Source organism: Rhodococcus sp. no. 34, from assembly GCF_054589475.1.
Genome location: NZ_BAAILK010000047.1, coordinates 86,692 through 129,139, shown reverse-complemented (window position 1 = coordinate 129,139; position 42,448 = coordinate 86,692). Strand labels below are relative to the sequence as shown.

The window sequence follows — 42,448 nt, the reverse complement described above, 5'->3', positions numbered from 1 at the left end:
CCCCCGCCATGATCTCGACCTGGGTGATGGCGGGTTACCGACGTTATCGGCAGGTCCAGCAACTTCGTGCCGACGGAGTCTCCGAGGACTTCGCCTATTCACGACTGCTGGCGCTGTTGGACGAGGCCGGATACACCTCCGTTGTCGCGACCAACGTCGAGCAGGAGTATTTCGCGGAGCTGAGCCCCGGTGACCACGTCACCGCGCATTTCACCATCGAAGCGATCTCGCCGTTCAAACAGACGGCTCTCGGTCACGGGTGCTTCATCACTCTGTTCAAGAAGTACGTCGACCAGGGCGGAAAGACACTGGTCGAAGAGCGTTTTCGATTGCTCAGGTTCAAACCAGATGCCCAGACAGGTACCCAACTCGAAGTCCAGGAGGTAATCGCATGAGCGAGACTGGCTCCCGCAACACCGCTGTTCCGAGACTCACCGTCACCGACGACAACGATTTCTTCTTCTCCGCGGCCAAAGAGGGCCGCCTCGAGATCCAACGGTGTGCGGATTGCAAGACGCTGCGCCATCCACCCGCACCCGCGTGCCCGGAATGCCGCTCGTTCAGTTGGGACACAGTCGAATCCACGCGGCGATGCACGTTGCACAGCTTCACGGTCATCCATCACCCGAAGGATCCTGCTTTCGAGTACCCACTCGCCGTCGGACTCGTCGATCTCGAAGAAGGCACGCGTCTGGTTGCCGACATCGCGGGGATCGATCACGAGGAACTCGACTTCGGCATGGAACTCGAAGTGACCTTCTCCGAGCACGCTCACGGTGAGATGCTGCCGCAACTGAGGCGACGGGGTGCGGTGCAATGACGAAACTGATTGACTGCGAAGTGGGTTCGGTCCTCCCCAGCCTCGAATTGCCGTTGGATCGAACGCTGATCGTCGCCACCGCGATCTCTTCTCAGGATTTCGAGGACGTGCATCACGATCCGGGCAAGGCACAGGAGCGCGGAACTCCCGACATCTTCATGAGCATCAACACCACCAACGGGCTCATCGACCGCTACATCACCGATTGGTCAGGCCCGGGATCGCGAATCGTCAAAACATCACTACGGCTTGGTGTTCCGAACTTTCCCGGAGACACCATGACGTTCACCGGCAAAGTGATCGACACCGACGGCCGGACGCTCGCCGTGACGGTTCTCGGCAAGAACGCTCGCGGAACGCACGTGACAGCCGACGTGACCCTCGAACCGGCGGAAAGGGTAATCGCATGACACGAGGATTTTCGAGGCAAGCCGCCATCGCCGGGATCGGCGCCACCGAGTTCTCCAAGAACTCCGGCCGCAGTGAATGGCAGTTGGCGTGCGAATCCGTGATCGCCGCGCTCGACGACGCTCACATCGAGGCAGAAGAGGTGAACGGATTTGCGCTGTTCACCATGGAGAACAATCCCGAGATTGCGGTCGCACGCGCTCTCGGGATCCCGGAACTGACGTTTTTCAGTCGTATTCCACACGGCGGCGGCGGTGCCTGTGCACCGGTTCAACAAGCAGCGCTTGCCGTCTCCAGCGGAGTTGCAGACGTTGTGGTCGTCTACCGCGCCTTCAACGAAAGATCCGGCCACCGATTCGGCGCCGGGCCACCACCTTTTGCGTACAACGCGTCGACGGACCAGGAGTATCGGAACTGGATCAACCCGTACGGGCTTCTGACCCCGGCGCAGCAGGAAGCCTTCCTCGCCAAGCTGTACATGCACAAGTACGGGGCAACAAGCGCCGACTTCGGCCAGATCTCGGTCCTCTCACGCAAGCATGCGGCGAACAACCCCAAGGCCTGGTTCTACGAACGCCCGATCACTATCGAGGACCATCAGAACTCGCGCATGATCGCTGACCCCATCCGTCTGCTCGACTGCTGCCAGGAAAGTGACGGCGGACAGGCGCTGGTGATCGTCAGTGCGGAGCGCGCCCGCGACCTGCCGCACAAACCTGCGGTCATCAGTGGCGCTGCGCAAGGTGTAGGTCCGCAACAGATTTCGATGAGCAGCTACTACCGAGACGACATCGACAGCATGCCGGAAGTCGAACTCGTGGCGCGCCAACTGTGGGACCAGGCCGGTATCGGGCCGGACGACATCGATGCCGCAATTCTCTACGACGCTTTCACCCCGATGGTTCTGCTTCAACTCGAGGAGTACGGATTCTGCGGTCGGGGCGAGGCAAAAGACTTCATCTCCGACGGCAATCTCGAGCTGGACGGTCGCCTGCCGATCAACACCCACGGCGGTCAACTCGGTGAGGGATACATCCACGGCGTCAACGGTATTGCCGAAGGTGTTCGCCTGATCCGCGGCACCTCCACCAATCAACCGACCAAAACTCTGGACAACGTGCTCGTGACCGGCGGCTCTCCCGTCCCGCACAGTGCGCTCGTCCTCTCGGCAGATCGCTGAATCTGCCGCCTATTCGAGAAAGCAGGAACAAGATGAGCGAGCGGATCACCTACGCCAGGGCCACCCACGGCGAGGAAGAAATACAGGCTGTTGTCGACGTCTTGCGCAGCGGGCATCAAGGATTGCGCATCGGCAAGAACGTCTTCGAGATGGAAGAACGTATCGCGGCCTTGGCCGGCAAGAAGTTCGGCGTCATGTGCAACTCGGGATCCTCGGGTTTGTACTTGGCAGTCGAGCTGCTCGGACTGCCTGCGGGAAGCGAGATCATCACGTCGCCGTTGACGTTCTCCACCGATATCGCACCGATCGTGCGTGCCGGTCTGGTGCCGGTGTTCGTGGACGTGGAACCCAACACGTTCAACGTCGACGTCACCAAGATCGAGGCAATGGTCACCGAAAAGACCGGAGCCATCCTGATGCCGAACCTCGCCGGCAACTGCCCGGACTGGGACGTCATTCGTGATATCGCTGATCGCCATGGACTCAAGGTGATCGAGGATTCGTGTGACGCGATCGGGGCCACGCTCCGCGGTACTCCCACCGGGTCTCGGGCGGACATCGTCGTCACCAGTTTCTCGATGGCACACATCATCACGTGCGCGGGAACCGGTGGAATGGTGTGCGTCGACGACGAAGCCAGCCGTGACAAGGCTTTGCTGCTTCGCCGCTGGGGCCGTCGCAGCGAGCCGAATCTGTTCGGTAGTACCAAGTCCGGCCGAGTCTTCCGTGAAGAACTCGACGGCGTCGACTACGACAACGACTTCATCTTCGAGCTCATGTCATGGAACTTCGAGCCCTCCGAACTCGGCGCAGCCTACGGAGTCGTGCAGCTCGACAAGCTGGAAGAGAACTACAAGACGCGTAAGGCCACGTTTGCGGCCTTCACGGCGGCATACGGCGCCCACCCCGAATTCTTCACGACGCCGGTAGAACTCGACGGTCTCGACACGGCGTGGCTGTGTTACCCGGTGATGATCAACGAGAACGCCCCCTTCACGCGCAGCGACCTGCAGGAAGCCATCGAGGCCGACGGTATCGACACACGAACTGTGTGGAGCGGCAACGTCACTCGTCACCCGATGATGAACAACATCGAGTTCCGTCAGCCGGCCGAAGGATTGCCGGAAGCCGACGCGGTTTTCGCCCGAGGAATGACACTCGGCATGAGTCACGGCCTGCGTGACGACGAAGTTGCACGGATTGCGGAGAGCATCAATCGCTTCGCCTCGAAGTTCAAATAGCATGACGAGGCGCTTTGACGGCCGCCGAGCGCTTGTCACCGGTTCCAGTCGCGGAATCGGTGCGGGCGTCGCGGAGCGACTGGCAGCCGAGGGTGCCGACGTCGCCCTCGTGGCTCGGACGCTCGGCACGCATGCAACCCTGCCCGGCAGTCTCGAAGAGACTGCGGCTCGAATTGCCAAGTACGGAACCAAAGTCGAGATAGTTGTCGCAGATCTGACGGACGAGCAGCAGCGCGACACCGTTGTGCCGCTGGCGATCGAGAAGCTTGGCGGGACTATAGACATCCTGGTGAACAACGCGGCAGCGGCGATCTATCAGCCGCTCTCGGATTACCCACTGCGGCGGCGACGGTTGATGTTCGAGGCAAATGTCCATGCACCGCTCGATCTGATGCAAGCCGTGGTGCCGGGGATGGTGGCAAACGGATACGGCTGGATCGTGAACGTTTCCAGTGGCACCGTCAAACCGTGGCATGGCCCGCCGTTCACGTGGGTCGAACCGGGAACTGCCATGACCGTGTACGGCGCGTCCAAAGCAGCGCTCAACAGGATGAGCAACGGCATGGGCGTGGAGCTTTACGGCCAGGGGGTTCGCGTCAACACGGTTCAACCGCGGGCAGCGGTGCTCAGTGAGGGCGCCAGGGTCCTGGTCGGTGAGACTATCCGGCCGGATCAGGTCGAATCTATGGAAGAAATGGTGGAAGCGGTCACAGCGCTGTGTGATTGCGACACCGAGTTCACCGCGCGCTCGTGCGTCAGCTTGGACCTGATCGACGAGTGGTCCCTTACCGTGCGTGGTCTGGACGGAACGGCATTACCGGAGAACCCGGCATTACGAACCGAGGAGTTGGCATGAAGCCCGTCATCGTGGACGCAGCACGAACGCCGTTCGGCAAGCGTGAGGGTTGGCTGTCCGGAGTCCACGCGGCGGAACTGTTGGGTTATGCGCAGAGGGGCGTGCTGGATCGGGTGGGCGTGGATCCTGACGCGGTCGACCAGGTCATCGGCGGCTGTGTGACGCCTCTCGGTGAGCAGTTCGGAAACATCGTGCGTACGTCCTGGATGCATGCGGGCCTTCCGTTGAAAGCGGGCTGCACCACGATCGACGCGCAGTGCGGAACCGCGCAGCAATCGGTGCAGTTGATTGCCGGGCAGATTGCCATCGGTGCAGTCGACGTGGGTGTGGCGTGCGGTGTGGAACTGATGTCGCGGGCACCACTCACCTACAAGGTGGGTACCGGCCTCGGAACACCACGTCCGGAGTCGTGGTCACTCGATACCGTCGACCAGTACACCGCAGCCGATCGGATTGCTGTCAAGCGCGGGTTCAGCCGCGAGGATCTCGACTCCTTCGGGCTGCGCTCGCAGCAGCGAGCCGCAGCAGCATGGGAGGCAGGACGCTTCGACTCGCACATCATCGATGTGGTCGCTCCGGGCTCTGACGCTCCGGTTCATCGGGATCAGGGTCTGCGCGAATCGAGTCTCGAAGGACTCGCGAAACTGCGGACCGTTCAAGAGGGCGGATTGCACACCGCTGGAACGTCTTCGCAGGTCTCGGACGGTGCGAGTGCCGCTCTGCTGATGTCCGAGGATCGAGCCAGGATGCTCGGGGTGCGGCCGCGGGCAAAGATATTGGCGCAGTGCGTCATCGGCGGAGACATCGAGTTCATGCTCGACGGTCCCGTGGACGCGGCAAACATCGTGCTCGGCCGCACCGGTCTGACGATCGACGACATCGATCTGTTCGAGGTCAACGAGGCATTTGCTTCGGTACCGATGTCGTTCGCGCAGGTTCACGGCGTCGATCCCGAATTGCTGAACGTCAACGGTGGTGCAATCGCGTTGGGCCACCCGGCCGGTGCAACCGGAATCAGACTGTTGGCCAATGCCATCGACGAACTGGAGCGCCGGGACAAGTCCATCGCGCTGATCGCGATCTGCGCGTCCGCCGCAACCACCTGCCTGATTCTCGAACGCATCTGACAAGAACCGAAGATTGAGGAACCTGCCATGGCACTGCCCCTGCTCGAAGATCACCGTGACCTGGCGGAAGCGGTAGCCGCATTCGCGAACCGCTTCGGTGGAATCGCCGATACGCGGAGCAACGTCAAGCGGTACGCCGCCGGTGATCGGCCGGACTCGTGGGATGGATTGGTCCGTCAGGGACTGCACGCAGTGCACCTGCCGGAGCAATACGGCGGTGACGGGGCAGGTCTTGCCGAACTGGCGGTGGTAGTCGAGCAATTGGGTGATGCGCTTTACCCGGGACCGTACGTTCCGACGGTCATCGCCAGTGGGATCCTCGCAAAAGCTGCCGGCCCGGCTGCGGAATCAATGCTGACCGAATTGGCTGCCGGTGCAACCGGAGCAGTCTGCACCGGCGTGGGATTGCGCGCGGCTCGCAGCGATGCAGGGTGGACCGTGAGCGGTTCTGCCGACCCGGCTCTAGGTCTGCCCGGAGCCGATGTCGTTCTCGTGCAAGCGAACAGCGACGACGGCGAGTTGTGGTTCCGGCTCGAGCAGTCGTCTTCCGCTGCGGTGGAGGTCGAAGACGGAGTGGATCTGACACGCTCGATCGGGACACTGACGTTGACCGATCACAAGGTCGACGCTGGGCTGATCGTCGAGGGTCTCCAGGCGCACCGAGTCGAACTGATCGTCAACACGGTGTTGGCTGCGGAGGCGAGCGGTATCGCCGGGTGGGCGCTACGCACCGCGGTCGGCTACGTGAAGTCCCGGCAGCAGTTCGGCCGTCCGGTCGGAAGCTTCCAGGCAGTTCAGCACAAGGCGGCCATGATGCTGGTCCGCTCCGAGATTGCCTGTGCCGCAGCGTGGGACGCCGCTCGGTCCGAAGAGCACGACGAGGATCAACAGAGACTTGTCTCGGCTCAAGCTGCGTTGGCCGCTTTGCCCGTCGGCATCGAGAACGCCCTCGAATGTGTCACGTTGCTCGGCGGAATCGGATTCACCTGGGAGCATGACGCGCATCTGTACTGGCGCCGGGCAATCAGTATCGCTGCGGTGGCGGGTTCCGAGGTGAAGTGGGCACACACGTTGGGAGACCGGTCTGCCGATTCGGAACGGGATTTCTCCTTTGTCGACCCGGACATGCTGCCTGAACTACGAGAGCAGGTTCGCAGGGTTCTGGACGAGGTTGCGCTGCTGCCCGACGACGGAACCACCAGCGCCAGTTGGGCGCCGGCCAAGGGGAGCGCTCGACGCGCCCGATTTGCCGACGCCAAACTGGTAGCCCCGCACTATCGGGCGCCGTACGGGCTGGGAGCAGGACCGAGAGAACAGGCCGTCATCGCACACGAATTCGCGATGCGAGGTTGGGCTCAACCGTCCACGGTGATCGGGGAATGGGTGCTGCCCACGATTCTCGAACACGGCAACGCCGAGCAGCAGGACAGGTTCGTCGAGCCTTCGCTGCGTGCCGACATCATCTGGTGCCAGCTGTTCAGTGAGCCTGGCGCGGGATCAGACCTGGCCGGCCTGAGCACGAAAGCGCGCAAGGTCGACGGTGGCTGGGTCCTGTCGGGTCAGAAAGTGTGGAACTCGGGCGCGCACGAGGCCGATTGGGGAGTATGCCTGGCGCGTTCCGACGCCGACGCTCCGAAACATCGTGGGCTGTCGTACTTCCTGGTCGACATGACCTCGAAAGGTATCGACGTACGTCCGCTGAAACAAGCCACCGGTAAGTCGGAGTTCAACGAGGTATTCCTCGACGACGTCTTCGTCCCGGACGACTGCCTGGTGGCGGAGCCGGGGCAAGGGTGGAAGCTTGCTGCGACAACGCTGTCCAACGAACGCCTGAGTATGGGCAGCACGCTGCACCACGGTTCGAGTCGGCTGTTCCGTCAGGTTATCGCCGACGCGAGCCACGACTGCTCTCGCGAAGACGCAGTGGAGGGCCTCGGCCGCAGTATCTCTCGTGAGTTGGCACTGTCCGCGATGAATCTACGCGGGGTGTCGGCGCGACTGGCGGGTCAGGAACCGGGCGCCGAGATCAGCGTGTCGAAGGTGTACAACGCCCTGGCGCAGCGTGAGGGCTCGCGGGATCTGTTGCGACTGCTCGGACCTCGTGCCGCCGTTGTCGACCCGTCGGCGAATTACGCGATAGACCACATCGGACTTCCCTCGATTCTGTTCGGCGGCGGAACCGTCGAAATTCAACTCAACGTCATCGCGCAGCGCGTACTCGGCCTGCCGCGTTCGTAGATCTTAGGAGTTTCACCATGTACTTGGATTTGTCGGAGGAGTCGAAGACTCTGCGCAAGGAATTGCGGGCGTACTTCGCGGAGATCATCAACGACGAAGACCGCCGTGCTCTCGTGGATCAGACCGAAGGCGGCCCCGTCTTCGATCGCATCCTGCGCCGGATGGGTAAAGACGGTTGGCTGGGCTTGGGGTGGCCGGAGGAATTCGGCGGTCGGGGCGAGAACCCCGAAGCTCTGTACGTGTTCTACGACGAGGTGATTCGCGCCAATGCGCCGCTGTCGCTGGTCACGCTGAACACCGTCGGACCCGCTCTGATCAAGCACGGGACGCAAGCTCAGAAGGACTTCTTCCTGCGTCCGATCCTGGCGGGCGAGTTGATCTTTGCCATCGGCTACACCGAACCCAATGCGGGCACCGACCTCGCGGCACTCGAAACACGCGCCCGCATCGAGGGTGACGAGCTTGTCATCAACGGCAACAAGATCTTCACCAGTGCCGGTGTGTTTGCCGACTGGGTCTGGCTTGCCGTTCGCACCGATCCCGACGCGCCTACGCATCAGGGCATTTCCGTGGTCCTGGTGCCGACCAATTCGCCGGGGTTCTCGGTCACCGAAATTCACACCGTGGGCGGAATCAGCACTTCGGCCACCTATTACGAAGATGTTCGGGTGCCGATCACCAATGTCGTCGGTGAGCTCAATCGAGGGTGGAAGCTCATCACCAACCAGCTCAACCACGAACGTGTTGCCCTGGCGGCACGCGGTGGTATAGCCAACGAGCTCTTTGCCGAGGTGGTCGAATGGGCAAAGACCGAACCCGCCGGTGACGGCCACGTCTACGACATCGGCTGGGTACGTGAGAAATTGGCGGAAGTCTACGCGCTGCTCAGTACTGCCGACCTGATGAACCTGCGACTGGTGGCGGACGTCGCCGCCAACACCTTGGGCGGCGGGGATTCGGCCGCGGCCAAGATCTTCGGTACCGAAGCCGTCGTCAGTGCGTACGGCATGCTGCAGGAAGTGCTGGGCGCCAAGGGCTTACTGCGCCCCGGCACACCCGGAGCGGTATTGGAAGGGCGGGTCGAGAACCTGGGTCGACGCGCCCAGAACAACACCTTCGGCGGTGGTACCAACGAAGTGATGCGTGAAATCGTCGCCGCAAAATGTCTGGGCATGGCGCTTGCTGCGCGTCGCCGGCCCGCTGCACAGAACGAAAAGAGCTGACATGGAATTCGAATTCGACGACAACTTGTCCGCCGTGCGGGATCTGAGTGAATCGATCTTCTCGGCGAAGTCCGGAGTGGACCGCCTGCGGGAAGTGGAGGGCGCCGGCGGTTTCGACGCCGAACTGTGGAAGATCCTCGCCGACTCCGACGTTCTGGGAATTCCTCTGCCAGAGGAAGTCGGGGGAGCGGGACTCGGAATGCTAGGCCTGGCAGCGGTGCTCGAACAACAAGGCCGCCGGGTCGCCCAGGTGCCGCTCTGGTCGGTGATTTCGACGGCAGCGCTGCCGATTGCCGAGTTCGGCAGTACGGAGCAGAAAGCGTCGTGGCTTCCGGGACTGCTCGACGGCTCGGTGATCGTCACCGGCGCCTTCGACACCGGCTACAACGCCGAGACGGCAGTTCGCGCCGAGCCGGCTCCTGACGGCTGGGTTCTGTCGGGCCACGTCGACTCCGTACCGGCCGCCGAGTTCGCTGCCGCACTGGTGGTTCCGGTGACGATGCCGGACGGCAGTGTCACCGTGATGATCGTGCCGACGGACCGGGACGCGCTGGTGCGTACACCGCTTGCGGTGACGAACCGCGAGAGCAACAGCGCTGTGCAGTTCGACGGGGTTGCGGTTACTGCAGCTGACGCACTTCCCGCGGACGGCGCGGTGGTTCGAGACTGGACGTTACGACGTGCGCGGGTCGCTCTGGCGGCCCTGGCTACCGGCGTCTGCGAGGAAGCGCTGGCGATGACGGCGAAATACACCTCCGAGCGAGTGCAATTCGGACGTCCACTCTCGACCAACCAGGCAGTTGCCGTCCGGGCCGCCGACGCGTACCTCGACACCGAGAGCACAAGATTGACCACCCACCGCGCTGCCTGGCTGATGGACAGCGGAGTCGAGAGTGAAGCGGAAGCGGCTGCGCTGGTCGCCAAATGGTGGGCGTCGCGCGGCGGTTTGCGCGTGGTGCACGCGACCCAGCACATGCACGGCGGAATCGGCGCGGATGTCGACTATCCGATTCACCGCTATTTCCTGTGGGGACGGCAGATCGCCTTCACTTTGGGGAGCGCGGGGGCGATAGGCGCCGAACTCGCCGATCAGTTGGAGATCCGAGCCCAGATCGGGGCGTCGGCGTGAATATCTGAGTCCGCAGGTTCCAGTCACGGGCAGCGCGTCGGCAATCATCGCGCTACTCTGCCCTTCGTGAATCGCACCAGTTCGTTCATCAGGCCGTTGGTTCCGCGGGACCCGCACGAGCCGCACCGGGTGGCGACGCCGCTCGAACTGCTCACCGACCTCTGCTTCGTCGTGGCGGTCGCTCAAGCGGCCACCGGTCTGCACCACGCGATCAGCGAAGGGCACGCGGCTTCGGGCGTCGGGCACTTCGCGATGGCGTTTTTCGCGATCTGGTGGACGTGGCTGAATTTCACGTGGTTCACCTCGGCGTACGACAACGACGACGGAATCGCCCGGCTGCTGACCATATTCCAGATCCTCGGATCGCTGGTCCTTGCAGCCGGCATCGTCCGCTTCTTCAACGACGACGCCCTGCTGATCATCGTCGGCTACGTCATCATGCGAATAGCCCTGGTCATCCAATGGCTCAGGGTCTCGCGGAACGACCCCGAACATGCGCTCACGGCGCGTCGATACGCTCTCGGAATCGTGTTGGTCCAGATCGGTTGGATCGGTTTCTACTTCGTGCCGTCCGCCGTTTACGTCCCGACGTTCCTGGTGTTGGTTCTGTGCGAATTCGCGGTACCGATCTGGTCGGAGAAGCCGGGCATGACGCCGTGGCACCCGCATCACATCGCGGAGCGGTACTCGTTGTTCTTCATCATCGTCCTGGGCGAGACGATCCTCTCGACTACCCTCGCGATTCAGGACGCGGTCGACGGTGAGCATCCCGCAGCGCAGGTCACCTACGTCGTGATCGGCGGGATCCTGATCGTCTTCAGCTTGTGGTGGCTGTACTTCCAACGCAATGCCGGCGACGTGATCGGCGGTGACAACGTCTCACCCTTCGTCTGGGGGTTCGGTCACTACTTCATCTTCGCGACCGCTGCCGCCATCGGTGCCGGGTTGGCCTCGCGCGTCGACTTCTGGACTCATCACGGTGACGGCAGCGCGTTGGTGACGGGTGCTGCCGTCACCGTGCCGGTCGCGGTCATCCTCGCAGCCTTGTGGTTCATTCACATTCGACTGCACGACTCGTCGGTACGCACCCTCGTTCCGTTCTCGGTCGCGATAGTCGTCGTGCTCGGTGGTACCTACACCGCGGTGCCCGAACTGGTCGCGGGACTGGCCTGCGCCGCGCTGTTGGCCGTGGAACTCATTCTGACCGAGGGCAAATCCGAAACCGTCTGAGCGCTCATTCGGCGGCAAGGAATATCGCCTTGGTGACGGCGACGGTTTCCAGTGGTCCCTTCGACGGTCCGACCAGCACGGTCCACCGATCTTCGGAACGATCGATCGGATAGGTGTTTTCGGCCCACACGATGGGGGTATCCGCCCCTTGCCCTCGGCAGGAGTAGGCGCCCGCCAGACGGGGGTCGGATTCGGTAGATGGCCACGAACCGCCGTGTCGGACGCGGCAGAGAAGACCGTTCTCGAGTTCGAGCCCGAAGGGAGTCGGGTCGGCGGGCGGCGGATAGGCCTCGACGCCGTCGACTCCCCGAGCGGTGATCAGTTCTGTTCCCCAGGGAAATTGCAGGCAGAGAATCGAATCGGGCTCCGGACCGGGCCAACACGCGTCCGCCCCGTCTGCGGTGCTTCCGCAGGTGATGACTCCCGGCGTGACAGCCGACTGTGATGCTGCGTAGCACTCGCTGATCTTCATGGCCGGCGTTTGGACGCTCCAACCGGATTTGGGTTTGCCGGAACCGTCGACGGCAACAAGATTCACGATCTCGGTCGGGGTACCGCCTGCCGATGATCCCGCAGTCGCAGGCAAGCATCGGCAGAGGACTATGCGGGTGATCGTTCCCTCATCCGCCTTCTTGCCTTCGGGTGTGAAGGTGATGCGATAGCCGGTTCCCGCTTCGGTGTCGGCCGGAAAGACTGCGACCGATTCCCCGTCGGAATTGGTTGTGGCAGTGAAGGGACCGTAAAGTTCGGCGGCACGCTGCATCTTCTGGCCGACGGTCAGTCCGTCCAGTGTGGCAGCGCCGGTCCGGGGCGCGATTTCGACGAGAACGCCGTCGGTGAAGGTCAATTCGCAGTCCTGCCACTGGACGACTACTGTTCCGGTCTTCGATACCGGCGCAAGGTCGCCGGCGGCTTTCCGCGTTTCCTCCTCCGTCATGCCGATCCGAAGGTTGCGGAAGCCGCTGGTGGAGAGTCGCTCCCGTGCGGATTCGGGATCCGAGGCAACCGCCAGTCGTGCGGTGAGTTGCGCCGCGTTGGCAGCGTCGATCGCCATGCCCCCGGTTGCGTCGGCGATGCACTTCAGCTGGGCGGACGCAGCGGCGTCGAGCTTGAATCCGATGGTGTGGATGGTCAGGTCAGGATCGTGGGGCATCGCTTGGGTGGACTCACACGGAGGTTCGGTCGAGCAGGTGTCCTCCCCGTCGGAGACGAGGATGATCGTGTGCTCACCATCGGCGGGGAGTGCGGCGGCGGCTTGTTGAAGCGCAGCCATGATCGGCGTGTATCCCGACGCGGACAGCCCGTCGATTCCCGCTGCGAATGCATTTCGATCGAGTGGTCCGAGTGGCACGACGGTCTTGATGTCGCGGCAACCCGCGACCTTCTCGGCGTCGCTGCTACCCGTGGCGGTGCCGTACGCGATCAGACCGAGCGCAGCATCGTCTGGGAGGCCACTGACGAGAGTGTGAATCGCGTTCTTGGCGGCATCGATTCGAGGACCGGGAGCGTCGTCCTGCTTCATCGACCCCGAGGCGTCCAGCACGATGACGGTAGGCGCCGTTGCGCTCGCTTCTGAAGCCGGATCAGCAGTGACACTTACCTGCTGGGTCCCGCCTGCTTCCTGGGTCCCACCTGCTTCTTTGGGCCCGCCACTGCCCTGCGTCGAACACCCGACGGCAATGATCGCAGTCGCCGCAATACAGATCGCCACACGAAGACGCATGGAACGAGGCTACGAGCTGACGTGGCCGGCCAACAGTCGTCCGAACGGACGACACTGGCTCAGCGAATCGCGAGTCGCTCCTTGCGGAGCTTGTCGACCTCGGGCAGATGCAGGGGTTCAAGCTCGTTCACACCCAAGGCGCGCATGAGCAGGAGGTCCGCGAGTTCGGGGTTGCGAGCCAAAGCGGGTCCGTGCATGTACGTCCCGATCACCGAACCCTGCACGACGCCTTCGAATCCGTCGCCGACGCCGTTTCCGACACCATGGGTGACCCGCGCAAATCCGGAAGCCGAGCTACCCAGAGTTGTTCCGCCGCGATGGTTCTCGAACCCCGAGAGAGGCGCGGTGAGTCCGTCGATCAACGGCTTCGTGATGACTTCGCCGATGGAACGCTTCTCCTGCGGTGAGGTCGTCACGTCGAGCATCGAGACACCTTCGACGCGTTCGCCGCTGGAGGTTTCGTACCAGTTGCCGAGCACCTGAATGGCAGCGCAGATCGCCAGAACCGGTGCGCCACGCTCGGCGGCGCGTTGCAGGCCAGGGTATTTCGCGAGGTGGCGCGTTGCGAGTCGCTGGGCGGAATCCTCGGCGCCACCCAATGTGTACACGTCGAGCGAATCGGGGACCGGATCGCTGAGGGTGATGTCCACGATTTCGGCGTCGTAGCCGCGCATCCGCAGACGCTGACGCAGGATCAGGGCATTGCCGCCGTCGCCGTAGGTGCCCATGACGTCGGGGAGTACCAGACCGATGCGAACTGTCGAGTCAGACATTGCGAGACTCCTTCGCGATGGCGGTGTTGAGGTCACGGAAGGCCGTGTAGTTCGCCAGTACCTCCACACGTCCGGGAGGGCAGGAAGCGATGGCGCGCAAGGGGTCCGGGTCGAGAGTGTGCTCGACGCCCGCGTACGTGAGGCGAACTGCCAGATCTGTTCCGCGTTCACCGGCGGCCACTACCTTGACACCTTCGAAGTGCTCGAACTTCACGTCCCACAGCCAGGAGAGGTCCTCGCCGTCCGGCACCTGACCGTTCACCGCGATGACCAGACCGTCCACCGTGGGATCGATCATCGACAACGCTTCCTGCCAGCCGGCGGGATTCTTCGCGAGCAGCATGTGAACGGAGTGCGGTCCGACCTCGACGGTGCTGTATCGACCTGCGACTTCTTGAACCGTCGATGCGGCGGCAACTGCCCCGACCGGATCTGCACCCAAAGCCGCTGCAGCCGCTACGGCCTGAGCTGCGTTGCCGCGGTTGGCTTTTCCGGGGAGGATCAACGTCATCGGAATCTTCAGGCCGTCGGGGCCGTAGAGATTGTCGTCGTCGAGCCACCAGGTCGGCTCGGGCCGCGCGAAGTCGGAACCGGTACTGCGCCAGTGCTTTCCCTCCCACACGATGGGTTCGCCGGTGCGCGGGCAGCTGACGGAATCGCCGGCCCAACCGCCGCCGGCAGCAACCCACACGACGTTGGTGGCGTCGTATGCCACGGAGGTGACCAGTACGTCGTCGCAGTTGGCGACGATCACCGCATTCGGATGCGCGTTGACGCACGCGCGCAGTTTCCGTTCGATCATGTTGATCTCGCCGACCCGGTCGAGCTGATCGCGGCTGAGATTCAGCAGCACGATCACTTCCGGGTTCACGGCGTCGGCTACGTGGGGGACGTGCAGTTCGTCGACCTCGAGTGCCGCCAGCGTCGCATCGGTACGCGCGGCCAGGGCGGCCACGATCCCGGCATCCATGTTGGCGCCGTCGGCCTGCGTGGCGACGTCACCGAGTGTCGCGAGCGCTGCGGCGGTCATACGCGTGGTCGTCGACTTGCCGTTGGTGCCGGTGACCACGACGGTGCGCTTGCCGCGTCCGAGCTGAGTCATGAGCGTCGGGTCGATCTTGAGGGCGATCAGCCCGCCGATCATCGAACCCTTGCCGCGACCGGCCTTCTGCGATGCCCAAGATGCTGCTGCGGCAGCTCGCATGGCGAGCTTTCCGCGCGCTGTGATCGATAGTCCAGTTCCCACGGCCCGAGTTTGGCACAGGGCGTCGTCAGACGCCGAGTCGCGCCGGTGGTGAGGCTGCAGGTGTGTCCGAGAAAACAGTGTTCGCGGGCTTACGCCTCATCTGTGCGGCGCTCGCTCCGGCGATCACGATGACCGCCCCGACCAGTGACAACGGGCTCGGATCCTCGTGCAGGAACAGCCAGGACGCGCCGATTCCCACGACTGGCACCAGCAAGGAGAGCGGCGCCACCATGCCGGCGGGATAGCGGCCCATGAGCATCGTCCAGAGCCCGGATCCGGCGATGGTGCCGAGCAGAATGATGTAGGCCAGTCCGACCAGCGACGGCCAGGCGTCGGCGCTGAATGCGGTGCCGAGTGCGTGCCAGCCGACTGTGGGGCCTTCGACCACGGCTGACAGTGCGAGCATCGGTAACGGCGGGATGACACACATCCACAACATCAAGCGCATCGGTGCAGGCTCGCCGACGGTGTTTGCCGCAGCCAAGCGGCTGCCGAGATTGCCGAACGCCCAGGACAGGCCGCCGAGGAGTGTGAGGACGACGGGCAGCAGTGCCGCGTGGTGCGAGCGGTCCCAGCCGATCAAGGACATCCCGCCAACGGCGACGGCGATACCGGAGACCTGCCAGACGCTGAGCTTCTCGCGGAGCAGGAAAGCGCCGAGTAGGACGGTGAACGGTGCTGACGACTGCAGGACCAGTGACGCAAGGCCCGTCGGCATCCCCGAATGCATCGCCCAGAAGAGGAAGACGAACTGGCCGAATCCGAAACCGAATCCGTAGAGCAGCAGCCAACGGAGCGGCACCTGTGGACGCGGCACGAAGATGACCACCGGAATCGCGATGATCAGAAACCGCAGCGCTGCGAAGAAGAACGGCGGGAAATGATCCAGGCCGACGCGAATGGCCAGGAAGTTCAGACCCCACAAGACGATCACGGTCAGGCCGAGGAGACGGTCGCGGGGAGTCATGCGTTAATCGTGAGCCTTACGAAGCATCAGAACAAGCGAATATAGATGCAATATCCATGTAGTTTTGCTACATGGATATTCGTCACCGTATGGATGCCACGCGCCTGCGAATCCTCCGCGAGCTCGCCGACCGTGGAACCGTCGGCGCTACTGCTCTCGCCCTCTCGATGACGCCGTCCGCCGTCTCGCAACAACTCAAGATCCTCGGACGAGAAGCGGGGGTCTCGCTCCTCGAACCGGACGGGCGCACGCTGCGCCTCACCGACGCGGGTCGAGCGCTGGTGCTTCGCGCCGACGACGTGGTGGCGGCGCTAGACAGGGCGGCGGACGAGATGGCGTCGTACCGAGGCTCGCCGCGGGGAAAGGTGCGAGTCGCGTTCTTTCCCTCCGGCGCGGCGCTCCTGCTGCCCGGTGTCCTGACGGCGCTGAAGAACTCGGACGTGGACGTCGACGCCTACGACGTCGACAAACCGGCGTCCGCCGTCCCTGGGCTGTTGGCCGATCACGATGTGATCCTCACCCACCGTGACGAACGCGGAGCCGAGACGTCGTTTCCCCGGGTCAGCGTGCAACCGCTGATGCGTGAACCGATCGATCTGGTGCTGCGGCCTGATCATCCACTCGCCGAGCAGGATTCGGTCCGGCTGGAACAATTGGCCGACGAGAACTGGATAAGCGTGCGCGGCGGGTTTCCGGTCGACGACGTTCTGCTGTCGGTTGCGTCGGTAACCGGCGTCCAGCCTCGCGTCGCTCATCGGATAAACGATTTCCGCGTCATCGAAGAGCTGGTGGCGGCGGGCCACGGCGTGGCTTTGATGCCGCGATACGCGATCACGCATCCCGGAGTTTCGAGGAAACCGGTGGCGGGAGTGCGCGCTGCACGAGTTTATGAATTGGCAACTCGGTTACACGCCAACCGCAGTCCGGCTATCGGAGTCGTGCTCGACGCCTTTCGTGACGTCGCGCGTGCTGTCGGTGAATGAAGGCTGTCGGTGAATGAGCAGCTGTTGGTGAATGAACACAAAACGGGAGCGACACGATTAGTGTCGCTCCCGTTTCGGTAGTGCAATCCTCACGGTTTAGTGAGGGCCGCTTAGTGAGGGCCGGTATCAGGCGAGAGCCTTGGCCTTCAGTGCTGCGAATTCTTCTTCACTGATGGTGCCGGCGTCGAGAAGTGCCTTTGCATCTGCGATGGATTCGGCCGGGGACTTTCCGGCAACCTCACGGATGTAGCTGTCCTGTGCGTTCTTGACCTGCTGCGCAGCCTCGAGGGACCGCTGTGCCATTCCGTCACTGCGAACGATCAGGTAGACGAGCGAGGTGAGCAGCGGAATGAAGAACAGGAAGACGATCCAGATTGCCTTCACCCAGCCGGAGGTCTTGTGATCGCGGAACAGGTCGGTGATGATCGAGAAGAGCAGGATCAAGTACGCGATGAACGCGAAGCTGATGATGATCAGCCAGAGGAAGTCCCAAAAGGAATCCATTGTCGAGCTCCATTTCACAAGTTGGATTTGTCTGAGCTGACTATCTCACGCGCACGTGGCGTCTGCATCATCCTCGATGGGTGAATTCTTTTTGTTAACTTCGCTAACCGACTCTTTCGGGACCAATGTCATGCCGAATCGAAAACATCGACCGAAAATCTTCAGTGCTCTGAAAACGACCCTGGCCCCACCCGAAAATCGGGTGAGACCAGGGATTGTTCACGAGTCGGGAGCTGAGTGTCAGCTGGCGCGGTTCACTGCCGAGACCACAGCGCGCAGCGAGGCCGTCGTGATCGACGTGGCGATACCCACACCCCAGACGACGGTGCTCTGACCCTCCGGGCCCGTCACGGCGCACTCGACGTAGGCCGCGGCCTGGGCGTCGTCACCGGCGGACATCGCGTGCTCGGAGTAGTCGAGGACACGAACGTCGAAGTTGATGCTTCCCAGCGCGTCGACGAAGGCAGCGAGCGGGCCGTTGCCGGTTCCCGAGATCTCCTGCTCCTTGCCGTTCACCTTGACGATCGCGGTGATCGCATCGGTGCCGCCGTCCTCCTCGGACGCGGTGACCTTCTGCTTCATGCGCTCGAGCGGGGTGATGGGAGCGAGGTACTCCTCGTGGAAGACATCCCACATTTCCTTCGGCGAGACCTCGCCGCCCTCGCCGTCGGTGATCTTCTGGACCGACTGCGAGAACTCGACCTGCAGACGACGCGGCAGCACCAGACCGTGATCGGCCTTCATGATGTATGCGACGCCGCCCTTGCCGGACTGCGAGTTCACACGGATGACGGCCTCGTAGCTGCGGCCGACGTCCTTCGGGTCGATCGGCAGGTAGGGGACCTGCCAGAGAATGTCGTCGACGTCGGAGTTCTGGCTGTCGGCGTCGACCTTCATGGCGTCGAGGCCCTTGTTGATCGCGTCCTGGTGGCTGCCGGAGAACGCGGTGTAGACCAGGTCGCCGCCGTACGGATGACGCTCGTGGACGGGCAGCTGGTTGCAGTACTCGACCGTGCGACGGATCTCGTCGATGTTCGAGAAATCGATCTGCGGATCGACGCCGCGCGTGAACATGTTCAGAGCGAGAGTGACCAGGCAGACGTTGCCGGTGCGCTCACCGTTGCCGAACAGGCAGCCTTCGATGCGGTCCGCGCCGGCCTGGTAGCCCAGCTCGGCTGCAGCGACACCCGTGCCGCGGTCGTTGTGGGGGTGCAGCGACAGGATGACCGAATCGCGGCGGGCCAGGTTGCGGTGCATCCACTCGATGGAGTCGGCATACACGTTGGGTGTAGCCATCTCGACGGTGGCGGGCAGGTTCAGGATGACCGGGTTGGCCGGCGTCGCACCCAGGGTTTCGGTGACGGCGTCACATACTTCCTTGGCGTACTCGAGCTCGGTGCCGGTGTAGGACTCGGGCGAGTATTCCCAGCGCCAGTTCGTGTCCGGGTACTTCTTCGACTCGGCGAGGACCAGTTCGGCGGCGTCGGTGGCGATCTTCTTGATCGTGTCCTTGTCGGCGCGGAACACGACGCGGCGCTGCAGAATCGAGGTGGAGTTGTAGAAGTGCACGATCGCGTTCTCGGCACCTTCACAGGCCTCGAACGTGCGCTTGATCAGCTCGGGACGCGACTGCGTCAGCACCTGGATGGTGACGTCGGACGGGATGGCGCCGTCCTCGATGATCTCGCGAACGAAATCGAAGTCCGTCTGGCTCGCGGACGGGAAGCCGACCTCGATCTCCTTGTAGCCCATACGAACCAGGAGATCGAACATACGACGCTTGCGCGCCGGGCTCATCGGATCGATCAGCGCCTGGTTGCCGTCGCGCAGGTCAACGGCACACCACTGGGGTGCTCGGTCGATGATCTTGTCCGGCCAGGTGCGGTCGGGCAGCGTGACCGTCTCGACCTCTTCGGCGAACGGGCGGTAGCGGAACGTCGGCATCGACGAGTTCTTCTGCGTGTTCCACGCAGGCTGGTCGGACGGTGCCGGCTTCGTGGGCGGGGTGATGGTGCGAGTGCCGGTGGTGAATGCGTCAGCGGGGGACATGGGTGTGATCTCCAGGATTGTGGACCCGGCCTGTTGACCTGTTGGTCAAGACCATGAGTCCGGAAGGCTTGGTCGACCGGCGCACAAAAACCCCGCGGCGGGAGGCCAGTCTGGATCAGACCCCGTCGCGGCAACCAAGAAGGAGTGCGCGCTGCATGCACAGCACTCTACTCCTGGATTTCGCGAGAAATCGGTGGGGTTCGCCCTCATGTCCAATTTGTCGCCGAATTGTGCTGCCGTTTCGGCCCCGAAAATGGTGGACTGTCGTCCATGGATCCCCGAATCGCCGTGGCGAGCACGTACCTCGACGCGCTCCGCAGTCACGATGGCAGTTCCGTACCGCTGGCTCCGGACGCGGTACGCCACGAGGTCGGGCTCAAGACCGGATTTTCGGGGAATCATTTGCGGCGCAGCCTTTCCGGAGGTCCTCAGTATCGCGTGATCCGCGACATTCGTGAGGTGGAGTGGACGGTCGACGGGGACGACCTGACGGCTGACTACCTCCTCGACGCCGGGTTGTTCGGGCGGAACCTGATGACCGTTCGGGTTACCGAGACCTTCCGGATACCCGCTGACGATCACCGCATTCACCACATCACCGCGAAGATTCGACCGGCGCGCGCCAAGCACACGTGATGCGCTCGATCCGCTGGATCGTCTGTTCACTGCTGATCGTTCTCGCTGGTCTCGGTGCTGCCGGCTCGGTGCTCGCGCTGTTCGTCCACACCCAGGTGAACGACACCGACAGTTACGTCGAGACGGTTGCCCCGTTGGCTTCCGAACCTGCTGTCCAAGCGGCTGTCGTTGATCGGCTGACCGAGGAACTGACGCAGCGGTTGGACCGGTTTCCGCAGGTGGTGACGAGACAAGCCGAGAAACTTGTTCGGGAGGCGGCTCAGTCGTTGGTCTCCAGCGACCAGTTCGCGACGCTCTGGACCGCGGCCAACCGTCAGGCGCACGCGCAACTTGCTGCGATGGTGACCGGCAGAGCCACCGACGGCATCGTTCGGTCCGACGACAGCGGAACAGTCACCTTGTCCCTCGAGCCGATCATGACAGAACTGCGGACGAACCTCCGCGATCGAGGATTCACCGTCGTCGATCGTCTTCCGACGTTCGATCCGCAGTTCGAGATCCTGCAGTCCGACGAGCTGGTGCGGGCCCAGGACCTCTCGAACACTCTCGACCGGGCAGCGGCCTGGCTGCCGTGGGTGTCGCTGGCCTGTGCGATCGCGGCCGTCGCAGTTGCGCCGAGGAGAATGCGCGCACTGTCCCTGGTCGGGCTGGCGACGGCGGTGGCGATGATCGCCCTGTTGGTGGCGCTGGCCGTCGTGCGGCGGGTCTATTTACAGAATTCAGACATACCGTCATCTGAGGCGGCAGTCGCGGTGTACGACGCGCTGGCAGTTTCGCTGGTCAGCAGTATCCGCGTGCTTCTCGCCTGCGGAGTTGCCGTCACGGTGGTCGGTTACGTTGCCGGTGGCTCGCGTTCTGCGACGTTGATGCGATCGCGGATCTCGCAACTGATCCCGCGCGGATCTGAGGCGAACAGCAGTACGCATCGGGAAGTCCCAGGACCACCTCGGTAAGCTCGACCTCTGGTATCTGTAAACAATTTCGACCTGGAGGTAGAAACGCGTGGCTCTCGTCGTCCAGAAGTACGGCGGATCCTCGGTGGCAACCGCCGAGCGCATCCGACGAGTCGCTGAACGGATCGTCGAGACCAAGAAGGCCGGCAATGATGTCGTCGTCGTGGTGTCAGCGATGGGCGATACCACCGATGAGCTGCTCGATCTGGCTCAGCAGGTGTGCCCTTCCCCGCCGGCCCGTGAAATGGACATGCTGCTGACCTCGGGTGAGCGCATCTCCAACTCCTTGGTAGCGATGGCAATTCACTCCCTCGGCGCCGAAGCTCGTTCGTTCTCGGGCTCACAAGCCGGAGTCATCACGACCGGCAGCCACGGAAACGCCAAGATCATCGACGTCACGCCGGGCCGTGTTCGCACTGCGCTGGACGAAGGCTCGATCGTTCTGGTCGCCGGATTCCAAGGCGTCAGCCAGGACAGCAAGGACATCACGACGCTCGGACGCGGTGGCTCGGACACCACTGCCGTGGCGTTGGCAGCTGCACTCAACGCCGACGTCTGCGAGATCTACACCGACGTCGACGGCGTTTTCTCCGCCGATCCGCGCATCGTCCCCGACGCTCACCGCCTCGAGACGGTTTCCTTCGAGGAAATGCTCGAACTCGCAGCGTGTGGTGCCAAGGTGCTCATGCTCCGGTGCGTCGAGTACGCCCGTCGTTACAACGTGCCTGTGCACGTCCGTTCGTCATACACCACCAAGCCCGGAACAATCGTGTCCGGATCGATGGAGGACATTCCTGTGGAAGAGGCCCTGATCACCGGAGTCGCGCACGATCGCGGCGAAGCCAAGATCACCGTTGTCGGATTGCCGGACACACCGGGACACGCTGCCAAGGTGTTCCGCGCAGTCTCCGATGCCGAGATCAACATCGACATGGTGCTGCAGAACATCTCCAAGGTGGAGACCAACAAGACGGACATCACCTTCACGCTTCCGACGGCCGACGGCCCCCGCGCCGTCGAGATCCTGACCAAGCGTCAGGAAGACATCGGCTTCACGCAGATCTTGTTCGACGACCACATCGGCAAGGTTTCCCTGGTCGGCGCCGGAATGCGGAGCCACCCGGGCGTCACCGCCACGTTCTGCGAGGCGCTGGCCAAGGCAGACATCAACATCGACCTCATCTCGACCTCTGAGATTCGCATCTCAGTGCTGGTCAAGGACACCGAATTGGACGACGCTGTACGTGTCATCCACGACGCTTTCGGGCTCGGTGGCGAAGAAGAAGCAGTAGTACACGCTGGAACGGGACGGTAATTTCTCATGACGACTATCGCTGTTGTCGGTGCGACCGGTCAGGTCGGCATCGTCATGCGCACTTTGCTCGAAGAGCGGAACTTCCCCGCGGACAAGGTGCGGTTCTTCGCATCTGCACGCTCCGCCGGTAAGAAGCTGACGTTCCGTGGCGAAGAGATCGTTGTCGAGGATGCCGAAGCAACGTCCGACGAGGATCTGAAGGGCATCGACATCGCCCTGTTCTCAGCCGGTGCGACGCTCTCGCGCGCCCAGGCTCCGCGCTTCGCTGCTGCCGGCGCGACCGTTGTCGACAACTCTTCGGCATGGCGCAAGGATCCCGAGGTTCCCCTCGTGGTCAGCGAGGTCAACCCGCAGGACACGAAGAACCTGGTCAAGGGCATTATCGCGAACCCCAACTGCACCACCATGGCAGCGATGCCGGTGCTGAAGGTTCTGCACGATGAAGCCGGTCTGCAGCGTCTGATCGTCTCCAGCTACCAGGCCGTGTCCGGTAGCGGCATCGCCGGCGTCGAGGAACTCCTCGGCCAGGTGCGCGCCGTAGTCGGAGACGCGGAGAAGCTGGTTCACGACGGCAGTGCCGTCGACTTCCCGGCCCCGAACAACTACGTCGCCCCCATCGCGTTCAACGTCCTGCCGCTGGCAGGTTCGCTGGTCGACGACGGAAGCGGCGAGACCGACGAGGATCAGAAGCTCCGCAACGAGAGCCGCAAGATCCTCGGACTTCCCGATCTGTTGGTTTCGGGCACCTGCGTGCGCGTTCCCGTCGTGACCGGGCACTCGCTCGCGATCAACGCAGAGTTCGCCAACCCGCTCTCAGTTGCTCGCGCCAAGGAGATCCTCGCCGACGCTCCGGGCGTCGAGCTGGTCGAGGTTCCGACGCCGCTGGCCGCTGCCGGTGGCAACGCGTCGCTGGTCGGTCGTATCCGTCAGGATCCGGGTGTCCCGGAGGGACGCGGACTCGCGCTCTTCGTTTCGGGCGACAATCTGCGTAAGGGTGCCGCGCTCAACACGATTCAGATTGCCGAGCTGTTGGTCGGCTAGATCTTTCGTTCGGTACCGGCCCCGCACCTAGGTGTGGGGCCGGTGTCGTTTCGGCAGGCGCTCTAGTCGAGTTCGGAAATGGCGACCAGGCCACCGAGGTACTCGGCATCCGAATACGCTTTGGCGAGTAGCACTCCGAGCTCACCGAGAGCTTCGGTGTCGCTGCCGTACGCAACAAACATGCCCGCTTCGGGATCGGTGCCGAAGCGGCCCTCCAGATGCGGTGCATCGCGGCCTACCACTGCGTGGGCGACCGACGCCCAGTCGTAACCGGAGCCTTCGAAACCCTCTACCTGCTCGAATATCGATGCCACCTTGCCGAAATGCTGGTCGGTGAGCATCAGTGACCAGTTGCCCGGAGACGTTTCGAAGAGCTGCAGCGGTTCGATCGATGGTGATGTCATGCGTGTATTGAAGCAGATCCGACCGACAGGTTTCAGTCGGCCGCTAACGCCCGACCGATTGTGCGAGAGCCACGGCAAAACTGGAAAGTCGTTCTCGGGTATAGGTTTCGGGGTCACTGACGGCCAGTCGTCCGAGCATTTCGGCGAACGACATCATGGTGTGTGCGAGGAGGACCGGATCAAGGCCTTCGAGCTTCGACTCGAGGGCAATCCCGGCGCGGGCCAGTTCTTCGGCGCGGGCGAAGACAGCTCCGCGAGAGAGCTTCAACAAGCCGTGATACTCGCTGGGGGCGTTCTCGACAGACGTCAGAATCAGGCGCCAGCGCGTCGGGTTCTCCAGTACGGCGTCGACGAAGGCGCCGACGGTCCCGGTGTACGACGCCGCTGGGCCGAGTTCGCTCAGATCTGTCGGCATGGTTTCGAGCACCTGAGCGATGGCTCGCTCGTGCTCGCGGCGCAGCAGTGCAGCGACGAGATCGGTCCTGGTATCGAAAATCGTGTAGAGGACGGGCTTGCCGACACCGGCTTCGGCAGCGACGGATTCCATGCTGAGGTTGTGCAGGCCAACGCGGCCGGTGACCTCGAATGCTGCGTCGAGGAGCTGCTCGCGACGTTGCTCCGGCGCCATGCGAGGGGCGTACTTGCGCCGCGGTGTATCCGTTGCGTCAGCTTGTGACCTGGTCATCGTGTGCATCACCTCCGGTCTCACCCTAATCTGCCTGCCACTTCTTCGTGAATAATACGCAACCGTTGTATTCATCGTCTGCAATTGTTACGGTGGCGTTGTATTCGAATGGTGCTCAGTGAGGCGCCTCTGCCGAGATCCCGAGGAGAACAACCGCTATGACAGCGTCGACCTCTTTAGTGCCGAATGATCTGCTGCTCCATCCCTCCACGTACGATCGGCCGGAGTTCGACGCGACCACGCGGAGACTGCTGGGCGCGACCGTCGACTGGTTCGAGGCGCGTGGAAAGAACCGACTCCCGGCCGACTATCACAACAAGATCTTCTACTCCGATTTCCTCGATTTCGCGGCGAAGGAAGGTCTGTTCGCCACATTTCTGACGCCCGCCCGCGACAGCGGCGGTGACTCCGACAAGCGCTGGGATACCAGCCGTATCGCCGCGCTGTCCGAGATCCTCGGCTTCTACGGACTCAACTACTGGTACCCGTGGCAGGTGACCATCCTCGGTCTCGGGCCGGTGTGGCAGAGCGACAACGAGACGGCAAGGGTGCGAGCAGCTTCCGCTTTGGCTTTCGGAGGCGTTGCGGCATTCGGACTGTCCGAGAAAGAGCATGGCGCGGACGTCTACTCCACGGACATGGTCTTGACGCCCAACGGCAGCGGCGGGTACCTGGCCAGCGGTTCGAAGTACTACATCGGAAATGGCAACTGCGCCAACACGGTCTCTGTCTTCGGTCGTGTCGACGGAGTGGAGGGCACTGATCAGTACGTCTTCTTCTACGCCGACTCGGACCATCCGGCATTCACCGTGGTGAAGAACATCGTTCCGGCGCAGATGTACGTAGCGGAGTTCTCGCTCGCCGACTATCCCGTTGCGGCAGAAGATATTCTGCATACCGGTGAGGCAGCATTCAGCGCCGCACTCAATACCGTGAACATCGGAAAATTCAACCTGTGTTTCGGCGGAATCGGTATGTCGACTCATGCCTTGTACGAGACGATCACCCACGCGCACAATCGAATTCTATTCGGCAATCCCGTCACTGCCTTCCCCCACGTGCGACGAGAATTCGTCGACGCGTACGCACGCCTGCTGGCGATGAGGCTCTTCTCGGATCGCGCGGTGGACTACTTCCGGACGGCATCTCCCGAAGACCGCCGTTACCTCTTGTTCAACCCCGTCACCAAGATGAAGGTGACAACCGAAGCGCAGAAAGTGATCGGACTCCTCTCCGACATCGCTGCGGCAAAGGGCTTCGAGAAGGACAGCTACCTCGCGGTGGCCAAGATAGATGTCGACGGGTTGCCCAAGCTCGAGGGGACCGTCGCCGTCAATCTCGCCCTGATCGCCAAGTTCATGCCGGCGTACCTCTTTGCCCCCGAGTCATTTCCGGCGATTCCGACGCGCAACGATGCAGCCGACGACGAGTTCCTGTTCCGTCAGGGTCCGGCACGGGGGTTGTCGAAAGTTCGATTCGACGACTGGCGAGCGGTGTACGCGAAGTTTGCGGATGTTCCCAACGTTGCACTGTTCGTGGAGCAGGCAGAAGCGCTCGTGACCCTTCTAGTCGAAGCTGCACCGGATGCGGCGCAGCAGGTCGACTTGGACTTCGGCCTTGCGATCACCGAACTCTTCACCCTCGTCGTCTACGGCCAGTTGATCCTCGAACAAGCCGAGATCTTGGGATTGGACGAGGAGCAGTGGAACGGTGGGGTGCTGGATCAGATCTTCGATGTCCTGGTCCGCGACTTCAGTGCTGCAGCGGTGGAGTTGTACGGAAAACCCAGCGCCAGTGAAGATCAGCAACGGTTGGCACTCGCATCTATCCGGCGCCCCACGTTCGCGGCGGAGCGATTCGAGTACGTCTGGCAGCAAGTAGTCGCCTTGTCTGGTGCCTACGAAATGAACGGTGCAGGCTCAACGAACGGGGAGGAATGAAATGTCTGAACTGACGATGAATCGACCGCGTGAGGATTACGGCTTCTTCGGCCCAGGATCACCCAGTTGGAAGATCTGGGCCGCGCCGACAGCGCTGATCGGGTTCCAGCGGTCGGTGGTGCTCGAGCACTTCGACCCCTTCTTGGCTGCCGCAGTGGCAGACATGAGCGGGATTTACAGCGATCCGGCCGGGCGACTCGACCGAACCTTGGCGTACTTCCTGACCGTCGCCACTGCCGACGGGCGGACGGCATTGGCCTTGTCCGACCACCTCATGACAGTTCATGCTCAGGCCACGGGCATTGAACCGATCACCGGAACTCGTTACAGCGCAAACAATCCGGCGTCACAGCTCTGGATCCACGTGACGGGTTGGCATTCGGTGCTCAAGTGCTACGAGATGTATGGGCCGGGCCCGCTTTCAGCTGTCGAAGAGCAGCGGTACTGGGAAGAATGCGTGATCGCTGCCGAACTACAGACATGCAAGACCTCCGACGTTCCACGCTCCCGAGAAGAGGTACGTGAGTACTTCGCTGAAGTCAGGCCCAGATTGTGTACCTCCGAGCGTGCCAACCGGGCGATGCACTACTTGTTGAGAACACCGAGAGCGCAGGGGAAGACGAAGTTCGCGACATTCAGCCGATTGGTCGCGCCGGCCACTATCGCGACTTTGCCCGGCTGGATGCGAACCATGGGTGGGTTCGATCAGCCAGCGTTGTTGGACAGAGCAATTGCGCCCGCGGTGCGAACGGCAGTCCGGTTGGGTAGTTCACCGAAGAACATGACCACTGCTCTGAAAGTCATTGCGCCGATGACTGGCAAGGTGTTGGAGCGCCACCTGCGTGACGAGCAACCCCTGGACCCGAGAGTTGTCACGCCAGCGGAGATTCGGGAACGATTCCCGCGAGCCGCCAAGGTTGCGCAGGCCGTCTGACGGGTTCGCCACGGTCTGTTGGCACCGCATCGGGGGGATCCCTTCGATGCGGTGCTCGGCCGTGTTCTGTTGTGCCTGAGGTTCGTTCTCAGGTTTTGAATGTGGTGTTCGCTGGGCGCGGTTGCTGCCCGGGGTCGATCGAGGGTGGCGGGATGAACCAGGGTTTGTTGTCGACTCCTATTCGGATTTCCCATTTCCCGACGAACCCGGCTTTTCGGTGCATCAGCCGGTGATGTGAACGGCACAGCAGGACCAGGTTGTTCATCACCGTCGGGCCACCGTTGGCCCAGTGCTTAATGTGGTGCGCATCGGTCCAGGCGGGTACGCATGTGCAGCCGGGGAAGGCGCAGCCTCTGTCTCGGGCGATCAACGCCACTCGCTGTTCGGCGGTGACCAACCTCTTTCCTGGTTGCGCATCCAAGGGCGCGCCGTGATCGTCGAGCAGCACCGTGGACAGGAAACAATCACACCCGAGGAGTCTGGTCTGCGAGACCGAGAGTGGTCCGAGCCACGGCATGTGCCCGACATCGAGATCAGACACAGCCGCTTCACCATCAGAAGAGGCGGGTGCGGCGGCGCAGTCTCGATGGTCGGCCAGATCCCGAGCATTGATGTGCACGTTCACATGCGGACGCTGACCACCATCGGTGCCGGTTTTGGCGCAATCCAGGTAACGGCGGATCAGTTCGGTGAACCCATCCGCGGTCCGCTTCGCCGCCGACCGAGAATCCGGGGTTCCATCCGGCGCCGGGGTGGGCATCGTCAGATTCGACAACGCCGACAACAACATTTCACCGGTGAGAGCATCGAAATCACCACGCACCACCACCCGACCATTCAATGTCGACGCGATCCGCAACTCATTGAGATCGACATCCTCGGCGGGCGGAATCTCATCCGATTCGAACAACCTCTCCAACGTCGCGATCACGTTCCGCACCTTCGTCGTCGTCGCCTCCACCCTCGACGCAGCCGCCAACAGTAGGTCGATACAGCGAGGGAGCGCGGCGTCTGGCATGCCTTTCGGTGGTGATTCACAGAACGCCACGATCAACACGGCATGATCGAACGAGCAGTCCCCGCAATCGAACCGAGCAGCCACCGCCGGAAACGGCCGCAACGCTGCACCTAACGCGGCGATCTTCTTCCCGTCCCGAACCTGCAGCATCGTGTTGGCCGCCAACCACGCACCCACTCCTCGGCTGGCAATCACCTGATCATCCGGGCGCAACGACAACTCGTCGACCACAGCCACCCGCACCGCTTCCAGGCGCAGAATCTCCGCGCTCGCCGACACCGCAGCAGCGCGCAACTCCGAAGCAGTCAACCGCCACAGACGTCCACGCAACCCAACCGCAGAACCCGACACCACATCCGACAACAAGACGCTCATTGAACCCCCCGATCCCCTCTCCAAATCATACTCGAACATACGTTCGAGTCAAGAGCGTTTTCGAATCCTCGATTCGATACCGTCACGGAGGATCTGTAGGCCCTGAGTAAATGACTCTTCGGTTTCTCGTTCGAGATAGAAGTCGCCGCCCGGTACCGGTGGGGCCTCCCGACCCAACTGCATCGTGTGGGGGAAGTCGTCCGCGAAATCCGGTGCAGCATCGGCCAGTGCAGCAGAAGACTCTGCCCACCAATGAGATTCGGAATCTCCGATGGTCGAGGCGCTTCGGATCTCAGCTAAGGTCCGCGCGGACCCCCGGATGAAATGGAAAAGCATGCTCACCGATCTGCGGATGGTCGGAGCATCGAGACCTGTGGAGTAGAGAATGGACAGGAGTGATTCGAGTCCTGCCTGCTCGTGCGGACCCAGGACGGGGCGCGCCAACGAGACATCCAATGTCCACGGATGGCGTGTATGTAGGGCGAAGAGTGCGGCGGCCCAGTCGGAGAGTGCCATGCGCCAGTCGCCGGTGTCTGCGATCGGCGGTAGCTCGGCATGCACCCGGTCGTACATCAGGTCCAGCAGTTCGTCCTTTCCCGGTATGTAGGTGTACAACGACATCGCAGTGCGGCCGAGGTGGTCGCCGATCATGCGCATCGACAACGGTGTCGTGGGGTTGGCGTCGGCGACTTCGATCGCGGCGTCAACGACTGTGTCCGTGGAAAGCGCGGGCTTCGGTCCTCGGCGGCCGGAAGGCGTCTCGGGTTGACGCCACAGAAGTGAAATCGTGCGTGCGATATCGCGTCGGCCTGCCTGTTTGTTCATCTTGTCGCTTTCGTGGAGTCGCGCTATTCTTAATTACTTTACAGTGTAAAGATTTGGGAGTGGACATGGTTGAGGCAAGACTTCACGACGGGACATCTATCGAGGTCGAGGTTCTCGGACATGGCCCCGCCGTGCTGATACCTGTGAATCCGATTTCGGCTACCGCCATCAAGGCGGACGAACTTCGCGCCTGGGGCGTTGACCCCTCGCTCGGTCGAACATTCATGGAAGGGTTGGCGTCGAACTTCACTGTGGTTGCCTTCGACTACGAAGGGCACCGGATGGCGTCGCCCGCGCCGGACACGCTCACTCCCGACAACATCGCGTCCGACATTCTGGCTGTGGCGAATTCGGCTGGGATCGACCAGTTCGCCTACTACGGATACTCCTGGCTGGCTCTGTGCGGATTGCAGTTGGCGCTGCGCACCGATCGTCTGACCGCACTGGTCATGGGTGGTTTCCCGCCGGTGGATGGGCCGTACAAGGCGATGCTCCAGGTTACCGAAGCTACACACCGCATGGCGAGTGAACCGCCCCAGCGCACATCACAGCCCACGGCATCATCAGACGAATTCGATTGGAACTCCATCGACATTGCGTTGACCGGAGCGCAGACCCGGCAGTTCGTGACGCTGTACCGCGCACTTGGTGAATTCGACGATCGAACGATTCAAGGGCGCATCCTTTGTCCGCGAATGTGTTTCGTCGGTTCGCGAGACGTCATCGAATACGGTGACCGATGGGGTGGGGTACGGGTCGCGCCGGCCGATCTCGACCTCGACGCCGTTCGGTCGGCAGGGTGGGATATCGAGGTACTCGACGGTCTGGATCACACGCAGGCAATGCAACCGGCTCATGTTCTACCCATTCTCAAACCCTGGTTGGAGAAGGTGGTCGGTGTTTGACCGTGCGGGCACGCGGGTAACCCGCTCCGGATGCCGTCAGCGTGAGGGGCCGTGAGTGGACGAGTCACACAAGATCCGTCGCCGATCGTTTGTTCAAGGGCTTGGCCTGCTGGCCGGTCTGAGCGCGTTGTCCGCTGGATCAGCGACGGCTCGACCACCTGATGTCGATCCATTACGCCCGTTCCAACTTCCGTCACCCCGGCTGGAACCGTTTCGGGAGACCCTTCCTGTCCTGCCGGGCATTTCGGGTGGCAACCTGGAGCTTCGCGCGGCATCGTCGATGCACCGTTTCCATCCGGGCCTACCACCGTCGCCGTCGCTGGGTTACGGCGGAATGGATTATCTGGGCCCCACCATCGAAGCTCACGTCGATCAGCTCGTCACAGTCCGATATGCCAATGACATTTCTGCGTATCCGCTTGCCGCCGATGTCGATCCGGGTCTGCACGGCGTCAGCGACCTCGACCGCACACAGGTCCCCACCTCGCTTCACCTGCACGGAGGAGTTACTGCACCGCAGTTCGACGGGCATCCGGAGCTGATCCAGCGTCCGGGCGAAGGTTTGGTTCACGAATACACGAATGGTCGTGCCGCCGGCAATCTTTGGTATCACGATCACGCCATGGGAATGACGCGCCTCAACGTCTACGCCGGGCTGGTCGGGATGTATTTTCTCCGTGACGACGCAGATACAGGCACCACCGGGAATTCTCTCGGCTTGCCGTCCGGCGAATTCGAGCTTCCGATGATTCTGCAGGACAAGGTCTTCACCTCCGACGGTCAACAGAGTGTCCGTTCCACGTGGCTCACTCCGCAGGGTTCCTGGGATCCGGCGACTCCCGGTGACGTGGGTGTAGTGAACGGCGTCGTATGGCCGAAAGTGGAGGTGGCTCGCGGCCTGTACCGGTTGCGACTGCTCAATGCCGCAACCTATTCGGTGTGGAATCTGCATTTCGCAAATCGTATGCGGTTCTGGGTGATCGGTTCCGAAGGAGGATTTTTGGCCGCTCCTGCGCCGACGGATCACGTCCGGCTGAGTCCGGGTGAACGCGCTGATCTGCTGGTCGACTTCAGCATGCTCGAGCCGGGCACGACGGTGGAATTGCGCAACGACGAACCGGTACCCCTTGCGGTGGCGCAACGCGGCACGCAGGTGATGCCGGTGTTCTGTCGGTTCGACGTGGGCAGCGCAAAGGGATTCACCGGCTCGATCCCGCAGCAGCTGAATTCCGTTGCTGCCGAACCGGCGTCCCCGGATGTGGTGCGAAATCTCACGATCATGCAGCTGTCGCGTCCCTCGGATTACCCGTCGATCACTATGTCGCTCAACAATTTGAGGTTCACCGATTCGGATATCGAACTGCCATGTCAGGGAGCCGTCGAGCAATGGAATCTGATCAACATCACCACGGAACCACATCCGATTCATCTGCACCTGGTGGCGTTCCGCGTTGTGGGACGCCAAAGCCTCGACACTGCAGCACTGATGCAGCGGTATCCGGTGCCTGACTTGGGGGTCCGGTGGACGCCGTCGGCAGAGGAATTCGTGACCTCTTCGCTGCGGCCTCCCGAAGTGTGGGAAACGGGGGAGAAGGACACTGTCATCGTGGATGCCAACTCGATCACCCGCGTGATCGTGCGCTTTCCGACGGCCGACGAGTTGGGCTTCGATCCGGATGCAACTTTCGCGAGAGGTTCCATGGCAGACCACTCGGCACACGGAGAAGCCGGTATGGGGGACCTGCAGGGGTACGTCTGGCACTGCCACATGCTCGATCACGAAGACCACGACATGATGTTGCGATATCGGGTGGTGACGTAGCCTTCAAGGGGAGAAAAGTTCCCAGAGGAGGCAGCTGTGTCGGAAGGTGCGCCCACCGGGCCCCTGGACGGATATCGGGTGATTGAACTCGGAACCTTGATCGCCGGGCCCTTCGCCGGGAAACTGCTCGGCGACATGGGCGCCGACGTGATCAAGATCGAATCGCCGGACCGCCCGGACCCGCTTCGTACCTGGGGTCAGGCCGAGCAGGACGGTCATCGATTCTTCTGGACGGTTCACGCCCGCAACAAGCGGTGTGTGACCTTGGACCTTCGCGTCGACGCGGGACGAGACCTGTTTCTGAATCTGATCGAACATGCCGATGTGGTGGTCGAGAACTTCCGGCCGGGCACCCTCGAGAAGTGGGGCCTGGGATTCGACGTTCTCAGTGCGCGCAATCCGAAGTTGGTGTTGGCCAGGGTATCCGGCTACGGGCAGAGCGGACCGCAAGCCAAGAGCGCCGGCTACGCCTCGGTTGCCGAAGCGGTCAGCGGATTTCGGCATCTGAACGGTTATCCAGGGCAGGCGCCTCCGCGTATTGCCCTTTCGCTCGGAGATTCTCTCGGCGGGATGTTCGCCGTTCAGGGAGTGCTGGCAGCGTTGCTCTCACGAGAGCGGACCGGCCGTGGTCAGGTGGTCGACGTTGCCCTCACGGAATCCTGTCTGGCGGTGCAGGAATCCACGATCCCGGATTACGATCGGGGCGGGATCATCCGGCAGCCCTCGGGAACGAGATTGGAGGGTATTGCGCCGTCCAACATCTATCAGACCTCTGAAGGAAACTGGGTGGTGATCGCAGCCAATCAGGATACGCTCTTCGTGCGTCTGTGCACCATCATGGGGCGACCGGAACTAGCGCATGACGACCGCTTCTCCAATCATGTTGCGCGTGGCAAACATCAGGACGAGCTCGACGAACTGATCAGCGCCTGGGTCGCGCTCCAAGATCCCACCAGCCTGGTGGAACGCCTCACCGAAGTGGGAGTTGTTGCCGGGCCGATCAATACGGTTGAAGATGTCGTCAAGGATCCGCAGCTGATCGAGCGGGGGATGCTCGTCGACCACTACGACGAGCGGATCGGTGAAAACGTCCTCGGCCTGGGCGTCGTGCCTACCTTCAGTGAGACACCCGGATCCGTGCGCAACGCGGGAGCGTCGGCGCCGGGTCACGACAACTCCTCGGTGTGGGGCGGGCTCCTCGGACTCTCGGACGACGAGCAGGCAGAACTGAAGACGAAGGGCGTGATCTGACATGTCGGTACCTGGCGTGGGTATTCCAGCAGTCAGTATTCGTGAGGTCGGACCACGGGACGGGTTGCAGATCGAAGACCCGGTGTCGCTGGCGGAGAAACTTCGTCTTGTCGACGCTCTGGCTGCGACGGGTGTTTCGCGTATCGAGGCGACGTCGTTCGTCTCACCGCGCGCTGTGCCGGCGTTGGCCGACGCGGAATTGTTGGCAGCAGAACTGCACCAGTGGCCCGGCATCGAGTTCTCGGCATTGGTCGCCGGAATCGGTGGAGCGAAACGGGCCGTCGCCGCAGGAATGAAAACCGTCGAATATGTTGTGTCGGCATCGAATGGCCACAGCGAGGCCAACACTCGGTCGACGACGGAGCAAGCGACCGAACGTATCGGAGAGGTCGTCCGGATCGTCCACGACGCCGGAGGACGGGTGGAGGTCATCGTGGCCACAGCCTGGGACTGTCCGTTCGACGGTCCAACCGACCCGGATCGTGTTCTGCGGATTGCGGAGCAGGCCAAGGAGTTCGGTGCTGATCAATTCTCGATCGCAGATACCATCGGCACTGCCACGCCGGGGCGTGTCGGACGATTGATCGACGCTGTGGGCGAAAGAGTAGGTGACTTCGGCTTGGGTGCGCACTTCCACAACACGCGTGGCGCTGGTCTTGCTTGCGCGTTTGCGGCTGTGCAGCACGGTGTTCGAAACCTGGACGCGTCCACCGGAGGTCTCGGTGGTTGTCCGTTCGCTCCCGGTGCCAGTGGCAACATCGCGACGGAGGAACTGGTCTACATGCTCGAAGACATGGGCATCGCGACAGGTATCGACTTGGATGCGAGCATTCGTGCCGCTGCCGTTGCAGAGGAGATAGTGGGCCATACGGTTCCCAGTAATCTTCTCCGCGCCGGCGATCGGAAGCGGTAGGGACCTTTACTCTTCTCGGTTGGGTGATACCAGCTGCAGTCTGACCAGCTGCTCGTGCGCCGCCGGCGGCCAACCGATGCGCTGCTTCTCCAGATACCAGGCACCGGCGGCAAATGCGATCGCGAGGACGATCCAGATCGCGACGCTTCCGATCTGAGAGCCCAGGTCGCTCGACGAGGACACTTCGCCTGTGCTGTAGTCGTATTCCGTTGTCGTGGTGATTCCCTCTACTGCGAAGGTCCACAGAATCGGAAGGGCACACAGTGCGGCGAGGGCACGTGCGACATGCGCTGGACGCAGTTCGAAGATCATTCATTTCTCCTGGTGATCGACCCGGTGAATCTCACTCTCCTCGAAAGCTATTCGGGTTCGACGGCGCTGTCTGTAGTCGGATCGACGGACATGGACGAGGTGCCGAGCTCTCCCCGGTCCCCCTGCCGTAGCAGCTGCATGCCGTTGTGATCGAACTCGATTCGTCGAACGTCTTCAGTGTCGACCAGCATCGTGGCCATAGCGGTACGCCGAGGTGGAAGGATCCGTATGGTCACTTTTCCTCGCGTGATCGCGGTGAGTTCCCGGACGATGCTCGAGTGGATTCGGTCGCGCACGTCGGCGTTCGCGCCATCCATTCCGTGGTCGTCGAGCAGGACCACTTCGACGCCGCGGTTTCGAGCGGCACGCACAGCATCGATGACATCTGTCTGTTGTAAGCCTGTCGCCCTCAGCGAATCTCGGAGTTGCGCCTCGAGGAGTTCGCATTCTTGCCGCTCGGTGGTTGTCAGTGGAACCCCGGAAGCGACCCGTTCGAGGAGCGGGCGTGCAAGGACATCGAGCCTGTCGAGTTGCGCGTCGCGTTCCTCGAGAATCGCAGCACTGGCGGACGCGGAGGCAATTCGTTGGGTGGACTGCTCACGAAGTTCGTAGATAACCCTGGCTTGAGGACGGATGGTGTATGCGAAGAAGGTCGACATCAGAACAGGGCCCGCGTTGATGACCGTCAACGACACTCCGTACATGGCCCCCTGGCCGGTGGTGGAGGACCAGATGGCGGTCACCAACACCATGAGTCCAAGCCCGAGCCACGCGAGTGCTGTACGCCCACGAACGCACATGAAGGTGAAGACTGCCGTCGACATCCCGAACATCCAGAGTTGAGTCATGTCGTTGACGGGGACTGGAACCACTGACAACACCATGCCGCTCGTGACGGCGCCGGTCAGAGACACCAGAACGCTCTGCCCCAGCGGCATCGGGTCGCCTCTGCTCAGAACGAGTGTGAAAGCCGCAGTCGAGCACACGATAATTGCCAAGATCATCGGCCAGACTGCGCGGACGTCGGACGACGTGTAGGCGACCGAGATCACGCAGGTGAGCGCGAAGCATGCAGCCATGAATCGAGCAGCACGGCTGTGCATGCCGAGAAGATCGCGGACATCTCGTCCGTCCGGTCTGGTCATGTCATCACCGCTACGGGCAAGCTCAACGTCAGAGTCACCGAAGTGCCGCGGCCGGGTGACGATCGAATGGTTGCCGATCCGCCGTCGAGTTGACGCATTCTACCGCGGATGCTGACAGTGATTCCGAGGCGATGCGTCTCGACGGAGCTCGGATCGAAGCCGACGCCGTCGTCCTCGACGACTACTTCGAGGTGGGTGGCGGTTGCCGTGACCGTGACCGAACGCCGTGCACTGCTTCCGGCGTGTTTGACGCTGTTGCGCAGTGCCTCGGCCATCGCACCGGCCATCGCACGAATCGAGTCGGGTCCGTATCCGCTCGGATCAGACCCGTCGGAGAGGGCGGACTCGAACGTGATGTTTTCGTCCACTTCCGAAGCGGCTGAACGCAACTGAGCGAGGATTCCGTCGAAGTCGAAACTCGTCTCGTGGTCGGTTCCGGAGCGCAGTTCGTCGAGTCTTGCCACCGTCCTTCGCGCCTGAGCGACGACCGAGGGATCGGCATCGTTTCTCGAAGCAGCGAGCAGAGTCGACATCACGGTGTCGTGGATGAGTGCGTCGAATCTCTCGCGTTCGACGGATTTGGCCTCGGCCGCGGCGGCGCCGGCGGCAGCGGCATGAGTGGTGGCGATGGTCGCATCCAGTACTCGTCCGGTTCGCAAGGCCATGACGGCCGCTGCTACGAAAACCGCGCAAAATGTCCAGGCGAAGGCGAGGTCGGGAACCAACAGGTGCGTCGTGGGACTCGTCCGGATTATGTGATTGGTCAACTGTGCGAGTGTTGCCACTACGAAAAGGTGCACGACGGCAGCGGCCGGTCGCCAAGCTGCAGCGGCAGCAAGGCTGGCGACGCCGGGGAAATTGGAAATCCACAAGGTGAAATCTGTGACGTGGTCACCATTCCACGCCGGCCACCACAGGAGGATGACCACGACGTAGAGAACCGCATTTGCGCTCGCAGTTCGTTTCACCCATCGGGTGTCGGCGTGGAACGTCGATGCTCCCAGCGCCAGCCCACTACCGAAAGTCGCGACCACCGCCAGTGGAGTCCACCACGACGCAGACATCGCGGTGGCTTCTGCAATCGCAGGGGCAAGCAATATCAGATAGCAGACATAGCCGGCGCCGATGAAACGGCCGAAGAGCCTCAGAATTTCGTCAGAAGCACTGGCTGTTTGTCGAAAGCAACTCTGTCGATCAGAGTTCGTCGATCGTCACTATCTGATCTTGTATCGCTCGCACGAGTAATTCACATTTCGTCGGTGCGTTCCTTCCAACGTCGGCATATTTCTCGCGAATCCGCGACAGGTGGGTCCCCACCGTTCCCACGCTGATGTAGAGGTTTTGAGCGACGCGTGACTTCGAATCACTCAGTAGCCATTCCCTGAGAACCTCGATTTCGCGCTCCGAAAGGTGCGGTCCGACGGGATCCTGTGCCATGCAGTTTTCCACAGTGACTGTCATGAGTTTTGTCCTTACTTCTCTGTAGCGGAATGACAGACCCCCGACAGTGCCGTCTTCTTGTCAGATGAATGTAATTCGAAGAGGGAAATTTTTCCCAGACATCAATTCCTCTGCCCATATTTTCAGGGGCAGCGCTGTGAGAGTCATTGTTGCCGAACCTCATTGTTAGTCAAAGTCAGCTTTTTTTCCGGAAGTAGGCCGTTCAGGAATTGGTAACACCCCGTCTTCGACCGCGCGTTTGTACAAATCCGTTTTTGTCGGTGCGGGTCGTCCGACAGCCGCATATTTCTGCCTGATGCGCTGGAGGTAGTCGTTAACCGTCTGCGGCGCCAAACCGGTGAGTCGCGCAACTCGATCCGCCTTCTCTCCGGATGCGTAAAGTTCGAGGACCTCGAGTTGTCGAGGGCTCAGACCCACTTCGTCGAGACCTGGATCCCCGTCGATTGCGGCAGCCCACTCTGTCGTCACCACCTGCCTTCCCGACGCGGCGGCGCGAATAGCATCAACCACGACGGCAGTCGGTTCGGACTTGCGTACAACACCCAGTACGCCGGCACGGGCGGCCGAGCGAACGAGGTACGGGTTTTCCGCCCCGGTGAAGATCAATGTCTCGAGCCCGGCGGCCCGCAGTTGCTCGACATTGCTCTTGGGCGATGAACCGTCGGCCAGCCGGAGATCGAGGATTGCCAGATCCAAGGCGACGTTCTGAGCGAGCATCTCGGACACAGTGGTCGCGATGCACACCAATTCGAGGTCCGGCTCGTCCTCGAGCATCACGGACACGCCGATTGCTACCGACTCGTGGTCTTCCACCAACCCGACACGGCGGTGTGGAAATGCTGTTTGCTCTGGCATAGCGATTGTTTCCCTCCGCTCGATGCGAGGACGTTATCAGGCAGAGCTGACTGACCGGTATGTTACGTGTCAAGATTTGAAGTCAGCCTGGACTGTTTTACGTTTCGGCTCTACAGTTGTCTTGTGACCGAGACCACTTCCGATGCGAAAGTAAGCCGTACCCAGGCCGAACGTACAGCGGCGATGCGTGGGCGCCTCCTCGACGCCGCCGTCGAATCGTTGGTCGAGTTGGGCTACGCACGGACCAGCACGCAAGAGATCGCCCGCCGCGCAGGCGTCTCGCGGGGTACGCAACTGCATCATTTTCCGACCAAGGAATCGCTGGTCGTTGCGGCCGTCGAGTATCTGGTCGACAAGCGGCTGGAAGAAATCCTCACCGCTGAAGTGGATCGTGGTCGAGGCCTCGAGGTCCTGTCGGACGCGTTCTCCGGGCCGCTGTTCTATGCCGCCCTCGAATTGTGGGTCGCGGCGCGGACCGATCCCGTTCTGCATGCGGCGACGGTGCCCCTCGAACGCAAGGTGAGTGAGGCGCTCGAGTTCGGCAGCGCCGAGTTGTTCGGTGATCGGTTCGATTCCGAGTCGGTCGAACTCACCATCGAACTCGTTCGTGGGCTTGCCGTCTCAGCCCTGTTTCGTACATCCGAAGCCGACGACGCGCTCAGAGCGCGACTGTTGCCGGCCTGGCAATCCCGAGTGGAGAAGAAGTGAAGCTTCCCGAACATGTCGAAACGCTGATCGTCGGTGCCGGATTTGCCGGTATGGGCTTGGCCGCCAGAATGCTTCGCGACAACCGCGCTGCAGACGTCGTGTTGATCGAGCGTGGAGCTGACATCGGCGGCACTTGGCGCGACAATACCTATCCAGGCTGTGCCTGTGACGTGCCGACGGCGTTGTACTCGTATTCTTTTGCGCCGAGCGCCGATTGGAGTCATACCTTTGCTCGTCAACCCGAGATCTACAACTATCTGAAGAAGGTGGCCGCAGACACCGGCATCGTGGAACGCGTAGTCCTGAACTGCGAGCTCGAAGCTGCTGTGTGGGACGAGGATGCGGCGCTGTGGCGTATTCGGACGTCTCGAGGGTCGTTGACGGCCAAAGCTCTGGTCGCCGCGACCGGAGCGTTGTCGACGCCCAAGATCCCGGATTTCCCCGGTCTCGACCAATTCTCCGGGATCACTTTCCATTCGGCGACGTGGAACCACGAACACGAACTGCGTGGTGAGCGCGTAGCCGTGATCGGAACGGGAGCGTCGGCGGTTCAGTTCGTTCCCGAAATTGCCGATCCGGCGGCCCACGTCACCGTGTTCCAGAGAACTCCGGCCTGGGTGATCCCGCGAATGGATCGCACCCTACCTGCCGCACAGAAGGCCGTGTACTCGCGGATTCCCGCTACGCAGAAGGTGGTTCGGGGATGGGTTTACGGCTTCCGTGAACTACTCGGTGCCGCGATGTCGCACGCGACGTGGGTGCTGCCTGCCTTCGAGGTGGCCGCGCGTCTCCATCTGCGCAGACAGGTGAAAGATCCGGAGTTGCGCCGGAAACTGACTCCCGATTTCACGATCGGTTGCAAGCGCATGCTTCTGTCCAACGACTGGTTGCGCACCCTTGACCGCGCGGACGTGAGTCTGGTCGACAGTGGGCTCGTCTCGGTCACCGAAAACGGAGTGGTCGACGGACGCGGAGTCGAGCACAAGGTCGACACCATCATCTTCGCCACGGGGTTCACGCCGACGGAACCGCCTGTTGCGCATCTGATCACCGGAAAACGTGGCGAGACGCTGGCCGCACATTGGAACGGTAGCCCCAGCGCGTACAAGGGTACTGCGGTCAGCGGGTTCCCGAATCTGTTCCTCATGTACGGTCCGAACACCAACCTCGGACACAGTTCGATCGTGTACATGCTCGAGTCCCAGGCCGAGTACGTCAACGACGCCTTGAACACCATGAAGCGAGAGCGGATCGATGCCCTCGACGTGAACGAGACGGTGCAGGTGCACTACAACAAGGGAATTCAGCACGAGTTGCAGCACACGGTGTGGAACAAGGGCGGATGCTCGAGTTGGTACATCGATCCGGAGGGGCGCAACTCGGTGCAGTGGCCGACGTTCACTTTCAAATTCCGTTCGCTGCTGGAGCATTTCGATCGGGAGAACTACTCCGCTCGCAAGATCGAAAGCGTCGAGGCATGACCACGACGCACTACGACGTGGTGGTTATCGGTTCGGGATTCGGTGGCAGTGTCGCCGCTCTTCGCCTGACGGAGAAGGGCTACCGTGTCGGGGTGCTCGAAGCCGGTCGACGGTTTGCCGACGACGAGTTGCCCGAAACCAGTTGGAGACTTCGAAAGTACCTGTGGGCGCCGTGGATCGGATGTTATGGGGTTCAGCGCATCCATCTTCTTCCGGATGTGCTCGTGATGGCGGGGGCCGGCGTCGGAGGTGGGTCGTTGAACTACGCCAACACGTTGTATCAGCCACCCAATCGGTTCTTCGAAGACCGTCAGTGGGCGCACATCACTGACTGGCACGACGAACTGGCGCCGTACTACGACCAGGCCAAACGGATGTTGGGTGTTCGCACCAATCCGTCCTTCACTCCTGCCGATGCGGTGATGAAGGACGTAGCCGAAGAGATGGGCGTGGGGGAGACCTTCACGTCCACCCCCGTCGGGGTTTTCTTCGGGGAGGCAGGAGTTTCCGTGCCGGACCCGTTCTTCGGCGGAAAAGGACCCGAACGCACAGGTTGCACGGAATGCGGGGGATGTATGACCGGCTGCCGAGTCGGTGCGAAGAACACGCTGGTCAAGAACTACCTCCATCTCGCCGAGCAAGCGGGCGCCAGGGTTCATCCGCTCACGACCGTCACCGACCTTCGGCCGGCGGCAAGCGGTGGTTACCGCCTGCTCGCGAGGCGAACGGACGGCGTCCGCCGGCGAGAAGTTCGGTTCACCGCCGATCAGGTGGTGGTTGCCGCCGGAACCTACGGAACGGCGAGACTGCTGCTCGGTATGAAGGAATCCGGTGCCCTGCCAGGCCTGTCGGATACTCTCGGCACCGTCGTACGTACCAATTCCGAAGCCGTACTGGCCGCAACGTCGAAGTCGCGTCGACGGAACTTCACGCAGGGCGTAGCCATCACGTCGTCCTTTCACCCGGATGATCACACGCACATCGAGCCGGTGCGATACGGCAAGGGCAGCAATGCAATAGGACTTCTGCAGACCGTCCTGAGTGACGGCGGTGGGCGAACTCCCCGGGTACTGAAAACTCTGGCGGTCGCGGCCCGACACCCAGGAGCGTTCTTTCGGTCGTTGTCGGTACGGAACTGGTCCGAGCGAACCGTCATCGCGCTGGTGATGCAGACCGACGACAACTCCCTCGAACTTTCCAAGAACACCAAACGATTCGGGCGCTCCCTCACCAGTAGACCGGGACCGGGCGATCCACCTCCTCAGTGGATTCCGCAGGGTCATACAGCCATTCGCAAGGTCGCCGAGAAGATCGACGGCGACCCGGGTGGTTCCATCGCCGAGATCGTGAACATCCCGATGACGGCACACTTTCTGGGTGGCTGCGCGATCGGTGACAGCGCGTCGAGTGGCGTCGTCGATCCGTATCTGCGTGCATACGGTCATGAGGGACTGCACGTCATGGACGGTTCGGTGGTGAGCGCAAATCTCGGAGTGAATCCTTCCCTGACCATCACTGCGCAGGCGGAACGAGCGTGCGCGATGTGGCCGAACAAGGGTGGCGCGGACGCCCGCCCGAAGACCGGCGAGCCATACGTACGTATCGATCCGACTTTGCCGTCCGATCCGGTGGTGCCGACGCATGCACCAGGCGCTTTGCGGCTTCCCCTGACCATTCGAGCTGAGAAGGTGTCCGATGTGGAGCGTGCCTGAATCGACAAGTGACCGCGTCGACTGGCCGGTGAGTGATCCGCCGCCGTGGCCGGCTCGCGT

41 protein-coding genes (1 of these 41 cut by a window edge) are annotated in these 42,448 nt (G+C 62.2%); 26 read left to right on the top strand and 15 right to left on the bottom strand.

Features of this window, described 5'->3' with window-relative positions; genetic code table 11:
• The 11 genes from ACYP01_RS26305 to ACYP01_RS26255 all read left to right on the top strand — a co-directional run.
• Positions 1–395: FAS1-like dehydratase domain-containing protein (locus ACYP01_RS26305; RefSeq protein ID WP_459683103.1), on the top strand; the 395-nt coding region annotated here is incomplete at its 5' end.
• Positions 392–820: a Zn-ribbon domain-containing OB-fold protein gene (locus ACYP01_RS26300; RefSeq protein WP_459683102.1), complete on the top strand. Its 429-nt coding sequence runs from the start codon at positions 392–394 to the stop codon at positions 818–820. The genes ACYP01_RS26305 and ACYP01_RS26300, both read left to right, overlap by 4 nt.
• Positions 817–1,230 carry a hotdog family protein gene (locus tag ACYP01_RS26295; protein ID WP_459683101.1) on the top strand — a complete coding sequence of 138 codons (414 nt, stop codon included), beginning with the start codon at positions 817–819 and terminating at the stop codon, positions 1,228–1,230. Before ACYP01_RS26300 ends, ACYP01_RS26295 begins: the two co-directional genes overlap by 4 nt.
• Entirely contained in the window at positions 1,227–2,408 is a 1,182-nt protein-coding gene (locus ACYP01_RS26290) for a lipid-transfer protein (protein ID WP_042447777.1), read from the top strand. Before ACYP01_RS26295 ends, ACYP01_RS26290 begins: the two co-directional genes overlap by 4 nt.
• A gap of 32 nt (positions 2,409–2,440) precedes the next feature.
• On the top strand, positions 2,441–3,649 hold the full coding sequence (locus tag ACYP01_RS26285; RefSeq protein WP_166811918.1) for an aminotransferase class I/II-fold pyridoxal phosphate-dependent enzyme: 1,209 nt from the start codon (positions 2,441–2,443) through the stop codon (positions 3,647–3,649).
• A gap of 1 nt (position 3,650) precedes the next feature.
• Positions 3,651–4,505 (top strand): SDR family NAD(P)-dependent oxidoreductase, encoded by an 855-nt coding sequence (locus ACYP01_RS26280; protein ID WP_003943905.1) that lies wholly within the window; start codon positions 3,651–3,653, stop codon positions 4,503–4,505.
• The gene (locus ACYP01_RS26275) at positions 4,502–5,632 is read left to right on the top strand and encodes a steroid 3-ketoacyl-CoA thiolase (protein WP_054825638.1); all 1,131 of its coding nucleotides are present in this window, start codon (positions 4,502–4,504) and stop codon (positions 5,630–5,632) included. Before ACYP01_RS26280 ends, ACYP01_RS26275 begins: the two co-directional genes overlap by 4 nt.
• 27 nt (positions 5,633–5,659) lie before the next feature.
• A complete protein-coding gene (locus ACYP01_RS26270) occupies positions 5,660–7,870 on the top strand; it encodes an acyl-CoA dehydrogenase (RefSeq protein WP_459683100.1) in 2,211 nt (736 codons plus the stop codon).
• 17 nt (positions 7,871–7,887) lie between these two features.
• Complete coding sequence (locus ACYP01_RS26265) at positions 7,888–9,093, top strand: acyl-CoA dehydrogenase family protein (protein ID WP_459683099.1); 1,206 nt, start codon at positions 7,888–7,890, stop codon at positions 9,091–9,093.
• 1 nt (position 9,094) lies between these two features.
• On the top strand, positions 9,095–10,222 hold the full coding sequence (locus tag ACYP01_RS26260; RefSeq protein ID WP_459683098.1) for an acyl-CoA dehydrogenase family protein: 1,128 nt from the start codon (positions 9,095–9,097) through the stop codon (positions 10,220–10,222).
• A gap of 66 nt (positions 10,223–10,288) precedes the next feature.
• Complete coding sequence (locus tag ACYP01_RS26255; protein WP_459683097.1) at positions 10,289–11,452, top strand: low temperature requirement protein A; 1,164 nt, start codon at positions 10,289–10,291, stop codon at positions 11,450–11,452.
• A 4-nt stretch (positions 11,453–11,456) separates the two neighbouring features.
• Here the strand turns inward: ACYP01_RS26255 and ACYP01_RS26250 are convergent, their stop codons facing one another.
• Genes ACYP01_RS26250 through ACYP01_RS26235 form a run of 4 tightly spaced genes read right to left on the bottom strand, consistent with a single transcriptional unit; the run spans position 11,457 to position 16,161 of the window.
• Positions 11,457–13,175 carry a vWA domain-containing protein gene (locus ACYP01_RS26250; RefSeq protein WP_459683096.1) on the bottom strand — a complete coding sequence of 573 codons (1,719 nt, stop codon included), beginning with the start codon at positions 13,173–13,175 and terminating at the stop codon, positions 11,457–11,459.
• A 59-nt stretch (positions 13,176–13,234) separates the two neighbouring features.
• Positions 13,235–13,948, bottom strand: coding sequence for a type 1 glutamine amidotransferase (locus ACYP01_RS26245; protein ID WP_003943465.1), 714 nt, complete (start codon positions 13,946–13,948; stop codon positions 13,235–13,237).
• A complete protein-coding gene (locus ACYP01_RS26240) occupies positions 13,941–15,194 on the bottom strand; it encodes a MurT ligase domain-containing protein (protein ID WP_459683095.1) in 1,254 nt (417 codons plus the stop codon). Before ACYP01_RS26240 ends, ACYP01_RS26245 begins: the two co-directional genes overlap by 8 nt.
• A gap of 25 nt (positions 15,195–15,219) precedes the next feature.
• Positions 15,220–16,161 (bottom strand): EamA family transporter, encoded by a 942-nt coding sequence (locus tag ACYP01_RS26235; protein WP_003943484.1) that lies wholly within the window; start codon positions 16,159–16,161, stop codon positions 15,220–15,222.
• Between the two features lie 89 nt (positions 16,162–16,250).
• Here ACYP01_RS26235 and ACYP01_RS26230 point away from each other — a divergent pair, with 89 nt between their 5' ends.
• Positions 16,251–17,144: a LysR family transcriptional regulator gene (locus tag ACYP01_RS26230; protein WP_459683451.1), complete on the top strand. Its 894-nt coding sequence runs from the start codon at positions 16,251–16,253 to the stop codon at positions 17,142–17,144.
• A gap of 126 nt (positions 17,145–17,270) precedes the next feature.
• On the opposite strand, the gene ACYP01_RS26225 is transcribed toward ACYP01_RS26230, so the two are convergent.
• Entirely contained in the window at positions 17,271–17,648 is a 378-nt protein-coding gene (locus ACYP01_RS26225) for an SHOCT domain-containing protein (protein ID WP_003943489.1), read from the bottom strand.
• Positions 17,649–17,888: 240 nt separating this feature from the next.
• Positions 17,889–19,697: a 2-isopropylmalate synthase gene (gene leuA / locus ACYP01_RS26220; protein ID WP_003943488.1), complete on the bottom strand. Its 1,809-nt coding sequence runs from the start codon at positions 19,695–19,697 to the stop codon at positions 17,889–17,891.
• A gap of 270 nt (positions 19,698–19,967) precedes the next feature.
• Between leuA and ACYP01_RS26215 the strand changes: the two genes are divergently transcribed.
• The 4 genes from ACYP01_RS26215 to ACYP01_RS26200 are packed head-to-tail and all read left to right on the top strand — an operon-like array spanning position 19,968 to position 23,642.
• The gene (locus ACYP01_RS26215) at positions 19,968–20,333 is read left to right on the top strand and encodes a hypothetical protein (RefSeq protein ID WP_003943492.1); all 366 of its coding nucleotides are present in this window, start codon (positions 19,968–19,970) and stop codon (positions 20,331–20,333) included.
• Entirely contained in the window at positions 20,333–21,286 is a 954-nt protein-coding gene (locus ACYP01_RS26210; protein WP_007731502.1) for a hypothetical protein, read from the top strand. Before ACYP01_RS26215 ends, ACYP01_RS26210 begins: the two co-directional genes overlap by 1 nt.
• 49 nt (positions 21,287–21,335) lie before the next feature.
• Complete coding sequence (locus tag ACYP01_RS26205) at positions 21,336–22,601, top strand: aspartate kinase (RefSeq protein WP_003943494.1); 1,266 nt, start codon at positions 21,336–21,338, stop codon at positions 22,599–22,601.
• Positions 22,602–22,607: 6 nt separating this feature from the next.
• Positions 22,608–23,642 carry an aspartate-semialdehyde dehydrogenase gene (locus ACYP01_RS26200; RefSeq protein ID WP_019746568.1) on the top strand — a complete coding sequence of 345 codons (1,035 nt, stop codon included), beginning with the start codon at positions 22,608–22,610 and terminating at the stop codon, positions 23,640–23,642.
• Positions 23,643–23,704: 62 nt separating this feature from the next.
• Here ACYP01_RS26200 and ACYP01_RS26195 read toward each other — a convergent pair whose 3' ends face one another.
• Complete coding sequence (locus ACYP01_RS26195; RefSeq protein WP_149357835.1) at positions 23,705–24,046, bottom strand: Imm51 family immunity protein; 342 nt, start codon at positions 24,044–24,046, stop codon at positions 23,705–23,707.
• A gap of 43 nt (positions 24,047–24,089) precedes the next feature.
• Positions 24,090–24,740: a TetR/AcrR family transcriptional regulator gene (locus ACYP01_RS26190; RefSeq protein ID WP_007731498.1), complete on the bottom strand. Its 651-nt coding sequence runs from the start codon at positions 24,738–24,740 to the stop codon at positions 24,090–24,092.
• A 149-nt stretch (positions 24,741–24,889) separates the two neighbouring features.
• On the opposite strand from ACYP01_RS26190, the gene ACYP01_RS26185 reads away from it, so the two are divergent.
• Together ACYP01_RS26185 and ACYP01_RS26180 are read left to right on the top strand one after the other, a co-directional pair.
• Positions 24,890–26,671, top strand: a complete 1,782-nt coding sequence (locus ACYP01_RS26185) for an acyl-CoA dehydrogenase (protein WP_459683094.1) — start codon at positions 24,890–24,892, stop codon at positions 26,669–26,671.
• A 1-nt stretch (position 26,672) separates the two neighbouring features.
• Positions 26,673–27,605 carry an oxygenase MpaB family protein gene (locus tag ACYP01_RS26180; RefSeq protein WP_007731493.1) on the top strand — a complete coding sequence of 311 codons (933 nt, stop codon included), beginning with the start codon at positions 26,673–26,675 and terminating at the stop codon, positions 27,603–27,605.
• 88 nt (positions 27,606–27,693) lie between these two features.
• Here ACYP01_RS26180 and ACYP01_RS26175 read toward each other — a convergent pair whose 3' ends face one another.
• Together ACYP01_RS26175 and ACYP01_RS26170 are read right to left on the bottom strand one after the other, a co-directional pair.
• Complete coding sequence (locus ACYP01_RS26175) at positions 27,694–28,998, bottom strand: HNH endonuclease signature motif containing protein (protein ID WP_459683093.1); 1,305 nt, start codon at positions 28,996–28,998, stop codon at positions 27,694–27,696.
• Positions 28,999–29,046: 48 nt separating this feature from the next.
• Positions 29,047–29,823: a TetR/AcrR family transcriptional regulator gene (locus ACYP01_RS26170; RefSeq protein ID WP_459683092.1), complete on the bottom strand. Its 777-nt coding sequence runs from the start codon at positions 29,821–29,823 to the stop codon at positions 29,047–29,049.
• A gap of 65 nt (positions 29,824–29,888) precedes the next feature.
• On the opposite strand from ACYP01_RS26170, the gene ACYP01_RS26165 reads away from it, so the two are divergent.
• The 4 genes from ACYP01_RS26165 to ACYP01_RS26150 are packed head-to-tail and all read left to right on the top strand — an operon-like array spanning position 29,889 to position 34,714.
• On the top strand, positions 29,889–30,728 hold the full coding sequence (locus ACYP01_RS26165) for an alpha/beta fold hydrolase (RefSeq protein WP_459683091.1): 840 nt from the start codon (positions 29,889–29,891) through the stop codon (positions 30,726–30,728).
• Between the two features lie 55 nt (positions 30,729–30,783).
• Positions 30,784–32,550, top strand: coding sequence for a multicopper oxidase family protein (locus ACYP01_RS26160; RefSeq protein ID WP_459683090.1), 1,767 nt, complete (start codon positions 30,784–30,786; stop codon positions 32,548–32,550).
• Positions 32,551–32,586: 36 nt separating this feature from the next.
• Complete coding sequence (locus tag ACYP01_RS26155; protein WP_003943481.1) at positions 32,587–33,801, top strand: CaiB/BaiF CoA transferase family protein; 1,215 nt, start codon at positions 32,587–32,589, stop codon at positions 33,799–33,801.
• Positions 33,802–33,817: 16 nt separating this feature from the next.
• A complete protein-coding gene (locus ACYP01_RS26150; RefSeq protein ID WP_370852725.1) occupies positions 33,818–34,714 on the top strand; it encodes a hydroxymethylglutaryl-CoA lyase in 897 nt (298 codons plus the stop codon).
• 6 nt (positions 34,715–34,720) lie between these two features.
• Here the strand turns inward: ACYP01_RS26150 and ACYP01_RS26145 are convergent, their stop codons facing one another.
• The 5 genes from ACYP01_RS26145 to ACYP01_RS26125 form a co-directional block, all read right to left on the bottom strand.
• Positions 34,721–35,026 (bottom strand): hypothetical protein, encoded by a 306-nt coding sequence (locus ACYP01_RS26145; protein WP_003943512.1) that lies wholly within the window; start codon positions 35,024–35,026, stop codon positions 34,721–34,723.
• A 47-nt stretch (positions 35,027–35,073) separates the two neighbouring features.
• Positions 35,074–36,171: a hypothetical protein gene (locus ACYP01_RS26140; RefSeq protein WP_459683089.1), complete on the bottom strand. Its 1,098-nt coding sequence runs from the start codon at positions 36,169–36,171 to the stop codon at positions 35,074–35,076.
• Positions 36,168–37,235 (bottom strand): sensor histidine kinase, encoded by a 1,068-nt coding sequence (locus tag ACYP01_RS26135; protein ID WP_459683088.1) that lies wholly within the window; start codon positions 37,233–37,235, stop codon positions 36,168–36,170. The genes ACYP01_RS26140 and ACYP01_RS26135 overlap by 4 nt, the downstream gene beginning before the upstream one ends.
• 130 nt (positions 37,236–37,365) lie before the next feature.
• Entirely contained in the window at positions 37,366–37,608 is a 243-nt protein-coding gene (locus tag ACYP01_RS26130; protein ID WP_003943509.1) for a LuxR C-terminal-related transcriptional regulator, read from the bottom strand.
• Positions 37,609–37,797: 189 nt separating this feature from the next.
• Positions 37,798–38,487 carry a response regulator transcription factor gene (locus tag ACYP01_RS26125; RefSeq protein ID WP_459683087.1) on the bottom strand — a complete coding sequence of 230 codons (690 nt, stop codon included), beginning with the start codon at positions 38,485–38,487 and terminating at the stop codon, positions 37,798–37,800.
• A gap of 183 nt (positions 38,488–38,670) precedes the next feature.
• On the opposite strand from ACYP01_RS26125, the gene ACYP01_RS26120 reads away from it, so the two are divergent.
• The 4 genes in view from ACYP01_RS26120 to ACYP01_RS26105 are tightly spaced (each overlapping or abutting the next) and all read left to right on the top strand, a layout consistent with a single transcriptional unit that may run on beyond the window.
• A complete protein-coding gene (locus ACYP01_RS26120) occupies positions 38,671–39,195 on the top strand; it encodes a TetR/AcrR family transcriptional regulator (RefSeq protein WP_202427151.1) in 525 nt (174 codons plus the stop codon).
• Entirely contained in the window at positions 39,192–40,676 is a 1,485-nt protein-coding gene (locus tag ACYP01_RS26115) for a flavin-containing monooxygenase (protein WP_459683086.1), read from the top strand. The genes ACYP01_RS26120 and ACYP01_RS26115 overlap by 4 nt, the downstream gene beginning before the upstream one ends.
• Positions 40,673–42,388, top strand: coding sequence for a GMC oxidoreductase (locus ACYP01_RS26110; protein WP_459683085.1), 1,716 nt, complete (start codon positions 40,673–40,675; stop codon positions 42,386–42,388). Before ACYP01_RS26115 ends, ACYP01_RS26110 begins: the two co-directional genes overlap by 4 nt.
• Positions 42,372–42,448, top strand: partial view of an acetoacetate decarboxylase family protein gene (locus ACYP01_RS26105; RefSeq protein ID WP_042446642.1) — the 5' end (the start) only. The gene runs 571 nt beyond the window's last position; 77 of the gene's 648 nt are visible here — the first part of the coding sequence; it begins with the start codon at positions 42,372–42,374; its stop codon lies off the right edge, out of view. The genes ACYP01_RS26110 and ACYP01_RS26105 overlap by 17 nt, the downstream gene beginning before the upstream one ends.

What these genes read in the sequence shown, in the direction of transcription:
- ACYP01_RS26300 (WP_459683102.1), top strand. Translation starts at nt 392, where the DNA reads ATGAGCGAGACTGGCTCCCGCAACACCGCTGTTCCGAGACTCACCGTC.
- ACYP01_RS26295 (WP_459683101.1), top strand. Translation starts at nt 817, where the DNA reads ATGACGAAACTGATTGACTGCGAAGTGGGTTCGGTCCTCCCCAGCCTC.
- ACYP01_RS26290 (WP_042447777.1), top strand. Translation starts at nt 1,227, where the DNA reads ATGACACGAGGATTTTCGAGGCAAGCCGCCATCGCCGGGATCGGCGCC.
- ACYP01_RS26285 (WP_166811918.1), top strand. Translation starts at nt 2,441, where the DNA reads ATGAGCGAGCGGATCACCTACGCCAGGGCCACCCACGGCGAGGAAGAA.
- ACYP01_RS26280 (WP_003943905.1), top strand. Translation starts at nt 3,651, where the DNA reads ATGACGAGGCGCTTTGACGGCCGCCGAGCGCTTGTCACCGGTTCCAGT.
- ACYP01_RS26275 (WP_054825638.1), top strand. Translation starts at nt 4,502, where the DNA reads ATGAAGCCCGTCATCGTGGACGCAGCACGAACGCCGTTCGGCAAGCGT.
- ACYP01_RS26270 (WP_459683100.1), top strand. Translation starts at nt 5,660, where the DNA reads ATGGCACTGCCCCTGCTCGAAGATCACCGTGACCTGGCGGAAGCGGTA.
- ACYP01_RS26265 (WP_459683099.1), top strand. Translation starts at nt 7,888, where the DNA reads ATGTACTTGGATTTGTCGGAGGAGTCGAAGACTCTGCGCAAGGAATTG.
- ACYP01_RS26260 (WP_459683098.1), top strand. Translation starts at nt 9,095, where the DNA reads ATGGAATTCGAATTCGACGACAACTTGTCCGCCGTGCGGGATCTGAGT.
- ACYP01_RS26250 (WP_459683096.1), bottom strand. Translation starts at nt 13,175, where the DNA reads ATGCGTCTTCGTGTGGCGATCTGTATTGCGGCGACTGCGATCATTGCC.
- ACYP01_RS26245 (WP_003943465.1), bottom strand. Translation starts at nt 13,948, where the DNA reads ATGTCTGACTCGACAGTTCGCATCGGTCTGGTACTCCCCGACGTCATG.
- ACYP01_RS26235 (WP_003943484.1), bottom strand. Translation starts at nt 16,161, where the DNA reads ATGACTCCCCGCGACCGTCTCCTCGGCCTGACCGTGATCGTCTTGTGG.
- ACYP01_RS26230 (WP_459683451.1), top strand. Translation starts at nt 16,251, where the DNA reads ATGGATGCCACGCGCCTGCGAATCCTCCGCGAGCTCGCCGACCGTGGA.
- ACYP01_RS26225 (WP_003943489.1), bottom strand. Translation starts at nt 17,648, where the DNA reads ATGGATTCCTTTTGGGACTTCCTCTGGCTGATCATCATCAGCTTCGCG.
- leuA (WP_003943488.1), bottom strand. Translation starts at nt 19,697, where the DNA reads ATGTCCCCCGCTGACGCATTCACCACCGGCACTCGCACCATCACCCCG.
- ACYP01_RS26215 (WP_003943492.1), top strand. Translation starts at nt 19,968, where the DNA reads ATGGATCCCCGAATCGCCGTGGCGAGCACGTACCTCGACGCGCTCCGC.
- ACYP01_RS26210 (WP_007731502.1), top strand. Translation starts at nt 20,333, where the DNA reads ATGCGCTCGATCCGCTGGATCGTCTGTTCACTGCTGATCGTTCTCGCT.
- ACYP01_RS26200 (WP_019746568.1), top strand. Translation starts at nt 22,608, where the DNA reads ATGACGACTATCGCTGTTGTCGGTGCGACCGGTCAGGTCGGCATCGTC.
- ACYP01_RS26195 (WP_149357835.1), bottom strand. Translation starts at nt 24,046, where the DNA reads ATGACATCACCATCGATCGAACCGCTGCAGCTCTTCGAAACGTCTCCG.
- ACYP01_RS26190 (WP_007731498.1), bottom strand. Translation starts at nt 24,740, where the DNA reads ATGCACACGATGACCAGGTCACAAGCTGACGCAACGGATACACCGCGG.
- ACYP01_RS26185 (WP_459683094.1), top strand. Translation starts at nt 24,890, where the DNA reads ATGACAGCGTCGACCTCTTTAGTGCCGAATGATCTGCTGCTCCATCCC.
- ACYP01_RS26180 (WP_007731493.1), top strand. Translation starts at nt 26,673, where the DNA reads ATGTCTGAACTGACGATGAATCGACCGCGTGAGGATTACGGCTTCTTC.
- ACYP01_RS26175 (WP_459683093.1), bottom strand. Translation starts at nt 28,998, where the DNA reads ATGAGCGTCTTGTTGTCGGATGTGGTGTCGGGTTCTGCGGTTGGGTTG.
- ACYP01_RS26170 (WP_459683092.1), bottom strand. Translation starts at nt 29,823, where the DNA reads ATGAACAAACAGGCAGGCCGACGCGATATCGCACGCACGATTTCACTT.
- ACYP01_RS26165 (WP_459683091.1), top strand. Translation starts at nt 29,889, where the DNA reads ATGGTTGAGGCAAGACTTCACGACGGGACATCTATCGAGGTCGAGGTT.
- ACYP01_RS26145 (WP_003943512.1), bottom strand. Translation starts at nt 35,026, where the DNA reads ATGATCTTCGAACTGCGTCCAGCGCATGTCGCACGTGCCCTCGCCGCA.
- ACYP01_RS26140 (WP_459683089.1), bottom strand. Translation starts at nt 36,171, where the DNA reads ATGACCAGACCGGACGGACGAGATGTCCGCGATCTTCTCGGCATGCAC.
- ACYP01_RS26135 (WP_459683088.1), bottom strand. Translation starts at nt 37,235, where the DNA reads ATGTCTGCGTCGTGGTGGACTCCACTGGCGGTGGTCGCGACTTTCGGT.
- ACYP01_RS26130 (WP_003943509.1), bottom strand. Translation starts at nt 37,608, where the DNA reads ATGGCACAGGATCCCGTCGGACCGCACCTTTCGGAGCGCGAAATCGAG.
- ACYP01_RS26125 (WP_459683087.1), bottom strand. Translation starts at nt 38,487, where the DNA reads ATGCCAGAGCAAACAGCATTTCCACACCGCCGTGTCGGGTTGGTGGAA.
- ACYP01_RS26120 (WP_202427151.1), top strand. Translation starts at nt 38,671, where the DNA reads ATGCGTGGGCGCCTCCTCGACGCCGCCGTCGAATCGTTGGTCGAGTTG.
- ACYP01_RS26110 (WP_459683085.1), top strand. Translation starts at nt 40,673, where the DNA reads ATGACCACGACGCACTACGACGTGGTGGTTATCGGTTCGGGATTCGGT.